This window comes from Phocaeicola sp. ICN-14070, from assembly GCF_037892625.1.
Classification (GTDB): domain Bacteria; phylum Bacteroidota; class Bacteroidia; order Bacteroidales; family Bacteroidaceae; genus Phocaeicola; species Phocaeicola plebeius.
Genome location: NZ_JBBKBF010000005.1, coordinates 57,672 through 115,342, shown reverse-complemented (window position 1 = coordinate 115,342; position 57,671 = coordinate 57,672). Strand labels below are relative to the sequence as shown.

Genomic DNA, 57,671 nt, shown 5'->3' with positions numbered 1-57,671 from the left:
GTTTGAGTCCACCATACCGAATCAGGAATTGTTTCATAACCCGTTTCGGTTACAGCCATCACCTTTTTATGTGCTTTACTTACCTGCGACATAATAGTAAGTGCATTATCTAAACTCTTTACATAAGTATCTTTATCAAATTGATATGCATCTACTCCTATCAAGTCGATAATATCATCACCCGGATAACGCTCCAGATACTCCACAGAGTCCTTAGGCTCCGTGCCCGGAGAATACGCATACAGCAGCTGGGTAGCTCCCTTTTCCTGCATACGCTCGTACGTCATCCGCCAAAGTGCCTTATAATCTTCCGTAGAACAAAGATTTTGTCCCCACCAGAACCAGCTGCCCGTATGCTCATGCCACGGACGGAAAAGGACTGGTACCTTTACTCCTTCCGAAGTTTGTATTGAGTTCAGATAATCGGCCACTTTATCCAGCCAACCCATAAACCTGTCATGATTCACTCCTCCAGGCAGTATAGATTTCACAACCGTTGAATCACTCACATCCCATGAATCTTTTCCTGTTACCGGATTATCCACGTGCCAGCTGAAAGACGACATTCCTCCGCGTTCATATTGCGCCACAACTTCTTGCCGGATACGGTCTAGAGATACATTATCCAGGTTCTTATCCCCATAAATTTCAATACGTCCCAAATCAAAAGACATCATGGCTGGATAGTCACCACACACACTTTTCACATCGCTGCGCGCAGAATCGCCATCCCAACCAATGCCGTACACCGGATCATCGTGATGACCAAACATGAATTGTCTTTGCTGCGGTATAGCGTTCAATTTATCTAACATCGCCTGAGCTTCCGGACTATCAGTCTCAACAGTTGTTTTATTACCATTCGCACAAGCAACAGATAAACACATCGTTATTCCTAAAATTAGTTTTGAAGAATTTTTCATAAGAATCAGCTTTAAAATTACATAGCACAAAGGTAGGATTTCCGTTCCATCCTTTCTGATACAATTTTAGCAAAAGCAGATAGTAAAATATTTATCAACGAAATTGGAAAACTCTGCATGCAGAAAGTAATGTATTTCTCATACAGAGTTTTACCCATCATTACCTCATAATTTACTCACCGCTTCCTTCACCGCTTCACGATCCAATACATTCTCTGACTGGAATGCAGCTTCCCACCAAGCCTTATCGGCATGAGGTCTTGCTTCAGTTCCTTCACCCGCATTGCCATACCATGGCATAAACCACGACCATGCAGCTCCATTGTTCCACTGTGCTTCTATATTTCCAATAGGTGCATTTTTACTTGCATCATTAGAATCTGCATAATATCCGCACTCTGTCAAAGCAATCATCCGGTCACCATACAATGCTGTCAACGCCTTAAATTCTTCCGCACATTCTTCCGCGGTCTTTCCATACAAGTCACGACCGATAATATCCACATATTCGTCACCAGGATACCAGTTTGCATCATCCTTATTTTCAGAAGTCCATACCCAAATCAAATTGTCCAGACCTTGTTCTTTAAAATAGGTGAACATCATTTTCCAAAGCGCTTTAAAACTCTCCGCATCTTTTCCCCACCAGAAGAACTGACCGGCCGCTTCGTGTAACGGACGCCACAGCACAGGAACCTTCGCTTCCTTCAGTTTTTTCAACATGTTGGCAACTTTCTCCAAATCCGCTTTTACAATACTATTCTCCCATGTCCCTTCTTCTGTAGTTTTTTGAGCATTAAACACAGTTTCCGACAACGTAGCCGTATAATCATCAATATTACTATCTGTATTTTTAGGAACATTCCAATGCCACATGCAAGATACGATACCTCCTGCGTTTGCCCAATTTGTCACCGGAGAAATATCAGAATAGTCAATCCAGTTTTCTCCTGAATACCGAATATGCATATAATCAAACGTATTCAAAGCCGGGTAATGTCCTGTCCATGTATTGACTTGCTCAGCCTCATCCGTATTCCATGCTACATTCGCCATTATACCGGAAATTGTTTTCTTCCCATAGTTTTCTATCAGGAACTTATACAATTTTTCTGCTTCCGGTGATGTGGCCATAACTAAATTAGAATGTAAATCCAGCGTACTGAAATTCAAAGAAAATGCAGGAGCAGGCATTTGGTTAGGACCTGTCACCAGCCCTTCCGGAATAGTTATCGTATAGTCTGTAGCTCTTGAGGATGCACTCACTGTTAACGTCAATGTATCATTTTTACCATAGACAATCCCATTACGAATATGTCCGTCGTTGGTCACTGTGATTTGAGTCGTATCAGCTGTAGAAAAGAATACATTCTTATCATAAGCTATTTTCAATGTAAAATCGCCGGCTTTCACAGAAGCTCCATCTGCCAAAGAAGAATAAACCAGTACCGGAGCATCTACAGCTGGGACATCATGTTCCACCTCGGTGTTGCAGGCAATCAAAGCTACAGGAGCTGCCAGTAGACACATCCATTTCATTATATTTGTTTTCATACGCATATTCATTTAAAAATCTTTATTTTAAAGTTATTTTGGTCATTGTAAAGTTACAACCGGTCACTACTAAACCACTATTGTTATCCTTTGATAAGACCTCTAAATCTTCTGCCGTTAATGTCGCAGAAAAACTAGTAGAGCCTGCAGCTAAACCTGTAGCTGGAATTGTAGGCAATTCAGCCCAGCCAATGCCACATCCACCTAAGCGAATCTGCCAGTCGGTAACAGCAGTATCTAAAGTATAATAAACAGTTATAATTGTACCAGGCTGCACAGAACCCCAATCATAGCCATTCCATCCAAGATCCTGATTGCCGTTCCAATTTGTAATTGCAAACGAACCTTCCCAAATCACAGTCTCAGGACGTACTGCAGGTACAAACGAAATGATATATTCAATTGTCTTATCGCCAGAAGTCAATTCCAAAGAAGAGTTTGAGCCAGCAGTATTCGGTATCTGAATCATTAATTGATTTCCTGTAAGAATATACTGCACTGGAGTTCCATTAATGTTGACAGCAGTCAGTTTAGCCCCATTTGCAACCTCCACCGTCATAATTTCTCCAGCATGATATTCACCTTCCAACCCACTTATTACATAACAACCAGATGGTGCAGTAACAGTCAGATTCAGATCAGATACTTGTTCTCCATTAGACATCTTTAAAATAACATTGCCACTTTGAGCTAAAGCCGGTACAGATACAATCAGTTGATTAGAAGATTGCGAAATAATCTCTCCTTCCAAATTACCTGTAAACACCACGCCTGATACCAAATCCAGGTTATCTCCCGTAATTGTAGCTTGTTCACCAGCTTTCACTTCACCCACACACGATAAATTAGAAGGTTTTGCAGTCTCAATTGCTATGCTAACAGTCGCTCCACTTCCTATATTCAATGTTAAATTACCGCTGACAGTTCCTTCCGGAACCACAACTGTCATCTTTGTAGAAGTAGAAGAAGAAGGTATAGTTTCCTCTGTAACTCCCGGAAATAACACAGAGGTTATTAATTCCATATTTTTACCCGTCAGTTCCAGTAATTGTGCAGCACGAATACCATCAGCCGATGTAACGACTACGTTCTCTGGAACAGCTACCTTTATTTCAGCTACAGCAACTTCTACACCAGAAGCCGTAACAACAAACACAGTTCCATTGCTCACATCTTCAGGAAGCGTGAAAGTGACCGACTTATTTTCTTCTAAGTACACAAATGCAGCGGTTCCTCCATTAGGCATCCGTACCTCCTTCACTAAATCTAAATTCTCACCTGTCACCGTCACCTTATCTCCAGGTTTTTTCTCAGATAAATCAATCACTTCACTCACAGAGGGTATTACAACTTGCAATTCAAGTTCTGAATAGATCCAGTTAGGAAGCTCTGCTCCATCAGAAAGAATAATCTTTCCGCTTTGTGCTTCTGCAGGTACAAGCACCTGAATCTCATTCCGGGTATGCTTTAAGAATGCATTCTCCCCTTCCACACTCTCCTTTCCTGTCGTTTCATCGGACACAATCACATTGTCTGCAAAAATTACCTGATGTATCAAATTCAGATATTCACCTTTAATAGTCAGCACATCGCCTGGTCTTACACGCTCAGGAGAGAAACTTTCCATTGAAATAGGCTCAGAATAAGTCAATTGAGTTTTTGTAACGATATGTTCTCCATTACGAAATACCAGTGTTACATAACCCGGTTCAGCTGTTTGAGGAACAGTTACCCGAATTTCTTCCGAACTGACAACTTCTATATCTGTAATATCATCACATCCGGGAATTTGTACAGCTGTAACTTGATCCAGTCCACAACCTAAAAAACGAAGAATACCTCCACGTGCAACCGGACTCGGTCCAAATACATTCAAACTGATACCTCCTTTATACTGATTGGTATCCACATCGTTGGTATCACAAGCGGTGAATGTCAAGGAACTCAACAGAATGAAACAAAGCATCCACCATGCTGAAAACTTATATATTTTATTCATACGTCTACGTCTTTAAATATTATTCTACTGGAACAACCCGAATATTATCCATGCAAATAATTGGTTCACATTCTTTACCGTCAACTCCACCTCCACGCAGGAAAATGCTTAAACCAGCGAATCTGTCCTGAGTCAATTCTGTATCACTGACTAGTCCAGAAACTAATTTATTAAATTCCGACATTTTGAGTGTAACCGTAACCCATTGATTATTTGTATCGTATGAACCAGTTTCTTCCCAAGGAACCCAAACGCCACGAGAAGCCTTTCCTTCTTCATGACTTTCATCATCATTCCAGATGTAATCCTGTGTCTGGTTACTCATAGAAACTTCATCCAATGAAGTAAATCGAATTTGCATACCTTCAGCCATCCATGGATTAGAAGTCGGAATATATACTTCAAATTTCAATGCTAATTCCTCAATTTTATAATCTTCCAGCATTTCCTTAAACTGAGGTAAGTTATAAAGAGGTACACAACCTTCTGTCGCATTCGGATCGGGCCAATACATCATCAGATACTCTCCTGGAGTTTGCCATTGTCCACCAGAAAGGGTGGCAGGCCCCATCACCATATACTTTCCATCCACAGGAGGAACAGAAGCAAGAATCTGTCCTTTCTTTTCATTGTCGCCATTCCAGGAATTTCCTGCAGCCAAAGCACCTTCATATTTTCCATCCCAATCAAACAGAATATTACGTGTATCTTTGTACTGGAAAACTGATTGTCCGGTTCCGTAAATAGACTTCACACGAATATTTCCTTGTACCGCTCCCTCAGGTACTATAAATTTGACTGCCGTTTTCGTGATACTTGTAATCTGCTCTCCTTCCACAGTAATATCTCCAGGCATGGAAATAGTCAAAGGGACATTCGGATCATCTACAAAATAATCACCATACAATACGGCTTCACTTCCAGCTGAAGCATATTCACAACTCATAGAACTAACCACCGGAGCAGGAACCATCACATTAAAATCAAAATCTACTTTTACTCCAGACTTGGTAACCATATAGATTTTATTGGTCACTTCTTCCGGTATGTTCTTAGGAATGTCCACCAAAATAGTATGGTCTGTCATATAACTTGTATTCAAGGTAGCTTTCTGATCATTGAAATAAAGTTCATAGATACTACGCAAGTTATCTCCCACCAAACAAACCGTATTTCCCAGATAGGCTCCTACAAGTAATGAGTCTGCTTCTTCCGGCAATGGAGAGCGCACATATTTCAAAGTAGGAACTCCGTCTGCAATTTCATATTTATCCGGCTGATCTTCACAAGCAGTCATAAAGCAACCCATCATAGCCAATGCTGCCACAAAGAAGCAATTGATATATCTTGTTTTCATTTTATGTATCATTTAAAAGATTAATAACTATACTCCGTACGCACATCCACATGTACGGGATCTTCCATCAAATTAGGATTAAATACCACATCCTCTGAGGGGAACGGCAATGTAAAGCTTTCTTTTGTTACATTAGGCACCTTTGGATTATCAGTATAATGCTGATCTGAAGTAGCATTCCAAGTCGTCTGTCCGGATTCATAATAGGATTTATACAACGTATTCAAATTGTCGTATACATCACGTTTCTGATTTACAAGTTCATTAATCGCTCTTGATGAATCATAATAAGACAAACGTACAAAATCATACCAACGGTCTCCTTCACAAGCCAGTTCCAGACGACGTTCCTTCCAGACATCTTCCCAGGAAACAGAAGCTGGCAATTTGTATTCACTTACCGCACGATGACGTACTTGCCAGAATACATCTCTTGCCTTTTCACTCGTGGTTGAGCCCTGATTTCCAATTACTGCTTCTACATAAATCAGATATACATCGGCCAAACGCAGTAAATGGGTACTCAAACTACTGGACATACTTGCTGCTGATACACCCAGACCTTTCATGTGATCGTTTGCATTGCCATACAAATGCTTCACCTCATTGGCTCCTGTCGGACTTTGCAATTCCCCGGGACCACCTTTACCATAACCATCCTTATCGTAGATGAAGTTGATATAATCGAAGCCTCCCTTATCCTGCCAGAAATATTCATATTTATCGCCCGCCATCATCATGGTTGCTTTACGACGAGTATCAATAACCGATTTGTCGCGGTCCTTCGGATTCTGATCCGGAGTAACTCCAAAAGCCAGCTGTAAGTCAATGGAAGGACCATTATAACCACCCCAGTTATCTCCAAATTCATCAAATCCCACCATGGCCAAGTCCGACTGTAATGTATTCTGCGCCGTGTACTGACCGCTTGCCGCATCCCAACGCCAGCCAATCAGACTTTCTTCACAGTTATTATTCTGCAAACGGAATATATCTGCATAGTTTTCCATCAGTTTGCGACCTGAATTATCAATCACATCTTCTGCCAATTCCTTAGCTTTATTCAAAGCCGCCTCATCACGCATACCATTTTGACCTACGCCTGACTTTGTCAAATAAACCTTTGCCAGCAATCCTTCAGCTCCATAATAATCTATACGTCCGGCATCACCTTTCATGACATTTCCATCCTCATCTTTAAACAATTCCATTGCTTTCTCCAATGTCATGACAATATATTCATAGACATCAGCCAGCATGACCTTCTTTTTGTCATTATAAGTTCCATCTGCCAGTTCTTTGGAATTATCGTGTACAATAGGTACAGCCCCGAAAGTACGTGCCAGATAGAAATAAGCCATAGCTTTCCAAGACAAACACTCAGCCATACACTGTCTTCTGACATTCTCAGAACAGTTAGCAGTTTGCAGAGTCTTGTACACCGTATTACAATAGGCTATAACAGACCACAAGGAATAAGACATATTAACCAAATCCTGATCCGTTCCATTCACTGTGAAATCCAGATAAGGACTTTTCCCCCAATAATAATTACCAGACATCACTTCACCCACTTTAAAGAAACCACGCTGGAAATCATACCATGGAGAGTTATACAAGAAATTGACTCCCTGCACACACTGGGTATCATTCTGGTAAAAATTAGATTGATTATAATTGTCTTCAGTCGGTCGATCCAAAAAATCATCACAAGAAGTTGCTCCCATACCAAAGACCGCAGCCAAAGCCACATATTTAATATTCTTGATTTTCATATACAGTCAAATTTAACAGGTTAAAAAGAAACATTCAGTCCGAATGAATATACAGTAGGCGACGGATAACGTCCGTAATCCAATCCGTACACATTAGTGCTTTGCGTACTGGCTCCGATTTCAGGATCGTAACCATCATATCCTGTAATTGTCAATAAGTTCTGAATATTCGCATAAAGTCGTAAGTTATTAATACCAAACTTCTTGATTAATTTACTTGGGAAAGTATAACCCAGTGTAATATTCTTCAAACGGATGTAAGAACCATCTTCCACATAACGGTCGCTAATACGGTCATTGTCGTTCGGGTCCTGAATAGAAGCACGAGGAATAACAGCTTCCGGATTAGAGACACGCACATTAGTCACATCATCATACCAATACTGGCCGGCAAGATAAACTTTATCCGGATCAATCGGTTCCAGTCTGGCACGACCCGTTACCGAGTTCAACTGATTTTCCCATGCAGAATTCATGTGAGTAAGCTGCATACCCAAATAATTCATTACCTTATTTCCATAAGAACCATTAATAAATATCGACAGGTCGAAATCCTTGTAACGGAATGTATTGGTCCATCCAAAAGTAAATTTCGGCATCGGAGAACCCAAGTTCGTCTTATCATATTCATTAATTACTCCATCAGGTTTTCCATCCGGACCACTAATATCCTTATATTTGATGTCACCCACCCAAACTGTATTCTTTCGGTTAAACACTCCGTTTGACGGATACTGCTCTGGTTTCGGAGATTTCTGCAGGTCTTCATAATCCTGATAAACGCCATCACATACATAACCATAGAAATTATACAATGACTCTCCTACATTGGACACACTAACTACGTCATTCCATTGTCCATAGCCAACAATTTGTGCATTGGCCGTTCCACTCAATGCCTTTAATTTATTCTTATTGAATGAAATCTGGAAATCAGAATCCCACTGAAACTTTCCAATTAACGGATGCGTGTTGAGTGAAATTTCCACACCGGCATTCTCAATACTACCATAGTTACCATAAGGAGGATCCAAACGGCTGCTGGTATTCCCCTGAGTTCCCATATAAGAAGGTAACTGCAAAGCCATCAACATGTCATTTGAAACCTTTTTATACCAGTCTACAAGCAAATTAATACGGTCCTGAATGAATCCCAAATCCAGTCCTACATTCCACTGTGCCTGAGATTCCCACTTGATGCTGGTATTCGGAATATTTTTCGGACGATATCCCGTTCCGAGACTTGAACTCATTTTCACGATAGAAGTTCCCCACAAATATCCTCCAATATTTGCATTACCGGTCTGTCCCCAGCCTAAACGTAATTTACCATTACTAATTACACCAGACAAAGGCTTAAAGAATTCTTCATTTGAAAAACGCCACGAACCAGCAAGTGCATGGAAGCCTGCCCAACGGTTATCCGGGCCAAAGTTTGAAGAGCCATCGTAACGGTAAGTGTAAGTTCCGTAATAACGGTTATCGTAATTATAAGTCAGACGAGTGAAGAACGATGCCATGGCTGAACTGCCAAACCCAGAGCCAATTACCGGAGTAGCGGTACCTAAAGCCGGATTATGCACAGCATCAGAAGGCAAACTGGTATTGGTTACGCTGATATTATCATAATTAGACGCCCAACATTCCTGTCCCAGCATGGCCGTAAAATTATGCTTGTCTATCATACCGCTATACGTAACATAATTCTTGAGTTGCCAGAATGTACTGCTGTTCTTCTGAATACTACTATAGTTACTGTCGCGCTTCCAACTACCAAAGTCCACCATAGGTTTATAACGTTCACCTCTCGAAGCGCTAATATCATAGCCCAGTTCCGCATGCCACACCAGATTCTTTATTGGGGTAACCTCAAAGAAGATGTTACCTGTCAACTTCTGGCGGTTCAGCAGTACCTGGTCCATCATAGCCATTGCAATCGGGTTCGGATTCGTGTAACCTTCACGCACAATGGTCGCATAATTCCCGTCAATATCATAAATAGGAATATCAGGGACAGTTTTCAATGAATAATTAATAATACCCTGTTCACCATCTGCCAGTTTCAAATCTTCGTCCGTAGATGAATAAGTAGCACTCAATCCCAGTTTCAACCAGCTTTTTAACTGAGAGTCCAGATTGACACGGAAAGAATAACGATTAAAGTTGGATCCGATTAACGTACCATCCTGATCCATATAAGAAGCGGAAACATAATATTTAATTTTTTCCGTACCTCCTTCAGCAGAAACCTGATGCTGGTGTTGCAATGCAGTCTGGAAAACCGCATCCTGCCAGTTCGTTCCTTTACCCAAGATGGAAGGATCGGCATAATACCCGTTCACATCCAATTCGCCCACTTGCACAAATTCATTGTAATAATTAGCAAACTCACGCAAGTTCATCATATCCAGCCGTTTGGTCTGTCTCTGTACAGCCAGCATGCCATCATACGTAAATTTAGCCTCACCAGCCTTACCTCGTTTAGTCGTAATCAATATCACTCCATTTGCTCCTTGCGCTCCATAAATCGCGGTTGCCGAAGCATCCTTCAAAATTTCCATTGAGACAATATCGGCAGGGTTAATGGTAGAAAGCGGAGAAATGGTAGATACAGAACCATTACCTAAAGCATCTCCCAGACCAAAATCAGCCCCTGAGGCGCCTCTTCCTTGTACAATTACTCCGTCAATCACATATAGAGGTTCCGCATTGGAATTAATGGTAGCTTGTCCACGCACACGGATAGAAGACGAAGAACCCGGAGCTCCTGAAGTACTTACGGCAGAAACACCCGCTGCACGTCCCTGTAAAGACTGGTCCAGGTTGGTAATTACAGAACCTTTTATCGCATCTTCCCCCACTGATACAGAAGCACCAGACAAGTCACTTTTCTTCATGGTTCCATAACCCACTACCACCACTTCATCCAAAGTCTCGGAATCTTCTTTCAATACAATATGTAAAGATGTCTGGTTTGTGACCTTTATGGTTTGTGTTACATAACCTATATAAGAAATCTCCAGTGTAGCTCCAGAAGAAACATTTAACACAAAATTACCATCAATATCCGTAATTACCCCATTAGTTGTTCCTTTTTCCAGAACATTCGCTCCAATCACAGTTTCACCGGCAGCATCAACTACTTTTCCTTTAATCTGCCTTTTCGCTTGCTGCAACACTTCCGATGCATGAAGTTCAGAAGCCTGCACCTGATACACATTTCCCATAGAAACCATGGCAAATGCACCAGCAACCAGCGCACATCTTTTTACATTTTTATTCATAGTGTATCACTTGTATGATTAATAATTCTTCATCAATAGATATATGCGAAAAGCCAACAAACGGAATCCTCTCTACATAATATCAGATTAAAAGTCGCTTTATATTACAAATTTCTTACAATCACAAAGGTAGAAACAATCACATTGTAATAATGATACAATTTTATCTATCACTTGTATAAACAAATCACCGACTGTTCCTTCTCTCCTTCTACCCTGCACAATCATCAACCGGATTCTGTCCCTTCATGAAATGTGTGTATTCAACTTCTATTATATCATTCTTCATTTGCTTACATGCAAACAAAATATTCACACAACTCCGAGGCAATAGAAAAGAAATTCGTTTCTGCATACTTATTAGATTTATTTCAACGCTGCAAAATTAGCCGATAAGCACTGATAAAAATGATATAATTTTATCATATACTGATTGAGTTTCATTTATTCCCCATCTAAACAGAAAAATGGCCCTCTTTTCTCAATACCTGATAAAAAGAGGGCCTTCCTTAATTCTATATTATACCATTAAATAATAGTACGTTTCTTTCTGTAATTATCTCTAAACTCTTTTGGAGAACATCCTTTCTTCTTTTTAAATATGCGATTGAAATTAGATAAATTATTAAAGCCACACTCATAACAGATTTCAGCTACTGCCATCGTTGAATCAACAAGCAAACGCGTGGCATAGCCCAACCGCAAATCAATAATGTAATCTGACAAATTCTTACCTGTACGCAACTTAAAGAAACGACTGAAAGATACTTCGGTCATACCTACCATATCAGCCAGCTGCTTCAGCTTTATTTCCTCTTGATAATGCTTTCCTATATAGTCTTGTACTCTTTGTACACGCCTACTGTCTGAATGCACCTCTATTTTGGCAAACGAAGAACTTGAAAGAGTACGCGCCTGGTCAGTAAACAAAGAAAGTTCATAAAGCAAGGTCAGGAAATGTACCACGGCATAAAACCCTTTCATCTCGGGAAGCTTGTCAATCAATGAGTATACTTTCATCATGGCATCCATGGGAAAACAAAGCCCATACTGTGCTTTATCCAGCATTTTACGAATCATATCAAACTGATTTGTTTCCACCAGTCCGTTCATAAAAGAAGGAACAAACTGAATAGTTATTTCCCGGATATTTTCTGAGGTACACGTATTTTGTTCCCACACATGTTCCAAATCAGGACTCGTAATTAATACCAAATCATAATCACCTATCACTTCAGCCGAATCCCCGACTACACGACGCACTCCAGGTGCATGCTCCACAAAGTTCAGTTCAAACTCACGGTGACAATGCATAGGATATGTAAACTCTTTCTTATGCCGATCGGCAATGTAAAAGCAATCTTTATCTGAAAGAGGAGTTATTTCTCGTATAAAATTCTCATTCAACAACTTTTCCATAGCAGTACGTTTAAAAAGGAACAAAATAAGGCCATAATTAAAAGTTATTATTCTCAGAAAAAGCGTCTCATTCTCTATTTTTCTGTTTTCCACAAAAATAAGATAAAAACATATTAGTTTTATCACAAAACAACACCTATTTTTGCAGACAAATAAATAATTAAACAAAATCTATTATCAAAACTGAAAAGCATGAGTGCAAAAAGCAAACTTTATCTTTTAGCAGGCCTTTCTTTCTTGGCCGGAAATGCAATGGCACAGCACATCTGTATTTCTACCCCTAACACATCGCTCGTACTGAATGCGCCCAATGGAGGTGAGCTAAAGTATCTTTACTATGGAAGCAAACTGAGTGAAACAGACTTGCAACACATCAATGAAGCATCTAATTGTAACCATACGGCTTACCCCGTATATGGAATGAATTGTCCGGGAGAAGCTGCTCTTTCTGTAAAACACGCCGACGGCAACATGTCTACACAAATGGAGGTGGTAAGTGTCAGCACTAATCAGGAGAAGCAGTCTACATTAACGACTGTCCACCTGAAAGACAAAGTATATCCGTTCTATGTCGACGTGCACTACAAAGCATATCAGGATGTAGACATGATAGAAACTTGGACGGAGATAAGCCACACAGAAAAGAAACCGGTATATCTGAGCCAGTTCTCTTCTGCCTACTTACCCATTCGCAGAGGAAATGTATGGCTTTCACACCTGTCTGGTTCATGGGCAAACGAAGGACAACTGACACAAGAACCGCTACAGCCGGGAATGACCGTAATTAAAAATAAAGATGGGGTACGCAATTCACATACCTCACATGCAGAAGTGATGTTCTCACTCGATGGAAAACCACAGGAAAATACAGGAAGAGTCATTGGAGCCGCCCTTTGCTACACAGGCAACTACAAACTGAAAATTGATACTGACGACAGCGATTATCATCAGTTCTATGCCGGCATCAACGAAGAAAACTCTTCATACATGCTTTCTAAAAAAGAAGTATTCCGCACGCCTGCCGTAGCCCTGACTTACAGCGACGAAGGGCTGAGCGGTGCAAGCCGTAATTTCCACAAATGGGGACGGACTTACAAACTGGCCCATGGCAATGTAGTTCGTGATATTTTATTGAACAGCTGGGAAGGTGTGTATTTCAACATTAACCAGAAAGGAATGGACCAGATGATGAGCGACATTGCTTCAATGGGAGGCGAGCTTTTCGTGATGGACGACGGATGGTTTGGAGACAAATATCCACGTAAGAACGACAGCTCCTCACTGGGTGATTGGGTAACAGACAAAAACAAGCTTCCGGAAGGTATTGAAGGATTGATAAGAGATGCAAAGAAACATGGCATCAAGTTTGGTATCTGGATAGAGCCGGAAATGGCAAACACAATCAGCGAATTGTATGAAAAACATCCTGAATGGATACTGAAAGCTCCTCAGCGTGATCCGGTTCTTGGACGTGGAGGTACTCAGGTAGTACTCGACTTGGCGAATCCGGAGGTACAGGATTTTGTTTTCAAGGTTGTTGACGACTTGATGACACAGTACCCCGACATCGCTTACATTAAATGGGATGCCAACATGGCCATTATGAATCACGGCTCCAACTACCTGACAGCTGATAAACAAAGCCACATGTACATAGAATATCACAAAGGCTTTGAGAATGTATGCCAGCGTATCCGTGCCAAATATCCGGACTTAGTGATTCAGGCTTGTGCCAGTGGAGGCGGTCGTGCCAACTATGGCTATCTTCCTTACTTTGATGAGTTTTGGGTAAGCGACAACACGGATGCACTGCAACGCATCTACATGCAATGGGGAACATCTTACTTCTTCCCTGCCATTGCCATGGCTTCGCACATCAGTGCGGCTCCCAACCACCAGACTTTCCGCACCGTTCCACTTAAATACCGCATCGATGTAGCTATGAGTGGACGATTAGGAATGGAAATCCAGCCTAAAAACATGACCGATGAAGAAAAAGAACTGTGCCGCAAAGCAATAGCCGATTACAAGAAAATCCGTCCGGTAGTTCAGTTAGGAGATATTTATCGCCTTATTTCTCCATACGACCATCTGGGAGTAGCCTCCTTAATGTATACCAGTCCGGAAAAAGACAAGGCTGTATTCTACTGGTGGAAAACAGAACATTTTGTCAATCAGCACTTACCGCGTGTAACAATGGCCGGACTTCATCCCGACAAGACTTACCGTATCACAGAGTTGAACCGGATTGACAATCAGCCGTTGCCCTTTGAAGGGAAAGTCTACAGTGGAGCATTCCTGATGGAAAACGGCCTGGAAATTCCTTATACTCATCAGGTAGACTATCATAAATTAAATGATTATGCCAGCCGAGTATTGTATCTGGAAGAAGTAAAATAAATTTCACCATACATACACACAATAATAGCCGGACTTGCCACCCACATGGCAAGCCCGGCTTTATTATATGAGAAGAATCTGCTTATTCCCAATTATCCGTACGGAACGGATACAAGGGCAATTCACGCAAGTTGGCCACATTACCCGGCTGAAAGTCACGGAAGCAATAGCGTACGGCAACAGGCTGTGCAACCTTGTCGCAAGTCACCTTTATCTGCAAATTATTGTACACTTCAGCTTTTGCCTTTCCCCACAGACAAGCCTCAGTCTGCTGTTGCAATACCATATTGTCACTCACAATGTCGGGCAATGTAATCTTGCCCCATGCTCCAGCCTGCACCATCAGCAGACAGGCACTCACAATTCATTTTTTCATCTTACTCTATTTTTTAAGTCGCCATTTCTACAAAAATGATATGAGGAAGAGTGTTCTCAAAACAGAAAGTTAAAATTGCACGTTTCTCATAATATCATATTCTTTTTCACAAAGATAGTACATCTATCTTCATTACAATTAATACTTTTTTATCCAAGTTTTTCCAAATCATCCTCCAAACCTCAGTACTTTCTTGAAAGTACTCCAGTACTTCCATAGTAGTACTTCAGTACTTCCCCGTCAGTACTGGAGTACTGGCAAGGAAGTACTGGCAACGATAAAGGGACTGTAAATCAGAACCTTCTTTTTATAGCAACAAAACTTATCAATTTCTGTAAATTGAATACCAAAATAAATTCCATTATATAGCCCAACTCTCATTTTAAATTATAACTTTGCGAATAAAGAACTCAAACTTGAAAGATATGAAAGTAGCAATCATCGGAGCCGGAAACATGGGAGGTGCCATTGCCCGTGGACTGGCCAACGGACATTATATTCAGGCACAAGAAATTTCGGTATCCAACCCCAGTGCCGGCAAGCTGAACGCACTGAAAGCGGAATTTCCTGCCATTCACGTAACGCATTCCAATAAAGAAGCGGCAGAAGATGCGGACATTATCATTATTGCCGTCAAGCCGTGGAAAGTGGAAGAAGTGCTGAAGCCGCTGAGATTAAGAGGACCACAGATTCTGGTATCGGTGGCAGCAGGACTGACTTTTGAAGACCTGGCACATTTTGTAGACCCGGAAATGCCGATGTTCCGCGTCATTCCTAATACGGCCATTTCAGAAGGAGCCAGCATGACACTGATTGCTGCACGCAATGCTTCGGAAGAACAAATTACTTCCCTCACTACGCTCTTTAACGAGATGGGACGTTCCATGCTGATTGAGGAGAAACAATTCGCAGCTGCCACCTCACTGACTTCCTGTGGTATTGCCTACGTACTGAAATACGTACAAGCTGCCATGCAGGCAGGAGTAGAACTGGGTATCAAGCCACACGATGCACAGACCATGCTGGCACAAACCCTGGAAGGGGCAGCCAAGCTTTTGCTGAACAACGAAAATGCGCATCCGGCCACAGAAATCGAGAAAGTGACTACTCCGGGAGGAATTACCATCAAGGGTATCAACTCGCTGGAGCACGACGGATTTACCTCGGCCGTTATTCACGCCATCAAGGCCAGCTTATAAAAACATCATACGGGGAGCTTCGTGCTCCCTTTTTCATTACAAAACCTGAACCGACATGAAAAACAACATTCTTATCACTATGGGAATCCCTACTTCACAAAACCTTTTTTCGCCCATTTCAGGCTGTTCCACCGTTTCACAAAGATAAAGGCACGGATGTTCTCGTCGAGCAGGAAGGCACACCACATACCGACCAGTCCCCAACCCAGATGAATACCGAACAGATAGCTGAGTCCGACAGAGACCGTCCACTGCACAATCAAGCCGACATAGAACGGGAAATTCACATCACCAGCCGAACGGAGGGCATTCGTGGCATAGATATTTACAGCACGCCCTATCTCTACGATGACATCGACAATGAGAATGGTCACTCCCAACCGGATAATATTCTCGTTGTCCGTCAGCATACTGAAGATTGTATGACCGAATATGGCCCAGATGCACGAAAGTCCCAGCGAAACTAAAATGGACAAACGCATGACGTACTTTCCCAACAGGTAGGCCGCACGTATTCGCTTCTGCCCCACCAGATGGCCGATACTGATGGCTCCTCCTTGTGCCATGGCGATGGCAAAAAGATAGACAAACATGGTGGTATTCACCGTATAGGTTCGTGTGGCCAGCGAATCATTTCCTAAGATATTGATTAAATAGGTGATGACCACCTGCGAAAAACTGTACGACATATTCTCTCCGGCAGAAGGAACTCCTACCTTCAACAGGTTTTTCAGTTCTATCCAAGGGAAAGGACGGAAAAGAGCCATCGGGAAAGACGGGATGTGTTTTCTGAAGAGAATGACAAACAAGACAATCATGCTCACCCCACGGGCTATAGAGGTAGATATGGCTGCTCCTTCTGCTCCCATGGCAGGCAGGCCGAACTTTCCGAAAATCAGGGAATAGTTTCCGATAATGTTCATCACGTTGACCAGCACCGTAACCAGCATGGGATAAATGGCTTTGTTGGCACTACGCAAGGACGCGGAAATAGTCAGCGAAATAGCCTGGAAGAAAGCAAACGCACCTACAATCTCCATGTATCCGATACCATATTTCAGCAGTTCCGGACGGAGTCCCATCCATCCCAATAATGTAGTTGCTCCATAGTGCAGAATGGCACTGACCACCAGTCCTACGACCAGGTTCAGCAACAAAGACACACCGACCACCTGCACCATCTTGTTCCTCATTCCTGCTCCCAAGTACTGCGAACACAGCACAGAAGTTCCGATATTGATTACCTCGAAAATAAGGAAAGCAAACATCACAATCTGGTTCACCACCCCTACTGCCGCCACACTTTCATCGGAATACTGACTCAGCATAACGGTGTCGACAGCACCTAACATCATAATCAATAAGGTCTCGATAAAGATAGGAATCACGAGCTTCGTCAAGCCTTTCCGGATACTTGTTTGTTGAATTGCCTGTTCCACGTACTAACTCTCTAAAAAACGTGACAAAATTACAACATTTAGCCCGTAGAGTGTCTTGACCTATATCAATTTAAAGGTGTAAATCCTACAATGTACTATTTTCCCCCTTTTCTTTACTATTTTCCCCCTCTGAATCCTAATAAAATATGATTTTTGCAATACCTAAAAACAATTATTATGAAAACCAAGCAATTTCTACTGATCGTATTAGCATGTCTTTGCATTCCTTTTGCACAATTATGGAGTAATCCTGTAAACGGACTCTTGGAAAGAATTGATCCGGGAGCTTCCAAGAAATTCATCATACAAGTAAAAAAAGGGCAATCCGATTTTTTTGAACTCGACCAGAAAGGTGACAAAGTAGTCATTCGGGGAAACAACTACGTAAACATCACTACCGGCTTGAACTGGTATCTGAAATATTACGCAGGCATTCATCTCTCATGGAACGGCATGACTGCCAAGTTGCCGGAAAGCTTGCCGAAAGTTTCTACTCCGGTACGCAAGGAAACCAACCTCTCCTTACGCTACGATTTCAACTATTGTACTTATTCCTATACCATGGCTTTCTGGGACTGGAAACGCTGGGAAAAGGAAATCGACTGGATGGCACTACACGGAATCAACCTGCCACTGGCAGTAGTAGGTCAGGAATGCGTATGGAAAAACATGCTCGAAAAATTAGGTTATACGAAAGAAGAAATCAATAAATTCATTGCAGGACCTGCTTTCTTGGCATGGTGGGCCATGAACAACCTGGAAGGATGGGGCGGCCCCAATCCAGACAGCTGGTACACACAGCAGGAAGCACTTCAGAAGAAGATTCTGAAACGTATGCGCGAATATGGCATCGAACCGGTATTCCCGGGCTATTCCGGTATGGTACCTCACGATGCCAATAAAAAATTGGGACTGAACGTAACCGAACCCGCATTGTGGAACGGATTTACCCGTCCGGCTTTCCTGCTTCCTACCGACTCACGCTTCAACGAAATTGCTTCTTTATATTATAAGGAACTGGAAAAACTGTTCGGCAAAGCCAACTATTACTCTATGGACCCGTTCCACGAACTTGAAGATGCGGGAAGTGTAGATTTTGATGCAGCCGGAAAGGCTGTACTTAAAGCAATGAAAGATGTCAATCCGAAGGCTACATGGGTGATTCAGGGATGGACGGAAAACCCGCGTCCGGAGATGATAAAGAACCTGAACAACGGGGATATCCTGATTCTGGACCTGTTCAGCGAATGCCGCCCGATGTGGGGTATTCCTTCTATCTGGAAACGTGAAAAGGGTTATGAGCAGCACGACTGGCTGTTCTGTATGATAGAAAACTTCGGAGGCAACGTGGGTCTGCACGGACGTATGGACCAGTTGCTGAACAATTTCTACCTTACCAAGAACAATCCATTAGCCGCCCATCTGAAAGGTATCGGCCTGACCATGGAAGGTAGCGAAAACAATCCGGTGATGTTCGAACTGATGTGCGAACTTCCCTGGCGTCCGGAAAAATTCACCAAGGAAGAATGGTTAAAAGACTACCTCTTCGCACGCTACGGTGTACGGGATGAAAAAATTACACAGGCATGGAGCATTCTTGCCGACGGCATCTACAACTGCCCGTTTGGCAATAACCAGCAAGGCCCTCACGAATCCATTTTCTGCGGCCGTCCTGGACTGAATAACTTCCAGGCATCCAGCTGGTCTAAAATGCAAAACTATTATGACCCGACCAGCACGGAAGCGGCAGCCCGCCTGATGCTGGAAGTAGCCGACAAATACAAAGGCAACAACAATTTTGAATACGATCTGGTAGACATCGTCCGTCAGTCACTCTCTGACAGAGGACGCATCGTCTACAACCAGACCATTGCCGACTTCAAGAGTTTCGACAAAAAAAGCTTTGCTGCTCATTCACAAGAGTTCTTGAACATCTTGTTGGCACAAGACCGTCTGTTAGGCACCAGAAGTGAATTCCGCGTAGGACGCTGGATTGAACAGGCCCGCAATCTCGGAACTACTCCGGAGGAAAAAGATTTGTACGAATGGAATGCCCGCGTACAGATTACCACATGGGGAAACCGCGTATGTGCCAACGACGGAGGTCTTCGCGACTATGCCCATAAAGAATGGAACGGGCTTCTGAAAGATTTCTATTACAAACGCTGGGCAGCTTACTGGCAGACCCTTCAGGATGTGCTCGATGGTAAACCAATGGTTGAACTAGACTACTATGCCATGGAAGAACCTTGGACACTTGCGCATAATCCGTACGCATCGCAACCGGAAGGTGACTGTGTCAGCGTAGCAAAAGAAGTATTTAATAAAGTGTTTCCCAATAAATAACAAGAATAACCATTAATCAGAAAGCACCATGAAACGATTGTTGTCATTAGACATCTTACGCGGCATCACGGTATGCGGCATGATTCTGGTAAATAATGCCGGAGGTCCCGTTTCGTACGCACCGTTGCGTCATTCTGTATGGAACGGACTCACTCCGTGCGACCTGGTTTTCCCGTTCTTTCTGTTTATGGTCGGTATTTCCACCTACATTTCTCTTCGGAAATTTAATTTCGAGCCTACCTCTGAAGTTATCAGAAAGATTGTTCGACGTACATTCCTCATCATCCTGATTGGATTAGCAATTGACTGGTTTGGATATGCTTGTAACGGAAATTTCTTCCCCATAGACACACTACGCATCCCTGGTGTATTGCAACGAATTGGCCTATGCTACGGCATCGTATCGCTTATGGTCATTTATATCAATCATAAGTATCTCCCATGGATTTGCGGTGGATTACTACTTGCCTATTCCATCTTACTTCTGACAGGAAACGGCTATGCCTGTGATGACACCAATCTGCTTGCGGTCATTGACAGAAACGTATTTGGAGAAGCCCATCTTTACAAAAAGAGTCCGATTGACCCAGAAGGCCTTGCCTGCACATTATCTGCCGTAGCCCACACGCTCATCGGATTTATGTGTGGCAGACTGTTGCTGGAAAAGATATCTGTAAGCAAACGGATTGTCAAGCTCATTACAGCAGCTGTAATTATGCTGGTCATCGGCTATGTACTTTCCATTTGGATGCCGATTAACAAACGGGTATGGTCTACCACCTTCGTTTTAGTCACATGTGGCTGGGGTTCTCTGCTATTGGCATTGCTTATGTATGTAATAGACGTAAAGAACATCAATAAAGGATGGACCTTCTTCCTGGTTTTCGGGATGAACCCTTTGTTCCTTTACGTACTGAGTGAAGTGGTAGCCATCATCTTCTCTCAATGGGAAATAAAAGATGCCATTTATCATGCCATTACTATGATTATTTCTGATGAATATTTGGCGTCTCTTGTCTACTCGCTATTATTCTGTTCAGTTATAGGACTGACCGGATACATCTTCCATCGTAAAAGAATTTATATCAAGATCTGATAAAAACTAACCTTTAAAAAATCTAAGTTTATGTGTAAAGTACAATTGAAAAATGCAAGACTAAGGCCATTCGCTTTGTTTATGGCTCTTTTTCTGATGAATGTCTCATGGGCATTTGCGCAGCTCACTGTTACAGGAAATGCGCAAAGTACATCTGGTGAACCACTGATTGGTGTAAACGTGGTTGAAAAAGGTACTACTAATGGAACTGTGACCGATTTGGACGGTAACTATACTCTCCGAGTAGCAAAGGGTAAGACACTTGTATTTTCCTACATCGGTTTCTTATCGCAAGAAGTTGTAGTAAACGGTGCAAAAGTCAATGTAACCCTGAAAGAAGATACAGAAACATTAGACGAAGTAGTTGTTATCGGTTATGGTAGCATGGCTCGTAAAGACGTTACCAGTTCTATTACTACTGTAAAAGCAGACCAGTTAAATGTTGGTGTATTCTCTGATGCAGCCAGCATGCTGCAGGGTAAAGTGGCTGGATTGACTATCACTACCACCGGTGACCCGAACGGTTCTCCGAGCATCACATTGCGTGGTTCTTCATCTTTACGTACTGGTCAGGCCATGCAGCCTTATTATGTAATCGATGGTATTCCGGGTGTAGACATCTCTATAGTGGCTCCTGACGACATCGAAAGTATCGATGTACTCCGCGATGCTACTGCAACTGCCATCTATGGTTCAAAAGCAGCCAACGGTGTAATCATCATCAATACCAAGAAAGGTAAACATGGAGCAGAACGTACCAATGTAAGCTATAGTGGTTACGTAGCCTTCGATAATATTCTCAACACCCTGGATATGGCAAGCGCAGATGATTTGCGTGCTTATGCAGAAGCTACAGGAGCAACTTTGGCTAATGATATGGGTGCAAACACCAACTGGCAAGACGAAGTGCTTCGCACAGCTATCAGCACCAATCATAACCTCTCAATCAATGGTGGTGCCGGTAAAACTACTTACATGGCCAGCATCAACTATCAAGACCGTGAAGGTGTGATTACAGGCTCTAGCATGGACAGATTAAATGTCCGTTCTTTAGTAACAACAAAAGTACTGAAAGATCGTTTGGAACTTTCTGCTGGTGTAAATGCCAAATATGGTAAAGCAATCGGTGTGCCAATGAACAACGAAGGTGCCTCTGTATTGGATGCAATGAATTACTTCTCACCGATGCTCCCGGTAAGAAACGAAGATGGTTCATGGACAACAGGTTCTGGTTCAAAAAATTACAACCCATTGTCTCTGATTTATGAAAATACATCCGAAACAATGTACAAGAATACACAGTTGCTGGGCAAAGCAAGTTTGGAAATCATCGAAGGATTGAAATGGAATGTAAACTACTCATTCACCAACAACCAAAGCACCTACAGTGCTTATGACAGCCACAATACCCAGCTGGAAGGTATCAGTGCATACAATGGACGTGCTACTCGTAACACATACTTCGGACACGAACATATCTTTGAGACCTTTGGTAACTATGATACCACTATCAATGACATTCACAAACTGTCAGTAATGGCCGGTTATTCCTGGGAAGAAAAGATGTCGAACGATGGATTCGGACTGACTGTACACGATTTCTATGATGACGTATTAAAATGGAACCAGCTGACATACGCCAGCACCATCGACGGTATACCGGCAGTACAAAGCGGAACCAAAGAAACTATCCGTAACATTTCATTCTATGGTCGTGCCAGCTATTCTTTCAATAGCAAATACATGATTCAGGCTACAGTTCGTCGAGATGGTTCTTCTGTATTTGGCAAAAATAATCAATGGGGTACTTTCCCTTCTGTCAGTGTAGCATGGAACATCACTGAAGAAAACTTTATGAAAAATCAGAACTTGTTCGACAACTTGAAATTCCGTTTAGGTTATGGTGTCAGTGGTAATGCTTTAGGTTTTGGAGCTTACACAGCTATCGCTACTTACGGAGCATCCGGCTTCTTTAATTACAACGGAAAACAATGGCGTACACTGGCAGCGACTAAAAATGCAAACCCTGATTTGAAATGGGAAACTACAGGTATGTTTAACGTAGGACTTGACTACGGACTTCTTAATGGACGTCTTAGCGGTACAATCGAATTCTACAATAAAAAGACTAAAGATTTGATCTGGAACTATCCGGTTTCTACAAACCTTTACCCATTTGGTGACATTGCAGCCAACGTAGGTGAAATTACCAATCAAGGTATCGAAATATCTATCAACGCTGTTCCTGTTCAAACTAAGAACTTCACATGGAATACAACTGTGACTCTTTCACACAACAAAAATACCGTAAACAGACTGTCTAACGATAAATTTGAAGTAGGTGTATTTACACAAGGTGACCCGATGGTAGCAGGTGTTTCATCAGAAGGTTACACACAACGTATCATTGAAGGTGAACCTCTCGGAACATTCTTTACTTACGAATTTGCAGGTTTTAATGACGCAGGCAAGGCTACTTACTACGTAAGAGATGAAAATACTGGTGAACGTACAGGTGAGACTACAGAACAGCCAGGCTACAAAGACCGTACTATTACTGGATGTGCACAGCCGAAACTGAACTTCGGATGGAACAACACATTCAACTACAAAAACTGGAATGCAACTGTATTCTTTACCGGAGTTTTCGGAAACGATATTTACAACGGTACACGTGCCAACTACATGAGCCCTGAAATGCTGGCCGGTGGTAAGAATGTACTGAAAGAGTTCCTTGACAATCCGACTACCTCAGCAAGTCTTCCGTCAGACCGTTTCATTGAGAATGGTTCTTACCTCCGCTTGAGCACTCTTTCTTTGGGTTATACATTTAAGAATTTCAACGGATGGTTACAAAATCTGCAACTGTATGTAACTTGCAACAATCTGTTCACAATCACTGGTTACAAAGGACTTGACCCAGAAGTAAACATGGGTGGTATTGATCCAGGTATCGACTACCGCTGGAGCGTTTATCCACACACTCGCACTACAATGGTGGGTGTAAAGATTAATTTCTAATTTATTAATATAGAAAACAGAATTATGAAAGCAAATATAAAATATTTATTCTCCATTTGTGCAGCCGCTCTAATTTCCGGTTGTACAGATTTGGATGTAAAGGTTGAATCTCAATATACCGAATACCCAACAGACAATGAAATTGCTGTAGAGGCTAAAATGGCCGACGTATATTTCCAGATGCGCGACTGTTTCGGCCGCCGCTACATGGAAGCAATGTCTTTGTCAAGTGATGAATACACAGCCGTATCATATGGTGGTGGATGGTATGACAGTGGTGCGTATGCACACCCTAGCCTTCATGATTTTACAGCAGAAGATGCCACAATCGACTGGATGGGTACTCTCACTGGCGGCTGTACAAAAGCTAATATCATCATCCGAGATTTAGGAGGTGATGAAGCTGGTGAAATCATAGCTCCTGCTCGTGCCATGCGTGCGTTCTTTCATTTTATTATGATGGACTGCTGGGGAGATGCTCCAATTCTTGACCATCTGCCTAGCGATGGCGAATTGATTGACCGTTCACCACGTGCTGATGTCGCTAAATTCATCGAAAAAGAATTGTTGGAAATCATTCCACAACTCACCGATGAAGTAAGCGCCAATACTTATGGGAAACCGACTAAATGGATGGCAGAAGCCTTATTGGTTAAATTGTATATCAATTGGGCTGTCTATACAGCAGCTTCTGTAGACAAGTATGATGCAGCGACAGCTACTAATGAAAAACTTAACGATTGTATCAAATATTGTGACGACATCATTACCAATGGTGGATTCAGCCTTGGTTCCATGTCTTACCAAAAGAAGTTTGGTCCGGACAACGGTTCTCACGTAGAAGACTTTATCTATGCAATGCCATACGATACTTACACTGCTACTGGTATGCAGCATGGACGTGCACGTACTTGGAAAAAGGCCGGAAATGTAGAACTCAGTTACTATGGTATGAAACTGAGTAGTTCTGCGGGTGGTTATATCACTATGACTCCGGAGTTTGCAGAACTGTTTGAAGATGCAAGCAAAGCAGGCGACCGAATAAAAAGTATCCTTAGAGGCCCTGTGTATGTGTACAATCCAGAAACTTATGAGCCAACAACAGAACCAGCACTAGATCCTAACGGAAATCAAATTGTACTTACCAAAAGTATTACACTGGACACTCCTAATGACGTTCAGTTAGGAGTAGGTGATGACATCGAAGGATATAACCAAGGATACCGTTCTGTGAAATTCTTCGTCATCGATGACGATTTCAAAAACAGCAGAAACCAGTCAAATGACTATCCTATTTTCCGCTATGCAGACATTTTGCTGACTAAGGCAGAAGCGTTGTTACGTGGTGGAGTATCTACTGAAAGACCTCAAGACACACCTGTAAGTTTGTTCAACGAAATCCGCAGATATGTACATGCAGAAGAAGTAACAAGTGTCAATCTTGACGAATTGTATGATGAACGAGGACGTGAGTTCTTTGATGAAAACTGGCGTAGAAATGATATGATTCGTTTCGGTCATTTCGAAGATGAATTCTTCCCTCATTATCATGACTTCAAGACAGCAAATTTCGACAAAACACGTCGTATCTTCCCATTGCATAGAGATATGCTGAATACCAACCCGAACTGGGAACAAAATCCGGGATATCCTGAATATCATAACTAATTTTTCTACATAACAAATATTGGTGAGAGAAATTCTCTCACCAATATTTATAAACTCACAAGTCAAATACAAACAATCATCTTAAACCCGTAATATAAAAATTGCATTTTCTTACTTTTACAAATAAAAGAATTGCAACCACGTAGTTTTAAGATTCATGAAAACATTTCTTCCGACATTATTCAAATCTCTGATTTATGGAGCAATTACTCCATTAGCTATATCATGTACTAACGGTCAAACAACCGAAAGCTCTTTGTCGTACATTGACACAAGAGTTGGCACAGCTGCCAGTATCACTCATACAGCCGGCATGTTTGGCAAACACACAGAGGAATACGGCCAGACACTACCAGCCGTACTGGAGCCCAATGGAATGAACTTCTGGACACCACAAACTCAAGACACCGAACAAAAATGTATTGCCCCTTACTACTACCGTGACTCCTTGTTCCAAGGTTTTCGTAATTCACATTGGATTGTAGGAGGATGTACTCAAGATTATGGTTCCATGACATTAATGCCATTATTCGAATCATTACGTTGTACACCCGAAAAAAGAGGTACACGGTTTTCGCATAATCAGGAAATCGCTACCCCTTCCTATTATTCCGTTTCACTGCCTGACGAACATCTTCAAGCCGAAATGACAGGCTGCTCACGGTCGGCAATTTTCCGCTTTACCTACCAAAAGGAAGGAAAAGCTTACCTCGTTGTAAATCCTAACAGCGATGAAGGAGAAGGATATATTGAAATTGATACCCTTCAAAAACGTATCTACGGATACAATCCTGTACACCGCATTTATCAAGGATGGGGAGAACCTGCCGGATACAGCGGCCATTTTATCATAGACTATCAAAAGGAGTTATGTGACTTCGGTACCTTCCGAGAAGATAGTATATTCCCTCGGCAGACTCAAATTAGAAATGAAAAAAATATCGGTATCTATATATGCTTTCAAGTAGAAAGTAATGAACAAATATTAATTAAAGCAGCTTCTTCATTTACCGATAGAAAAGGAGCTGAAAAAAATCTGCAAAAAGAAATCGCTCACTGGGATTTCGACCGTACACACCAAAGACTAACAGATATCTGGGAAAAACATCTGGCAGCTATCCAGGTGGAAAGTCCGGACAAAGAAGCAAAGCAGAAATTCTATGGTGCTTTTTATCGTGCATCTTTCTTACCGCATGCTTTTAATGACGTAGACGGACGGTATCCAGCTTTTGCTCAGAAGGATTCCATTCTTCAATTGGCACATGATGAAGTATATTATGAGGATTTCAGTATGTGGGATACCTACAGAGCATTACATCCGCTCATCAACTTGCTGTATCCCACAAAAGCAGGCCATATGATGCAGTCACTCGTCCACAAGTTCGAACAAGGAGGCTGGCTTCCCATCTTCCCCTGCTGGAACAGTTATACGGCAGCCATGATTGGAGATCACTGTATAGCTGCCATTGGTGATGCATGCATAAAAGACATCCGTAACTTTGACATAGAGAAAGCTTACAAAGCTATGCGAAAAAATGCATTTGAATCGCCTGCTGACGATAAAGATTATAAAAACGGAATGGGACGACGTGCCTTGCAGTCATATCTGAAATACGGCTATATTCCATTAGAAGACAGTGTTCCCGATGCCTTCCATACCAAAGAACAGGTATCACGGACATTGGAGTATGCCTATGATGACTTTGTACTCTCTCAAGTAGCTAAACTACTCCAGAAAGAAGAAGATTACAACGTATTGTCTGCACGTGCCCAGAATTACCGCAATGTAATTGATCCACGAACCGGATACGCACAGGGAAGACATGCCGACGGTACATTCTTGAAAGATCAGAACGCATTCCAGTTTACCAAGTTCATCACAGAAGGCGCTCCTTGCCATTACACATGGTATGTGCCCCATGACCCATACGGGCTTATGGAATGTATGGGAGGAAAAGAAAAATTTGCTATGAAGCTGGACTCTATGTTCAGTGAGCACAGATACTGGCATGGAAATGAACCTTGCCATCAGGTAGCATTCATGTTCAACTATACAGGAGAACCTTGGAAAACACAACAAGCCGTACGTCATATCATGGAAACTGAATACCTGAATGCTCCTGGTGGTCTATCAGGTAATGACGATGCAGGACAGATGTCTGCCTGGTATATCTTTGCCTCATTAGGTTTTTATCCTGTATGTCCCGGCTCTCCCTATTACATACTAGCTAGTCCCTCTTTTCCCAAAGCTGTCATACACTTGGAGAACGGACAGACTTTTACCCTCAAGGCAGAGAATGCGTCCAAGGACAACATCTATATTCAGAGTGTGACACTGAACGGAAAACCATACTCTAAAAATTACATTTCCCACAAGGACATTGTACATGGAGGAGAAATGATATTCAAGATGGATGACACCCCCAACAGAGATTGGGGTAATTCTCCAACTGATTGTCCTCCTTTCTTAGTGAAAATACCATAATAAACACATAAACCCCATTCAAATATGAAAACAAAAAACATTCTTCTTGCACTACTTAGCATCTTCTTCCTCGGAGCATGCCACTCGCAGCAAACGGGAATTTATAACATCATGGACTACGGTGCCACGGGAGATGGAAAAACCGACGACGCCCTAGCTATACAAAAGGCTATCAACGCCTGTTCCGAAGCGGGTGGAGGTACAGTAATCGTACCATCCGGACGCACTTTTTTATGTGGTCCTTTCAAGCTGGCATCGCATATCGAATTGCATTTGGCCCCCAACTCACGCCTACTGGCTAATCCAGATGAAAGTATTTACACAGAAAGCGCTTTCGGAGCCAACCGTGGAGAGGGTATGATGTGGATTAGCGGAAAAGACCTGAAAAATGTATCCATAACCGGTACCGGAACACTCGATGGTAACGGAGTGGCTTTCATGGGAAAGGAGCTGGAAGATTCTTACGAACTGAAACCCGTAACCGATTTTGATCCGCGTCCCCACCTGCTGACTTTAACCAACGTGCAGAAGCTGGTAATTCGTGATATCAGCGTACGTAACAGCGCTTACTGGAGTGTACACCTGATAGGTTGCCGTAACGCAATGATTGATGGTATCACTATCCTCAATGACCTGAAAATCCGAAACGGCGACGGTATTGATATTGACCATTCCAAAGACGTGCGTATCTCCAACTGTTTCATTGAATCAGGAGATGACTGCATCTGTCTGAAGAACCGACGTGAATTCGAACAGTATGGAAGCTGTGAAGATGTAGTAGTAACCAACTGTACTATGACCTCCCGCTCATGCGCCGTAAAAATCGGTTCGGAAAACATGGATAAAATCAATAACGTGTTATTCACTAACTGCATTATCAAGGATAGTAACCGAGGTATTGGAATCCAGAACCGAGATGAAGGTACAGTTACCAACGTCATATTCTCAAATATGATTGTAGACTGCCGCTTCTTTTCTGACGTATGGTGGGGAAAAGCAGAGCCGATTTACGTAACTTCTTATCCACGTGCTGTAGGTAATCATAAAGATGCCGGATGGCGTTTTCCAAAAGGAGCTGTGAAAGGTGCCTGTGGAGAAGTAAGCCGCATCTACTTCCAGAACATCAAATGTACAAGTGAAAACGGCATCTTCGTAGGAGGAGACACCATTGACAAAGTGAACCGGATTTACTTTGACCAGGTAGAAGTTAACCTTCACAAACGTACCACATTTGAGGGAGGAATATACGATAAACGCCCATGCGATGGAGAAGGCTTCCTGAAAGGAAAGACTTACGGATTCTTCTTCCACACAGCTTCTGATATTCAAATGGAAAGATGTACAGTCAACTGGGGAGACACTCGCCCAGATTATGCTGCAGAAAATATACATCTAGAAAATACAGCGGGAATTATACAAAAATAATCCATAGTGCTCATAAAAACGCCGTTGTGAAACGGTACATTTCTAAATTTCTTTTTTTAGCCGGAACAAACCTTATGTTCCGGCTTTTTCTTTAAGCATGACTGAACGAACTTGGCAAACATCCAAAACGTTGTTTAAAACATTTCGTAAAATATTTGGGGTCATTAAAACCAACTGCATAAGCCACTTCCGATACATTGGCATCCCCCTTTCCCTGTTCCAACAGCTGACGTCCCATATCCAGCCTAAAATTCTTCATAAACTGGCCGATAGGCATTCCCGCCAGACTTTGCATTTTCTGATTAACTAGCGTTTTACTATATCCCATGTCGCGCACAAATGCATCCAGTCCATATTCAGCCTCAGCGTAATGTAGCTTCATCAATTCCATAGCCCTGTCCATAAATATCTTATCTCTGGATTCCTCTATCAGTCCCAATTCACTTATATCCGACAAAACCGCAGGTTGAGAAAGCCTTTCCTGATATCCTCTACGCAAAGTCAAGATATTCCGAATACGATACTTAAATATATCTGCATCAAACGGTTTACACAGATACTCATCTACCCCTATTGAATAACATTTTTTCTCATTTTCTTCCGAATGTACAGCTGTAAGAATCAGGAAAGGAATGTGGCTAGTGGCCAGATTTTCTTTCACTCTTTTCGAAAGTTCCAGCCCGTCCATCTCCGGCATAAGCAAATCACTGACTATTAAATCCACTTGATGCTTTTCAATTATTTTCATAGCCTCCACTCCATTTTCAGCTTCCAACAGTTTATATTCATTTTTCAACAACGAGCGAATATAACGACGCATATCATGGTTATCGTCAACCACCAGCAGCGTAGCCTTCTGTAAAGAATTATCCTCTGTCACGACAGAATTATCTTCCTCTGACATTCCATTTACAGCCGAAAGTTCTTCTGTCGGCATCTCTTTCATCGGCAACAGGACACGGAAGGAAGTACCTCCTGCTCGGTTATTCTTGGCCGAAATCACACCTCCATGAAGAGCTACAATCCGTTTACACACATTCAGTCCGATACCTGTTCCTGTTTGTCCAAATACCGGATAAGTTACTTTATTTTGTGCCTGGAAGAAACTGTCAAATATCTGTGGAAGGTCTTTTTCCGGTATTCCACACCCAGTATCCGATACCGAAAGATAAAGCTGCACCTTTCCCTTATTATCTACCAAACGAGCTGCATAAAGCCTGATATGTCCTCCATCGGGAGTAAATTTCACAGCGTTAGCCAGCAAGTTTGTCAATACGCGATGAAGATACGTCGGGTCTGCATTTACAGAAAGCCCTTTGAGATGATAACAAGCTTGCAATGTAATATGCCGACGTTTTACAAAAGAAATAAAAGGCAGAAGCAAGTCGTCTATCATGGAAATAAGATCAAACGGACGAATATTCAATTTTACTTTTTCAGTATCAAGTTTCCGGAAATCCATCAATTCGTTCACTAATGAAAGTAAATCCTGTACATTACGTTCCGCTATATGCAACTGTTCTTTTACCTCTTTATCAGAAGTCAATGCCAAAGCCTGCTGGATAGGCCCATGAATCAAAGTAACAGGCGTACGAAATTCATGAGTAAGATGTGTAAAGAAACGGATCTTTTCTTCTGCCATATCTTCCACATGATGAGCCATTACCTCCAAGCTATGATTCTGTACTTCCAACTCATGCGTACGCTGAGCTACTAACTGCTCCAGCAACACCTGCCGATGTCTCAACCGTCTCACCTTATAACGATAAAAAAGGATGGAAAGACAAACCACCGACATCAGAAGAAGCAATAAGAACCACCAGGACTTATAAAAATACGGACGAACCTGAATGTCCAGCTGTAAAATTCGCTCTGACCATTTACCCTCTCCATCCATACTCTGTATTTCAAGTTTATAGGCTCCCGAAGCTAAAGAGGGGAAAGTAATTACTGGATTCTCAGACAACAGTTCTGTCCATTTTTCTGCTTCTTCTGACTTATAACGAATTCGCACGGAACTTCCATAGCCATAACCTTGCGATGTCAAAGCAAGTTCCAGTTGATCACCTTCTTCTAAACCAGACAAACTTTTTTTCTCCGCATACATCCAGCTTCCCTCATTAATCCGAACAGATGAAACCTTAACTCCATGTGAACCCATCAATCCGGCAGGCTTTCGAAGTTGAACCTGATACAAGCCATGGTCTTTCCCACAATATAAGCGGTTATATTGTTGAGAAAAATAAAGTGCATTCGCATCGTACCCCTTATCCAGAAGTCCATCCGACTTTCCATAAGCTATAAAAGTATCACTATTGACCAGCAAGCGCGATAAACCGTTTTCCGTAGCAATCCAGATATTACCCAGTTCATCTTCAGTTACTCCGTACACCGTTTTTTCATCAAACCCTTCTGCTGGTCCATAGTGCTTAAACTGAAAGCGGTTCATGTCATCAGCAATCACACGATAAAGTCCCGTACCTTTTCCTCCCAACCAGATAACACCCCTACTGTCCTGAAACACGGAGTTAATCCGCTCTACCTGAGTAGACTTTTTATCATCCAGCTTATAACGCAAATAAACATAATTCAAATGCCTACGCGAACGAGCAAAAGAAAACAAATCAATAATAAACAATCCCTCAGAAGTACCAAACCACAAACGATTCTTTCGGTCCACACATAACGAGCCGACCGACTCAAACTCATTTACATCCACATCCAGATTAATCCGAGAAAAACGTTCCTGAGATTTATCGTAAAAAATCAGACCATGTGTGGCGCCAAACCAGATTCCTTTATTTACAGGATCTTCTACCGCACTCATAATAAAATCATCCTCCAGCCCTGGTACTTCCCCATTGGAATGCTGTCGAAATACAGGCTGCGATTTATTCAAATCTAATTCACTAATTCCAGCTCCCCAGGTATATGCCCACAAATGATTATCACTATCTATCAATATTCCGTTTACATTATTAGAAATAATAGAAGTAGAGCTATTGGGGGTAAAAGCATAATGCTGCACAGATTCTGTTTGGGGATTCATCCGATAAAGTCCTCCCTCAATTGTACCAATCCACAAATTCCCCTTTTTATCTTCTGTCACGGCACTGATTTGCGGTGTGCGGCCCGATGACAGTTTCCAGGGAATATCTCCTAACCTGGATACCTCTAATCTACGTGACAGATACAACAAATTTACTCCTCCATCCTGCGTACCGGCCCAAATGTCTTGCCCGTCAGTAAACAAACAGACTATAATATTGGAATTCAATCCCCGCTCCTCGGAATCTTCCACACGACGGATAAAAGAAAAAGTATCAGATTCACGGTCGTATACATTCAGTCCATTGAAAGTGGAGACCACCAGACTGCCATCTGAAGTAAGCTTCATATCCGTGATATAAGCCTGACTGAGCATTCCCTCCCGGTGGGAAGAGTAACGGTAACGCTTCACCGTTTTCGTTTGCCGGTAATAACGAAAAAGTCCACGGTTACTGCCTATCCACAGGAAATCACCATCAGCTTGCAGGCAAGAGATACGCCAGTCATCACTAAAAGGTACAATGGACTCCGAAAGCTGCTGTTTACGCAACTTGTCACCTTCCTTCACAATCCGATAAATGCAGTTACCTACTCCGGCACAAACTCCTCCTTCTATTTCAGCAATGGCCGATACACTTTCATCGGCTTCAGCTTGCATCCGATAACAGTCCGTCACTACTCCAGAGCGATCTAGTTCCAGACACCACAACATCTTGTCGGTTACCACCCATATACTTCCATCAGTAGTCTGTATCACCGAACGGACGAACGAATTAAACAAAGTTGACAATTCCGATGTTGCCCCTAAATCGGCCGCGGGAACAGAAAGACCTGTCCGCAAGTCAATCAGGTCGAGTCCGGCTTCCGAACCGACCCAAAGCCTCTTCTGACGATCCTCACATAAGGTATATACATAATTACCTTTCAAGCGGTAAAGAGGTTCCTTCACTCCATAACTCAGGAAACGATAGCCGTCGTAACGCGCCAGCCCGTCCTGAGTGGCCACCCAGATATATCCGAATGAATCTTTCATTACGGCAGTCACCGAATTATTAGGCAATCCGGCTTCCTCTGTTATATGACAGAAATTATAATTTGAAAAGAAATGTTTCTTCGCCTCCAAACGTAGCGTATTCCCCCAAAATAAAATAATACATAAAGTCAACAAAAGTAGTCTCATAGCATATTTATGTTACAATTGTATCGGCTCATTTATACAATGCCTGCGTTCTCTCCGGATATACCAGGTAACGCAGACCCATCCTAAAGCCACCACAAAGACTCCTACCAGTGCCGGATAGCGATAACCTAATCCTGCATCAATCGGAAGTCCTCCGGCATATGCTCCTACCGCATTTCCCAAATTGAAAGCAATCTGCACACAAGCCGCTCCCATCATTTCGCTTCTTCTGGAGTTCTGCAGCAACAACAATTGCTGAGGAGGAGACACCGCAAACAAGGCTGCCGCACAAATAAACATCAGCAATACGGAAAGCCAAGGTACTCCTGCAAACAGAAACGTGCCCAGCAAAGCTAGCATCATAAATACCTGCGTAAACTGAATCACCGGTGCCAGTCCGTACAAATCGCCACATCGTCCTCCTACCAGGTTACCGATAGTCATCCCCAATCCGGCCAGCATCATAATCCATGTCAGACTTTCCGGTTGGAAACCCGCTTCATGCAGCATCTGCGGAGTGACGTAGCTGAACCAGCAAAATACTCCCCCGTTGCCAAACATCGTGGTCAGGATAATCAGCCACGGAGCTAACTTGCGCAAAAAGCGGAACTGTCCTTTCCAGCCCACATCCGGCAAGGCGGGTAAAACAGGTATCCATTTCCAGACGAGGAAGAATACCAGCATTCCCCAGCATCCATTGAACAGGAAGGGGAACCGCCAGGAGAACAGATTGCTCAACAATGTACCCAAGGGCACTCCAAACAAATTGGCAATGGTCATACCGGCAATCATCAGGGCTACAGCTTGCGAGGTTTTCCCTTTATCGGCCACCCTCTCGGCTACAATAGAACCGACTCCGAAAAATGCTCCGTGAGGCAGTCCCGACACAAACCGCATAAGCAGCAATGTCCAATATTCCGGAGCAAGCGCCGCACACAAATTACCAATCACATAAATGGCAGCAAGTCCTAACAATATCTGTTTCAACGGACGCGTACGAGCCACAAACACCGTCAAGGGTGCTCCCACACAAACTCCTATGGCATACGCCGAAATAAAATGTCCGGCTTCCGGTATGCTGATACTCAAATCACGAGCCACATTGGGCAGTATTCCCATCATCACAAACTCAGCAATACCTAACCCGAGTGTACCGGAGGCAAGTGCCAGTAAACTTTTTTTCATGCAAACAATCTTTTTTACCTGTTACCTATCTTCTACGGTACAAAATTACATCAAAAAGTGTACATTATACACATGTTTGAAATTCTTTTTAAAAAGATGGCCGGAACCTCCGAAGTTCTCCCCGCAAACGTAAGGCCTGCCCTGCCGTCATGCTGTCAAGCAGTTCCCAAAAACGAGGGCCATGGTTCATTTCACGTGTGTGAGCCAGCTCATGCAAAATAACATAATCAATCAGGTGAGAGGGAACTAACATCAGGTAACAGGACAAACTGATGGTTTTAGCTGAAGTACAACTTCCCCATCGTGAACGGGCAGCGGTAATCCGTACTTTTCGGTAAGTCAACCCGAAGCGTTCTGCCCACACACTCAGCAAGGGTGGCAGAAACTCAGCCGCCACTTTTTTCATGGCACGCAAAATAGCCCCACGCACCAGTTTCTGAACCGCTTCATCCGAAAAGTCGGTATGTTCCGGACAGAACACGGTCACCTCACCCGAAGGCATCTGCCGCACCGTGAAACATTTCAGGTGACTGGAAGACAATGACAAACGAAAACAGTCGGCCTCAATCCGAAAACTGAAATCGATTGGCCGTACCGCCACCTGCCGAAAGCGTTCCCGTAAATCGGCACGAAACTGCTCCAGGGTAGAAAGCACTTTGTCCGTCTTGCTGTAAGGCGGCACCGTGAGATACAGGCCGTCGGGCTTGACACGCATCGTAATGTTTCTTGCTCCCCGGCGTGTGGCAATCACAATACGGTGGAAATCTTTATCTTCTATAATTCGTTTAGTTGACATAACGGGACAAAGATAACAAATAAATTATCAATTAAATAGGATTAATGAAGCAATAAAAGTCGTAACTTTGCACCCCGAAAAAAGAATACATCGAAAATTATTTATCAATATGGAATTACCTAAAGACCCGATGATGCTTTTCAGCTTCATCAACATGAAGTTAAGAGACTATTATCCTTCGCTCGATGCCCTTTGTGCAGACATGAACGTGAGCAAGGAAGATATTCTGAACCGTTTGAAAGAAGCAGGATTTGAATATAACCCTTCTCAGAACAAATTCTGGTAAGAACTCAAAAAAAGGCTGCCTTCCGAAAGGAAAGCAGCCTTCATTCATTTTATTCAGGTGTAATAAGTATCAAGCGCAATTAGCACTGAGCCAACTTGTTGTCAGAACCCAATACGTTGATGATTTTGTGCTTGTAAAGTTTTTCCATGTTGTCACGAGCCGGACCCAGGTATTTACGCGGGTCGAATTCAGCCGGTTTTTCAGCGAACACCTTACGGATGGCAGCTGTCATGGCCAGACGAGAGTCTGAGTCGATGTTAATCTTGCAAACTGCAGACTTGGCAGCCTTGCGCAACTGGTCTTCAGGAATACCGATAGCAGCTTCCAGCTTGCCACCGAACTTGTTGATAGTATCCACTTCTTCCTGAGGAACTGAAGAAGAACCGTGAAGAACGATAGGGAATCCCGGCAGTTTTTCCATTACAGCATCCAGTACGGCAAATTCCAATGGAGGAGGAACCAGACGGCCTGTAGCCGGATCAACGTGGCACTGTTCGGGTTTGAACTTGTAAGCACCGTGAGAAGTACCGATTGAGATAGCCAGTGAATCACAGCCTGTACGGGTAGCGAAGTCGATTACTTCTTCAGGGTTAGTATAAGTGTGGTGTTCTGCAGAAACTTCATCTTCTACACCAGCCAATACACCCAATTCACCTTCTACAGTTACATCGAACTGATGAGCGTAGTCAACTACTTTCTTAGTCAAAGCTACGTTTTCTTCGTATGGCAAGTGAGAACCGTCGATCATTACTGAAGAGAATCCCATGTCGATGCAAGATTTGCACAATTCGAATGAATCTCCGTGGTCAAGGTGAAGCACGATTTCAGGATGTGCGCAACCCAATTCTTTTGCATATTCTACAGCACCTTCTGCCATGTAACGCAACAAAGTCTGGTTAGCATAGTTACGAGCACCTTTAGATACCTGCAAGATAACCGGAGATTTTGTTTCTACAGCAGCCTTCACGATGGCCTGCAACTGTTCCATATTGTTGAAGTTGAAAGCAGGGATAGCATATCCACCTTTGATTGCTCTGGCAAACATATCTCTTGTGTTCACCAAGCCTAACTCTTTGTAATTAACCATTTTTGTAAGTTTTATAATTGTTAGTAATTAATTCCATCTGCAAAAGTAACAATATAAAAAGAATTAGCAATATACTAAATCGGAGATTTTCTGTCTTTTCTTGAGGCAAATCAATTTTAAGCGGAATATTTACCATAACATGCGGTAAGGATGCAAAGTAGATGTGACAAAAACTGATTTACCTATTTATATAAAAGCCTTTGAGTGACAGAATATTTTTTTCGGGTATTTCTTTTTAGTTTCAAAGAAATAGCGTATCTTTGCAACCCGAAATAGACCATTACACACTTTACCAGTGTTACCACATATTTATTTGTCAATAATAACAATAAAAAGTATATACTAAAATGAAAAAAGGCATTCATCCTGAAAACTACCGTCCGGTAGTATTTAAAGACATGTCAAACGGCGACATGTTCCTGTCTCGTTCAACTTGTGCTACTAAAGACACAATTGAATTCGAAGGAGAAACTTATCCGTTGGTTAAGCTGGAAATCTCTAGCTCATCTCACCCGTTCTACACTGGTAAGTCTAAGCTGGTGGATACTGCAGGACGTGTGGACAAGTTCATGAGCCGTTATGCAAACCACAAGAAAAAATAATTGATTATTTTTCTGGAAAGAATAAAAAGAAGCCTTTTCATCGCGATGATGGAAAGGCTTTTTTTATGTGGTTTCGGAAGAATTTAAAAGCTCTTTTGTATCCCGCTCAAAACGCCAAAGAGTTTAAAACAAAACGCCTTTACGTTTTAATGCAAACGCCCTTGCGTTTCATTTCAAATGCACTTGCGTTTGAGATAAAACGCAAAGGCGTTTTCTGTTTGTATTTTTCACCTCACTTTTCATGCCTTAGTTTTGCCCGTACGGATATTTCTTGATAACTTGCGACTGATTTTCTTTATTAACACATAGACTATGAAAAGTAACTTTAAAAGGAAGTGGAAAGGCATTGTTGTCACAACTTGTATTCTTTCCTTACCTGTTTCTTATCTTCCGGCACAAGAAAATTTAGTGCTGCACTACAATCGTCCTGCTGAATTTTTTGAAGAAGCACTCGTCATCGGAAACGGTACGATGGGAGCTATTCTTTACGGAGGAACCGACAAGGACGTACTCTCTCTGAACGACATTACCCTATGGACCGGAGAACCCGACCGGAAAGTCACAACTCCCGATGCCTACAAGGCTATTCCGGAAATCCGTGCCTTGCTCGACAAGGAAGACTACCGCGGAGCCGACCGCGCCCAGCGGAAAGTACAGGGACACTACAGCGAAAATTATCAGCCGCTAGGCCAACTTTCCATTACTTATTCTGCCGAACCGGCAAAAGTAAGCCACTATCAACGGACACTAGACATCAGCCGGGCCATGGCACGAACCGCTTACCAGAGAAACGGCAAAGGCTTTGCCTGCGATTATTTTGCGTCAGCCCCCGACTCGGTGATTGTACTGCGCCTGCAGACGGAAAGCGCACAAGGGCTGCAAGCCACTCTTTCATTCAACTCGCTCCTGCCTCATGCCACTACGGCCAACGGCAATGAGATTTCAGCCGAAGGATATGCTGCCTATCACTCCTATCCCGTATATTTTGACGGAGTAAACAACAAGCATTTGTATGATCCGGAGCGGGGAACGCATTTCCGTACACTGATTCGGGTCATAGCTCCTCAAAGTGAGGTCAAAAGCTTTCCATCGGGTGAATTGAAGGTGAAGGGTGGAAACGAAGCCTTGATTCTGATAGCCAACGTCACCAGCTTCAACGGCTTCGACAAAGACCCCATGAAAGAGGGACGTGACTACCGGAACCTGGTGGCACGGCGCATAGAACGGGCAGCAAAGAAAACGTTTGAGGAATTAGAAAATGCACACGTGACAGACTACAAGTCTTTCTTCGACCGCGTGGGACTTTGCCTAGGTAAGACAGACCAGGCCATTGCAGCCCTGCCTACCGACGAACAGCTATTGCAATATACAGACAAGTCACAAAGGAATCCGGAACTGGAAGCATTGTATTTTCAATATGGCCGCTACCTGCTCATTTCCAGTTCACGTACACCGGGAGTACCCGCCAACCTGCAAGGTCTGTGGAACGAACGCCTGCTCCCGCCCTGGAGCTGCAACTATACCAGCAACATCAACCTGGAGGAGAACTACTGGGCAGCTGAAACGGCCAATCTGAGTGAAATGCACCGCCCACTGATGGACTTCATCGCCAACCTGCAACACACGGGAGAAGAGAGTGCCAAGGCTTATTACGGCGTACAGAAAGGATGGTGTCTGGGACAGAATACGGACATCTGGGCCATGACCTGTCCGGTAGGATTGAACGTGGGTGACCCGTCGTGGGCATGCTGGACCATGGGAGGCGCCTGGCTGTCTACTCATATCTGGGAACGCTACACCTTCACGCAGGACAAGGAATTTCTACAGCAATATTATCCGGTATTGAAAGGTGCAGCCGAATTCTGCCTGAACTGGCTGATAGAAAAAGACGGCAAGCTGATTACTTCACCGGGTACATCGCCCGAAAACAAGTTCCTGACTCCCGACGGCTACGCAGGAGCTACTTCCTACGGCTGTACTTCCGACCTGGCTATGACACGTGAATGCCTGATAGATGCGGCCAAGGCTGCCGAAGCATTAGGTACAGACAAAACCTTCCGGAAGCAGATAGAGAAGACGCTTCCCCGCCTGCTGCCTTACCAGGTTGGCAAGAAAGGTAACCTACAGGAATGGTTCCACGACTGGGAAGACCAGGAACCGCAACACCGTCATCAGTCGCATCTGTTCGGTTTGTATCCGGGACATCATCTGTCTGTAAAAGAAACTCCGGAACTGGCAAAGGCCTGTGCCCGTACGCTGGAAATCAAAGGCGACAATACTACGGGCTGGAGCACCGGCTGGCGTGTCAACCTTTATGCACGCCTGCAAGACAGCAAAAATGCGTACCACATTTACCGTCGCCTGCTGCGTTATGTCAGTCCGGACGGATACAAAGGAAAGGATGCACGACGCGGAGGAGGTACCTACCCCAACCTGCTCGATGCACACTCGCCTTTCCAGATTGACGGTAACTTTGGCGGTTGCGCCGGCGTCATTGAAATGCTGATGCAATCTTCCGAAAACAGTATCACCCTGCTTCCGGCTCTTCCGGAGGAATGGAAGGACGGCAGTGTGAAAGGTATCTGTGCCCGTGGAGGCTTCATCGTCGATATGGAATGGAAAGACAGCAAGGTCACATCCTTATACATTCAGTCACGCAAAGGAGGAAAAACAAAAGTCTGCTTCAACGGAAAATCCAAGAATATCGCCCTCAAGGCAGGCAAAGGAATCAAGTTACTGTAAGCCAGCATCACAAAAAAAAGAAAGCCGCACCGGAATCATCCAGTACGGCTTTCTTTTTTATCTGAAATTCAGTGTCTGTCAGCATTAAGCTTTTACACGACCTACGTAAGAACCGTCGCGAGTATCTACTTCGATAGTTTCATCCTGGTTAATGAACAACGGAACACGTACAGTAGCTCCAGTTTCTACAGTAGCAGGCTTAGTAGCGTTAGTAGCAGTATCACCTTTCAGACCCGGTTCAGTGTAAGTAACCTTCAGCTGAACTTTTACCGGCAATTCTGCGAACAGGATAGTTTCAGTAGAAGCATCAGAAACAACTTCTACAATCATTTCTTCTTTCAGGAAGTCTACACCTTCAATCAGTTCATGAGCGATAGGCACCTGTTCGAAAGTTTCCTGATTCATGAAAATATAATCATCACCTTCTTTGTACAAGAACTGATAAGGACGACGTTCTACACGTACATCTTCCAGTTTTTCACCGATGTTGAAACGACGTTCCAATACATATCCGTCTACCACATCTTTCAGTTTTGTACGCATGAAAGTGTTTCCTTTACCCGGTTTTACATGCAGGAAGTCAATGCAGAAATACAATTTGCCATCCATACGGATAGCGGTTCCGATTTTAATGTCTTGAGCATTAATCATAACTTAAATCCTTTATTATTATGTAATAGTTTGATTTATTCTCTGAATACGGTTGCAAAATTAATCTAAATCGCGAAAAAACGCAAAAAGATTTGTCTAAAAATGATTTAGCACTTTGATTATTAAAAAAAAGTCACTAATTTTGCAGCCCGAACGCATGGAATAATAACATAAAATAGTATATACGAAAATGAAAAGAACATTCCAACCCTCTAACAGAAAGAGAAGAAACAAACACGGTTTCCGTGAAAGAATGGCTACCGCAAACGGTCGCCGAGTATTGGCAGCACGTCGCGCTAAAGGCCGCAAAAAATTAACTGTATCTGACGAATACAACGGAGTAAAAGCATAATAAACTCTGTTTTGACAGAAAGCCGCAAAGTAATTCCTCTTATTTACTTTGCGGCTTTTTATTTTGTCCAAGACTGCACCGCCTGTGTTCTCCCTATCTGAAACACAATCGCTTTAACATGGTGCATAAAAAACCGGAGTCCATTATCTTCCGATAACGAGCCCCGGCTCTATATTCTAAATCACTGTGGATTCTTATTTAATCAGGTCGCGACCTGTCATTTCAGACGGCTGCGCCATGCCTAAAATGTGCAGGATAGAAGGAGCCACATCAGCCAATACACCATTTTCTACTTTGGCATCTTTGTTTTCAGTTACGTATACAAACGGAACCGGATTCAAAGAGTGAGCTGTGTTCGGTGTACCGTCTTCATTCAATGCATGATCTGCATTTCCATGGTCAGCAATGATGATGACTTCATAACCGTTAGCCTTAGCAGCTTCTACTGTATCTTTCACACAGTTGTCGATAGCTACTACAGCCTTTTCAATTGCTTCATAGATACCTGTATGACCTACCATGTCACCGTTTGCATAGTTCACTACGATAAAGTCATATTTCTGTGTACCGATAGCTTCTACCAGTTTATCTTTTACTTCGTATGCGCTCATTTCCGGCTTCAAGTCGTAAGTAGCAACCTTCGGTGAAGGAACCAGGATACGGTCTTCGTTGTCATACGGAGTTTCACGTCCACCGTTGAAGAAGAAGGTTACATGGGCATATTTTTCAGTTTCTGCAATGTGAAGCTGAGTCTTGCCATTACTTGCAAGGTATTCGCCCAATGTGTTCTGTACGTTTTCCTTGTCGAACAAGATATGTACGCCTTTGAATGAAGCATCATACGGAGTCATACAGTAGTACTGCAATCCCGGGATGGTCTTCATGCCTTCTTCCGGCATATCCTGCTGAGTCAATACGATAGTCAATTCTTTTGCACGGTCGTTACGGTAGTTGAAGAAGATAACTACATCCCCTTCCTTGATAGTACCGTCGAAGTTTGCATTGGAAATCGGTTTGATGAATTCGTCTGTTACACCTTCATCGTATGATTCCTGCATAGCCTGTACCATGTCGGTAGCCTTCTTACCTGTACCGTTTACCAGCAAATCGTATGCTTCTTTCACACGTGCCCAACGTTTGTCACGGTCCATTGCATAGAAACGTCCAACGATAGAAGCAATCTTTCCGGCTGATTTTTCGCAATGAGCAGTCAGCTGTTCAATGAATCCCTTACCGCTCTTTGGGTCTGTATCACGACCGTCCATGAAGCAGTGGATGAAAGTATTTTCCAGTCCGTATTCCTTTGCAATGTCACACAATTTGAACAAGTGCTCCAAAGAAGAGTGTACACCACCATTAGAAGTCAATCCCATGAAGTGGATGTTTTTTCCATGTTCTTTTGCGTATGAGAAAGCAGCTACTACTTCCTTGTTCTGCATAATGCTGTTGTCGGCACATGCACGGTTAATCTTCACCAAATCCTGATATACGATACGGCCTGCACCGATATTCAAGTGACCTACTTCTGAGTTACCCATCTGACCGTCAGGCAAACCTACATTTTCACCACTGGCCTGAAGCTGTGAATGAGGATAGTTAGCCAACAGACTGTCCCAGTAAGGCGTCGGAGTATTGAAGATTACATCATCTTTTTGACGGTCGCCACAACCCCAACCGTCCAGAATCATTAAAAGCGCTTTCTTTGCCATAATCTATTTTGTTTAAAAGTTAGAATTCCATTCTATGTTTTCCGACAGCAAAAATACAAAATAATCCTGCTTGGAAGATTACTTTTCCTGATAATAATCAATAAAAAACGGCTACTTGAACCAAGTAACCGTAAAACAAATCGGACGTACCAAATGGCACGCCCGAAAGAATATTGCATCCTAATAATTATTCAGCACGCAAAGTGAAACGTTTGAAGTCTGCAACAGCCAGTTCCGGATCAGCAGCTTTCAATACATCAGCTACAGTCTTCTTCGGATCCATGATGCTTTCCTGTTTCAGCAAGCAAACTTCTTTCAAGAATTTACCCAGACGGCCTTTTGCGATATTTTCAATCATAGCCTCAGGCAAGTTAGTAGCTTTTTCTGCAGCTACTTTTTCCTTGATTTCTTTAGCTTTAGCTACATCTTCTGCAGTAATCCATCCCTTGGCCATGTTGCTTTCCATGTGCTCTTCGCTATCTACGTGAGAAGGATTGATACCAGCTTTCTTCAAAGCAGCTTCAACAGCTTTCTGTACCTGTTCAGCCTTAGTCTTTTCAATAGCTACATTGATTTCTTCCTGTTTTACAGATTCAGAAACACCAGCTTCATCAATTGCAATCGGGTTCATGGCAGCAATCTGCATACAGATTTCATGAGCTACCTGAGCATCGCATTCTTTGTTGAATGCAACGATTGTACAAAGCTGATTCTTATTCATGTGGTTGTAAACAGCAGTGCAAGCACCTGATACGAAATTGAAACCATCCAATTCAGTCTTTTCACCAGTGATACCACTACGTTCTACAATTGCATCAGCAATAGTACCGTTACCCATAGGCAAAGCCTTGATTTCATCCAAAGTCTGACACTTGTTAGCGATAGCAGCATCCAGAATAGCCTGAGTCAATGCTACGAAATCTGCATTCTTTGCAACGAAGTCAGTTTCACACTTCAAAGCAATCATTGCAGCGTAGTCACCAGTTGATTTTGCCAACACGCAACCTTCTGAAGTTTCACGGTCAGAACGTTTTGCAGCTACAGCCTGTCCTTTTTTACGGATAATTTCCATTGCCTTGTCGAAATCGCCTTCTGATTCTGCCAAAGCGTTCTTACAGTCCATCATACCAGCTCCAGTCATTTTACGAAGCTTGGTGATATCAGCCATACTTACAGCCATAATAATATCTTTTATTTTGAGTTAGTAATGTTCTTAAAAACAAAATTGAGAATTGAGAATTGAGAATTGAGAATACAGTTTTCCCAATTTTCAATTTTCAATTCTCAACTTACTTTATTGATTAAGCTTCTTCTTCATCCTTGCTCATGAATGCAGCAGCCTTAGATGCGTTGATTGCATCTTCTTCAGCTTTATCCATGCGAGCTTTGGTAGCTTTTTTCTTAGCAGCTTTCGGTGCATTTTCACCAGCAGCTTCCATATCTACCTTTTCTGCTTTTCTTTCTTCCAAGCCTTCTGCCATTGCAGCGCAGCAAGCATCCAAGATAACTTCTACTGATTTAGTAGCGTCATCGTTTGCCGGAATTACGAAATCGATGTTTGAAGGATCTGAGTTAGTATCTACGATAGCAAATACAGGAATACCCAGACGGTTAGCTTCACGAACTGCGATGTTTTCTTTCAATACGTCTACTACGAACAATGCAGACGGCAGACGAGTCAAATCAGCGATAGAACCCAAGTTCTTTTCCAACTTAGCACGCTGACGAGAAATCTGAAGAACTTCTCTCTTTGACAGGTTTGAGTAAGTACCATCGTTAGTCAGTTTGTCGATAGTAGTCATTTTCTTCACAGCCTTACGGATTGTCGGGAAGTTAGTCAACATACCACCCGGCCAACGTTCGATTACGTACGGCATATTTACAGAAGCAGCTTTCTCAGCTACAACTTGTTTAGCTTGTTTCTTAGTAGCAACGAACAGGATTTTCTTTCCTGATTTTGCGATTTGTTTCAAAGCTTCAGCAGCTTCTTCAACTTTAGCAACAGTTTTGTTCAAATCGATGATATGAATACCGTTGCGTTCCATGAAAATATAAGGAGCCATTGCAGGGTTCCACTTTCTTTTAAGGTGTCCGAAGTGGCAACCAGCCTCCAATAATGTATCAAAATTTACTCTTGACATTGTTTTTAATTTTAATCGTTTACTTTCTTTTTTGTTTATTGAACCAACTGTCCGGTAGTCTTTCCGACAAGAACTTGCAGGAAGAATCCTGACAGTTTAGATACTAAACGCTTCTTTAGGTGACGAGGTATCAGTTGACGAGGCAACAAGGACAGACCCACCGAGTGAACCACCTTGCCAACTTGTCCCTTATCCAACTTGTCCCCTCGTTAACGTTTACTGAACTGGAATCTACGACGTGCTTTTGGACGTCCCGGTTTCTTACGTTCAACAGAACGAGAATCGCGAGTCATGAAACCTTCAGAACGAAGAGCCTTCTTATCTTCCGGATTGATTTTAACCAGTGCACGAGCGATAGCCAAACGCAAAGCCTGAGACTGACCAGTGAAACCACCACCGCACAAGTTAACTTTGATATCATATTTTTCAGCCACTTCCAATTTGTTCAACGGCTGTTTAACTACATACTGCAGAATAGTTGATGGAAAGTACTGTGCAAGGTCTCTCTTGTTAATAGTAATCTTTCCTGTACCTTCGCTAACGAAAACGCGAGCTACTGCGCTTTTACGTCTGCCTAATGCATTTACTACTTCCATTCTTTATTATTTAAGTGTATTAATATCAATTACTTTCGGAGTCTGAGCTTCGTGTTTGTGTTCACTTCCTTCGTAAACATACAAGTTGCCCAGCAACTTAGCTCCCAGACGATTCTTAGGAAGCATACCTTTTACTACTTTTTTCATCAATTTTTCAGCGCCATTCGGTTTTGCCAACAGACGAGCCGGAGTAATTTCACGCTGACCACCAGGATAACCGGTATAGCTCAGGTAAACCTTATCGGTCATTTTCTTACCTGTAAATTTCACTTTGTCTGCATTGATGATAATAACGTTATCACCGCAGTCTACGTGAGGGGTGAAGTTAGGTTTGTACTTACCTCTCAACAACTTTGCAACTTTTGCACCGAAACGGCCTACAACCTGATCGGTAGCATCCACAACAACCCATTCTTTAGTTGCTGTTTCCTTGTTTGCAGAAATGGTCTTGTAACTTAAAGTATCCACTCTTAAATCTTTTTAAAATGTTAACTACTAAAAAACAAATTCCTACAACCTTACCCTTCCCGGACAAAGAAGAATAAAGCACTCAGAATTAAAAATTTATCACTAGTTGATAATAATCGGCTTGCAAAGGTACGGCTTTTCTTTTAACCGACAAAGATTTTAAGTTTTTTTTTCGCGGGATAACCAGTTGATTATGAATCGTACCTAAATGATATAAAACCAGAAAAGACCGTTGCAACCCCATGTTGCAACGGCCCTATTTATTTATCATCCAATTTTTATCAGCGCAATTCATCACCCGGATAAACAGGTGCCATTTCGACTTTCTTCCAAATTTCATGACACCAGGAATCTATCTTGTTCCCATTAGCATCATTATCCAAGAAATACTTCACATACATCAATGTACCATTTTCCTTTAGTTCAAAATGCATTGCATTTTTCTTTCCATTCAACTGTGGAAGATGCACGTTTTTCTCTACACACTCCGTATAAAGTCCTTCACTGTTTATTTCATAAGTTCCATATCCCAAAATAACGGCTCCTGTCTGCATCATCAACAAATTGGTAAAACGTCCGTCATCAGAAAGAATCTTCAGAGAATTACTTGTCTTAAGCTCACCCGGTATATCCGGAGAATTAGAACGATAGAAACACATCTGCCAAACTCCATGTAAATTAATAGGAGTTTTTTCCTGCACATCCTGGGCCATCGAATTGCCGACAGCTAAAAGCATCAGAAACGCTACCAGAAAGAAATAACGTATTTTCATAACTATAAGTATTAGAATTACCTATCAGGTTATCACAAAATTATAAAATATTTTGACAATCACGCATTTTATGCACGTTTTTCTATCGTAAAAACATAAAAAAAGTCATTCCAAATGGAATGACTTTTTCTTTTATAGATAAATAGAATCTTCTCTTAGAATTCTGCGTTACGCGGTGTACGCGGGAACGGTATCACATCACGGATATTTGCCATACCTGTTACAAACAGCAGCAGACGTTCAAATCCTAACCCGAAGCCAGAATGCGGACATGAGCCGTACTTACGAGTATCCAGATACCACCACATATCCTTCATCGGGATATTCAGTTCCTGAATACGAGTCAGCAGTTTGTCATAATCTGCTTCACGCTCTGAACCTCCGATAATTTCGCCAATCTTCGGGAACAGCACATCCATAGCACGTACAGTTTTGCCATCTTCGTTCTGCTTCATATAGAACGCCTTTATTTCTTTCGGATAATCGGTCAAGATAACCGGACGTTTGAAGTGCTCTTCCACCAGGAAGCGTTCGTGTTCTGAAGCCAAATCCACGCCCCAGTAAACCGGGAATTCAAACTTATGTCCATTAGCTACTGCTTCTTCCAGAATCTTGATACCTTCTGTATAAGGCAGACGTACAAAAGATTCCTTCAATACACCCTGCAAACGTTCAATCAAGCCTTTATCGAACATGTCGTTCAAGAACTTCACATCGTCATAACAGTTGTCCAATGCCCACTGTACACAGTATTTGATGAATTCTTCCGCCAAATCCATGTTGTCATTGATGTCATTGAAAGCAACTTCCGGCTCAATCATCCAGAACTCAGCCAAATGACGCGGTGTATTTGAATTTTCCGCACGGAATGTTGGTCCAAATGTATAAATTGCTCCCAAAGCAGTAGCGGCCAATTCGCCTTCCAACTGTCCGGAAACTGTCAGACTTGCCTGCTTTCCGAAGAAGTCATTATCATAAATAATAGAACCGTTTTCATCTTTCTTCAAATCATAGAGGTTCATGGTAGTAACCTGGAACATCTGTCCAGCTCCTTCACAGTCTGATGCTGTAATCAGAGGAGTGTGGAAATAGAAGAAACCTCTTTCATGGAAGAACTTATGAATCGCAATAGCCATGTTATGACGGATACGGAACACTGCACCAAATGTATTCGTACGAGGACGCAGGTGAGCAATCTCACGCAAGAATTCCATTGAATGTCCTTTTTTCTGCAATGGATAAGTATTGTCACAAGTACCCAATACTTCAATCTCACGTGCCTGAACTTCTGCTGCCTGTCCGGAACCTACCGACTTTACCAGTTCTCCATTCACGCTCAGACATGCACCCGTTGTAATCAACTTCAGTAAATCCTCATCAAAGTTAGCCAAGTCGACTACAATCTGCACATTATTTATAGTAGAACCATCATTCAATGCAATAAAGTTTACCTGTTTGCTACCACGGCGAGTACGCACCCAACCTTTCACATTGACCATCGCGCCAAAATCTTCACGCTTCAGCAGGTCAACAATTTTTGTTCTACGAATTGTTTCCATTTTGATTCTATGTTTTATCAATTAATCTAAAAACACAAGGATGCTCCGTTTCCGTGTATCCCTGTGTTCTGCTATATTTATCATTATTCAAAAGATCCCATACGAAGCATGGCTACTTCCTGTTCTGTGAGGTAACGCCAGTCACCGCGACGCAATCCCTTCTTAGTCAATCCCGCAAAGTACACACGGTCCAGCTTAATCACACGATAGCCCAGCGATTCGAAAATACGACGTACGATACGGTTCTTTCCAGAGTGGATTTCAATACCCACCTGTGATTTATCTGTATCCGACGCATAGCTGATAGCATCAGCACGGATTTCACCATCATCCAGTGTAATACCCTGTACAATCTGATCCAAGTCTGCCTTTGTCACATTCTTGTCGCAGTATACATGATAAATTTTCTTCTTCAAGAACTTAGGATGAGTCAGTTTCGATGCCAGGTCACCGTCATTTGTCAACAGCAGTACACCTGTGGTATTACGGTCCAGACGCCCTACCGGATAGATACGCTCCTTGCAAGCACCTTTCACGAAATCCATCACCGTCTTACGTTCCTGCGGGTCATCCGAAGTCGTTACGCAATCTTTCGGTTTATTAAGCAGTACATAGACCTTACGCTCAATATTTACCGGCTGATCGTGGAACTTCACTTCATCCGAACGCTTCACCTTCGTACCCAGTTCCGTTACGATTTCACCATTTACAGATACAACTCCTGCAGTGATAAACTCATCCGCTTCACGACGAGAGCAGATACCTGCATTCGCAAGGAACTTGTTCAAACGAATCGGTTCATCCGGATCAGTCAGCAGTTCTTTGTACTCGATCTGCTTCTTCATGCTATATTTTGCATTCGGGTTGTAGTCGGCAGTACGCGGACGGTAACCTCCCTGTGGACGACCATATCCGCCCTGCTGTCCGCCATTGTTATTAAAACGAGGACGATACGGGCGCTGTTCTCCACCCTGTTGTGCATTGTTAAAGCGCGGACGATATGAACGCTGTTCTCCTCCTTCCTGGTTGTTGTTGAAACGAGGAGTGTACGCACGCTGCGGACGTCCACCATTATTGTTGTTAAAACGAGGATTGTAAGAAGAGCGCTGTTCTCCTCCTTCATTATTGTAGGAACGGTTTCCGTATGAACGCTGCGGGCGATTACCATAACCACCTCTCTGCGGACGATCCTCTCCATTATTAAAGCGAGGATTATAAGAAGAACGATAACCTTCTCCCCCTTCTCTATTGTTGTTATACGGACGGCGACCGTAGCTGTTGCTTTTCTCGCCTCTACCATATTTGTTATATCCTTCTCTGTTGTAAGACTTGTAACCATCGCGGCCAGACTGGCTGTTTTCGCCATCTTGTCTGAATTCTTTTTCTGCCATAATTTTTTTGTTTAATGCTAATATTAATACTCAACACCCTCTCGGGCGATATTTATTTTTTAAAGTTAGACTCCAGTATAGTTGTGCGGAGTAATCGCACGCAGTTCCTTTTTAATATCCTCGCTGACGTTCAGTGTTTCAATAAAATCTTTGATAGAAGCTTCTGTAATAGCCTGGTTCGTACGGGTCAGCGCTTTCAACGCTTCATACGGATGCGGATAAGCTTCACGGCGCAAAATCGTCTGAATAGCTTCAGCCACTACACTCCAGCAATTATCGAGATCTTCATAGATTTTATGTTCATTCAACAGCAATTTTCCAAGACCTTTCAGTGAGCTCTGGATGGCAATCACCGTATGTCCAAAAGGAACACCGATATTACGCAACACTGTAGAGTCCGTCAAGTCACGCTGCAAACGAGAGACCGGCAGCTTGGAAGAAAGATGTTCCAATATTGCATTGGCCATTCCCAAGTTACCTTCTGCATTTTCAAAGTCAATCGGGTTCACCTTATGCGGCATGGCACTTGAGCCGACCTCACCAGCTTTGATTTTCTGCTTGAAATACTCCATGGAAATATACTGCCAGAAGTCACGGTTCATGTCAATCATGATGGTATTGATACGCTTCATTGCATCGAAGATGGCACCCAGTCCGTCGTAATTTGAAATCTGTGTAGTGTATTCTTCACGTTCCAGACCTAATTTTTCTGCAACAAACTTATTACCGAAAACCTTCCAGTCAAAATCCGGATAAGCCACGTGATGTGCATTGTAATTTCCGGTTGCTCCACCAAATTTCGCAGTCAGCGGACAAGCCTTCAATACAGCCAGCTGACGGTTCAGACGATAAGCGAAAACCATGATTTCCTTGCCCAGACGAGTAGGAGAAGCAGGCTGCCCGTGAGTCTTTGCCAGCATCGGAATATTTTTCCATTCTTCTGCGTAGGCAGTCAACTGATCAATCAGTTTCTGGATCTGCGGATAATAGACTTCTTCCAACGCATCCTTGATAGACAAAGGAACTGAAGTGTTATTGATATCCTGTGAAGTCAGTCCGAAGTGAATGAATTCTTTATAAGGTTCCAATCCACCCAGTTTATCAAACTGTTCCTTAATGAAATACTCAACAGCTTTCACATCGTGATTTGTCACGCTTTCTATCTCCTTGATACGTGCAGCGTCTCCCTCAGAGAAATTACGGTAAATATCACGAAGAGACTCAAAGCGAGTCGCATCAAATGATGCCAACTGCGGCAAAGGCAATTCACATAAAGTGATGAAATATTCAATTTCCACCCGCACACGATACTTCATGAGCGCATATTCTGAAAAATAAGCAGCCAAAGTTCCTGCTTTGCTTCTGTAGCGACCGTCAATCGGTGATACAGCCGTGAGTAAATCAAGTTCCATCATTATCGTAAAGTTTTTTGGTATCTAAATTCTAAAGTTTCATTTGAATTCGCGAAATTAATGCTTTTTCCTGAGTTATCAGGACATAGTCCTTAAACTTTAGTATTTATTTTATAATTAGGTTATTCACTCAGCAATTTTACAGCATCAACATACTGTGCGATACCCACAGCCACGCTCTTTGCTGCTTTCATAGCCATCACTACCGTTTGCGGACGATGCACCACATCACCTCCGGCAAACACTCCTTTACGGCTTGTCATACCGAAAGGGCGTTCTTTCACCAATACATACCCGTTATCATCGGTTTCTATACCTTCCGTAGTCGACACAATCCGACTAGCCGGGCGTGAACCCACAGCCAGGCAAATGCGATCGAAAGCATACTCCTTGACTCCCTCTGGTGTATTGGCACGTAGTCCGACAACCTTCCCGTCTTCATCTCCAAGGAATTCAGTCGTGGAAGTCTGCCATAAAAATTTCACACCTTCCTGCAAGGCAGCCTGGTATTCTGCCTGTATAGCGGGCATATCGGCTTCCGTACGTCGATACACAATGGTCACACTGGCCGCTCCCATACGTACGGCCGTACGGGCCGCATCCATGGCCACGTTTCCGCATCCCATCACTGCCACGTGCTCTCCTTCGATAACCGGCACCTTATCACGGCCGACTGTGCCTTCATTATAGATATTGGCCATGTGCAACAGGTAAGTCGCCTGAATCACTCCACGCAATCCGGCCCCCGGAATATCCAATGATTTAGGCAGAGCCGTACCTGAACCAATAAAAATAGCATCGTATCCCTGCGCAAAAATATCATCAATGTTCAGCTGCTTTCCTACCACACAGTTCAACAGAAAAGTCACCCCCAGTGCTTCAATCTTCTCAATTTCCTGACGAACCACCTGTTTGGGAAGACGATATTCCGGAATTCCGTACATCAACACCCCACCGGGTTCTGCCTGACTCTCAAAAATTGTCACGTTAAAACCCTGACGAGCCAAGTCTCCGGCTACGGTCAGTCCGGCAGGCCCCGAACCAATCACGGCAACCTTTCCCCGTGTTTTCTGAGGAAGTTTCTCACGAATCAACTTCATTTCCGTATCAAAATCGGCTACGAAACGCTCCAGCTTACCAATTTCAATCCCCTTCCCTTTCGGATACAATACGCAATGCCCCTGACACTGCTTTTCATGGGGACAGACACGGGCACAAATAGCCGGCAGGTTACTTTTCTCGTTAATGATTGCCATGGCATTTCCCATATTGCCTTTTGACAGTTCATGAATGAACTCCGGGATATGATTTTCTATCGGGCACCCCTTCTTACAGGAAGGATTCTTACAATTCAAGCAACGTTTTGCTTCAGCTATGGCCTCCTGTAGCGTATAGCTCTCGTTTATTTCTCTAAATACAGCTTTTGGCTTATTCATTTTATCAAATTTGTCACATGCAAGTATTCCCTGCATACCTGTTTCATATTGGGCGGCAAAGTTCGTAAAAAAATGCCATAAAGAAAGCAGAATGAGTTTATTTTTATTTCTACAGACAAAAAATATCCCATAGACTTACCGCCCATGGGATATTTCCATCTTCAATACCTTAAGTTCTATACGAATTGAAAATCAATACGTAAAGTCAGAGTTCTTTACATATACTTTGTAATCCTTTATCAAACCTGGTGCGCCGGCTTCTGCACGAGGCAACATCCGGAAACCGGTCACATTATATTCCTTACCTAAATCTATAACAATCTGATGAGGATAAGCGGTATTGTCTACCGTCTGCCAGAAAGTGCTTTCCTGCAAGTCGAAGACTTTATCTGCCGTGCGGTTTCCACTACGTGTTTCTTCACTATCGGCATACACAATCTTCCAGTTCTCACGAGAAACAGGCTTTCCGTTATTATCCAGTACATCCAACTCTGCAATGGCTGCGATATTGTTTCCTTCATAGTTGGAAATACCTTCCAGACAGAAATAGCGTCCTGCTACAGGCTGTGCAAAACGTACTTCCTGCCAGCCGTTTCCAGCTTTGAATGTACCTGCATTTACCACTTTTTCAGCTTTCAGGTTCAAGTTCTGTCCGTCTTTACGATGAGTTTCCGGTGCTTTTTCACGCAGCATATCCAAAATCGGTTTTTCTACGCCAGCCACTTTTGCTTCAGCCGGTCCCTTCAGGTCGAGCACAATAATTTCATTCTCTCCTTCTTTCAACCAGCAACCCGGCATATACAAAGTTTGCTGCGGACCGATTTCCCAGAAACGTCCCATGGCATGTCCATTCACCCAAACCATACCTTTTCCCCAAGTCTGCATATCCAGGAAAGTATCACCTGTCTTATCCAAACGGAAGGTAGCTTTATAATATGCAGGTCCGTCAACCGGCTTGCCTGCCTGGTAATTTTTCTGGCTGACAAATTCATAGAACGGAGGCAAGTTGTATACTTCCCAACCTTTCAGTTCCTTCACCTGTTCACCGCTTACCACTTCCACTTTGTTCGTAATACCTTTCCGGTCATGAATTGATTTGTCAAAGTTCACACGTCCCATGGCTTCTACCAGAATATCCAGGCGTGTACCTTTTTTCAAAGTTTCTTTCAGCGGCAAAGTGAATTCACCACGACGACGGTCCAAGCGGCCCAACAATTTTCCATCAGCAAATACCTGTGCCCAGTCGTGTACTTCATCAATATGCAAAATACCTTTTACATCTTCTTTCAATGTCGTACGATACAAAATACTTCCCCAACCCTGATCAAACTGTTCCATAGGCTTAATATCTTCCGACTGTTTAGCCTGAGGCAGATTATCGAACAAGGGTGCGACTTCCCATTCTGTAATGGCCGGTACGGAAATCACCGGATACTGAGCAGGAGGTTCCGGCAAAGTTTCTCCTTCCGGAAGATACTGTTTCAGCAAGTCACGCAACTGGAAATATTTCGGAGTAGTCCATCCTGCTTCACTGATAGGTGCATCATAATCGTATGAGCTGCACATAGCCGAGTAAGCCGGATTGTTGGCACCACCCCACCAGCCAAAGGTAGTTCCTCCGTGTGTCATATAAAGACTGAAAGAAATATTACGATCCAACATATCTTTAATACCGCTCACCATTGTAGCCGCATCACGAGTCTCGTGTTTCCGGCCCCAGTGATCGAACCAGCCGCTCCAGAATTCACTACACATCATCGGAGTTTCCGGACGCAGTGATTTCAGTTTCTTGAACTGCTCGTCAATATTAGCTCCCGTACCAAAGTTTACGGTCCACAGCAAATCATCCAGTGCGTTATTGGTGAAGTTAGAACTCCAGTCGCACTGGAACAAAGGCACATCTGTAAAGCCAGCTTTTTTCACCAAATCACGGATGGCCGATACATACGGCTTGTCTATTCCATACGAGCCATATTCGTTCTCTACCTGCACCATAATGATATTTCCACCACGAGAAATCTGCAAGTCTGCCAACTGCTTGCCTACTTCATTCATGAAAATACCAACACGTTCCATATAATAAGGATCCAGCGTACGTAACTGTACATCTTCTTTCTTCAGTAACCACCAGGGCAATCCACCCATTTCCCATTCTGCACATACATACGGACCCGGACGTACAATGACATACATTCCATGCTTCTGAGCCAAACGGCAGAACTTGGCAATATCTTTATTGCCGGAAAAATCAAACTTACCTGGCTGCTGTTCGTGCAAGTTCCAGAACACATACAGACAAAGGGTATTCATACCCAAAGCCTTACAAGAAAGAATACGCTGTTCCCAGTAAGGTTCCGGGATACGCGGATAATGTACCTCCGCAGCTTTCACTACAAAAGGCTTTCCATTTAACAGGAACGTATTTTTTCCTACTTCAAACGTTCCACTGGCCTGCGAGCTTTGACATGAGCTGATAAAAGCCGCCATCAAAAGACAAGCCACCCCTAATGACAATTTTCTCAATAATTTATTCATGGTATTCATTTTTCACTTTTACAAAAATAGGGACTTGCTACCAAACCGTAGAAATAGAAATCAATCAATTATCAGTCAAAAATCATTCAAAGACACACCTACTTCTTTGTTCCAGCTACCTTTACACGAATTACATTCAAAGAATAAGCCGGCATTTCATATTGGGACAACTCAGCCATGGTTATCTCTTTTTTCACTGGTCGTGCATTTTTGTCGGTAGGTTTCCCACTCAACACCTGCAAAACCACCTTGCCATTCTCTACAGGTGTCAGACCTTCCACCTTAGCCTTTACCGGAACCGGCAACAGATTTACCAGCTTTACAATCCAATCTCCCGTCTTACTGTCACGTACGACTGAAGTACCTATTCGTTTCTGTACATCCTGACGAGGATTATCGATTTTCCGGTCGGCAGGCAAATAAGAATCTCCGGAATTCTGACCATAAAGCAACTGAGTATAATATCCCACAGTGGGTTTCACCTCACGGTTATTGAAATAAATCAAATCAGGGTTCCACTGAGTATGTCCTTCCTTTGCCAACAAAGGAGCATAAGAGGTCATTGACACGATGTCACCATTACGTTCTACCGAAGTCAGATACAAGGCCTCAGCTAAAGCCGTTTCAATGTTATTGGGACGTCCCGGCAAATGTGCGGCATACTCTCCCAAATATACTTTAGGTTTGGTACGGTCATAACGGTCGTAATAATCCTGGTTATTTATAAACCAGCCTGGAGTATTATAATAATGCTCGTCCACCATCGGCACATTCAGGCGCGTAGCAAACTTCCATCCAGCCTCATAATCCGTACCTTCATAGAAAGGACCCACCGTACCAATCACCGTAATTTCCGGATACTTTTCTTTTACTGCCTTGAAAATCATTTCAAAACGTTCTTCAAAAACAGGTGTAATCAAATCTTCGTTTCCAATACCGACGTATTTCAAATTGAAAGGTTCCGGATGGCCCGCTTCCGCACGCATCTTCGCCCATTTACTCTTCTTCGGATCACCATTGGCATATTCTATCAAGTCCAGAATATCCTGTACATACGCTCCCATCTCTTCCATGGGAATACCTCCCTGCTGTCCGCCGCTCAAAGGTTTTCCCGGGATGCAAGCCGAATTCTGACATGGAACTCCTGCCGCCAGTACCGGCAGAGGTTCTGCTCCTATATCTTCACAAAACTGGAAATATTCAAAGTATCCCAAGCCTAATGTCTGATGATAGCCCCACAAGTTCCCCATCGGTTTACGGGCTTCCAACGGACCTACTGAGTTTTTCCAGCGATAAATATTATCTATTCCGTTTCCATGTGCTACACAACCGCCCGGGAAACGCACAAAACGTGGATATAAATCGGCCAAAGTCTGTGCCAGATCGGCTCTCAGTCCGTTTTTACGGCCCTTGAAAGTCTTTTGAGGGAACAATGAAACCATATCCAGATGCAATTCTCCAGTCACTTCCGGTTCCACTGAAAGCGCAGCCGCATCCACATCGGCCTGAGCCGTCAGTACAGCCGACTGCTTTTTCCATTTTCCGGCTGCTACTCGTACAGAAGATTTCGCCACTTCCTTTCCCTCATTATCCAGCAAGCGTACGATAACTTTACCCCCTTTACTTCCTTCAGGCATACGAGAGAAAACAGAGAAATCATACTTTTCTCCTTTCTTCAACATAATTCCATCAAAACCTGGATTACGGAGAGCCATTCCCGGCTTAGCCTGCAATACGACATAATGCGGATTATTCTCATGCAAAGGATTTTCGGTTGACACCTTCACGGCTGCCGACTGTCCGTTCTCCCATACACTCCAAGCATAGCCACTGTCAAATCCCTGACTCGCATTATCCTTTGGAGAATACTCAAAATCGCGGTTCTGTACCAGTTCCGCATAAAGTCCGCCATCAGCTCCGTAATTAATATCTTCAAAGAAAATTCCAATCAGTTTA

The 57,671-nt window shown here is 42.9% G+C and carries 38 protein-coding genes and 1 pseudogene (2 of these 39 cut by a window edge); 12 read left to right on the top strand and 27 right to left on the bottom strand.

All coding sequences use genetic code 11. From position 1 onward, the window contains the following. The 7 genes from WKT20_RS02895 to WKT20_RS02865 all read right to left on the bottom strand — a co-directional run. Positions 1–923, bottom strand: partial view of a glycoside hydrolase family 26 protein gene (locus tag WKT20_RS02895; RefSeq protein ID WP_445323256.1) — the 5' portion only. It extends 178 nt beyond the left edge of the window; only the first 923 of its 1,101 coding nucleotides appear in the window; its start codon is at positions 921–923; its stop codon lies off the left edge, out of view. Between the two features lie 165 nt (positions 924–1,088). Continuing rightward, positions 1,089–2,477 (bottom strand): glycosyl hydrolase, encoded by a 1,389-nt coding sequence (locus tag WKT20_RS02890; protein ID WP_340416800.1) that lies wholly within the window; start codon positions 2,475–2,477, stop codon positions 1,089–1,091. 22 nt (positions 2,478–2,499) lie between these two features. After that, positions 2,500–4,476 (bottom strand): IPT/TIG domain-containing protein, encoded by a 1,977-nt coding sequence (locus WKT20_RS02885; RefSeq protein WP_340416799.1) that lies wholly within the window; start codon positions 4,474–4,476, stop codon positions 2,500–2,502. A gap of 19 nt (positions 4,477–4,495) precedes the next feature. Further along, positions 4,496–5,833: a glycan-binding surface protein gene (locus tag WKT20_RS02880; protein ID WP_340416798.1), complete on the bottom strand. Its 1,338-nt coding sequence runs from the start codon at positions 5,831–5,833 to the stop codon at positions 4,496–4,498. A gap of 20 nt (positions 5,834–5,853) precedes the next feature. After that, a complete protein-coding gene (locus WKT20_RS02875; protein ID WP_007564361.1) occupies positions 5,854–7,608 on the bottom strand; it encodes a RagB/SusD family nutrient uptake outer membrane protein in 1,755 nt (584 codons plus the stop codon). Between the two features lie 20 nt (positions 7,609–7,628). Then, on the bottom strand, positions 7,629–10,892 hold the full coding sequence (locus tag WKT20_RS02870) for a SusC/RagA family TonB-linked outer membrane protein (RefSeq protein ID WP_340416797.1): 3,264 nt from the start codon (positions 10,890–10,892) through the stop codon (positions 7,629–7,631). A 528-nt stretch (positions 10,893–11,420) separates the two neighbouring features. Next, complete coding sequence (locus tag WKT20_RS02865; protein ID WP_118494150.1) at positions 11,421–12,311, bottom strand: AraC family transcriptional regulator; 891 nt, start codon at positions 12,309–12,311, stop codon at positions 11,421–11,423. Positions 12,312–12,503: 192 nt separating this feature from the next. Here WKT20_RS02865 and WKT20_RS02860 point away from each other — a divergent pair, with 192 nt between their 5' ends. Next, positions 12,504–14,711, top strand: coding sequence for an alpha-galactosidase (locus tag WKT20_RS02860; RefSeq protein ID WP_340416796.1), 2,208 nt, complete (start codon positions 12,504–12,506; stop codon positions 14,709–14,711). Between the two features lie 82 nt (positions 14,712–14,793). Here WKT20_RS02860 and WKT20_RS18290 read toward each other — a convergent pair. Next, positions 14,794–14,952: pseudogene (locus tag WKT20_RS18290) on the bottom strand (sialate O-acetylesterase); the annotation flags it as partial. Positions 14,953–15,503: 551 nt separating this feature from the next. Here WKT20_RS18290 and proC point away from each other — a divergent pair. After that, positions 15,504–16,286 (top strand): pyrroline-5-carboxylate reductase, encoded by a 783-nt coding sequence (gene proC / locus WKT20_RS02850; RefSeq protein WP_340416795.1) that lies wholly within the window; start codon positions 15,504–15,506, stop codon positions 16,284–16,286. Between the two features lie 89 nt (positions 16,287–16,375). Here proC and WKT20_RS02845 read toward each other — a convergent pair whose 3' ends face one another. Beyond that, positions 16,376–17,725 (bottom strand): MATE family efflux transporter, encoded by a 1,350-nt coding sequence (locus tag WKT20_RS02845; protein WP_117702647.1) that lies wholly within the window; start codon positions 17,723–17,725, stop codon positions 16,376–16,378. A gap of 177 nt (positions 17,726–17,902) precedes the next feature. Here WKT20_RS02845 and WKT20_RS02840 point away from each other — a divergent pair, with 177 nt between their 5' ends. The 6 genes from WKT20_RS02840 (at position 17,903) to WKT20_RS02815 (ending at position 29,766) form a co-directional block, all read left to right on the top strand. Continuing rightward, complete coding sequence (locus tag WKT20_RS02840; RefSeq protein WP_340416794.1) at positions 17,903–20,071, top strand: alpha-N-acetylglucosaminidase; 2,169 nt, start codon at positions 17,903–17,905, stop codon at positions 20,069–20,071. A gap of 28 nt (positions 20,072–20,099) precedes the next feature. After that, positions 20,100–21,167, top strand: coding sequence for an acyltransferase family protein (locus WKT20_RS02835; protein ID WP_118441347.1), 1,068 nt, complete (start codon positions 20,100–20,102; stop codon positions 21,165–21,167). Between the two features lie 30 nt (positions 21,168–21,197). Continuing rightward, positions 21,198–24,188, top strand: a complete 2,991-nt coding sequence (locus WKT20_RS02830) for a SusC/RagA family TonB-linked outer membrane protein (RefSeq protein ID WP_117702650.1) — start codon at positions 21,198–21,200, stop codon at positions 24,186–24,188. A 24-nt stretch (positions 24,189–24,212) separates the two neighbouring features. Continuing rightward, positions 24,213–25,856, top strand: a complete 1,644-nt coding sequence (locus WKT20_RS02825) for a RagB/SusD family nutrient uptake outer membrane protein (RefSeq protein WP_117702651.1) — start codon at positions 24,213–24,215, stop codon at positions 25,854–25,856. Between the two features lie 157 nt (positions 25,857–26,013). After that, complete coding sequence (locus tag WKT20_RS02820; RefSeq protein WP_117702744.1) at positions 26,014–28,341, top strand: GH92 family glycosyl hydrolase; 2,328 nt, start codon at positions 26,014–26,016, stop codon at positions 28,339–28,341. 24 nt (positions 28,342–28,365) lie between these two features. Continuing rightward, positions 28,366–29,766, top strand: a complete 1,401-nt coding sequence (locus WKT20_RS02815) for a glycoside hydrolase family 28 protein (RefSeq protein ID WP_007564332.1) — start codon at positions 28,366–28,368, stop codon at positions 29,764–29,766. 91 nt (positions 29,767–29,857) lie between these two features. Here WKT20_RS02815 and WKT20_RS02810 read toward each other — a convergent pair whose 3' ends face one another. The 3 genes from WKT20_RS02810 to WKT20_RS02800 all read right to left on the bottom strand — a co-directional run bounded on the left by WKT20_RS02810 (position 29,858) and on the right by WKT20_RS02800 (position 35,975). Further along, positions 29,858–33,994 (bottom strand): hybrid sensor histidine kinase/response regulator transcription factor, encoded by a 4,137-nt coding sequence (locus tag WKT20_RS02810; protein ID WP_340416793.1) that lies wholly within the window; start codon positions 33,992–33,994, stop codon positions 29,858–29,860. 12 nt (positions 33,995–34,006) lie between these two features. Next, complete coding sequence (gene araJ, locus WKT20_RS02805; protein ID WP_340416792.1) at positions 34,007–35,179, bottom strand: MFS transporter AraJ; 1,173 nt, start codon at positions 35,177–35,179, stop codon at positions 34,007–34,009. A gap of 88 nt (positions 35,180–35,267) precedes the next feature. Beyond that, on the bottom strand, positions 35,268–35,975 hold the full coding sequence (locus WKT20_RS02800) for a M48 family metallopeptidase (RefSeq protein WP_117673635.1): 708 nt from the start codon (positions 35,973–35,975) through the stop codon (positions 35,268–35,270). Between the two features lie 109 nt (positions 35,976–36,084). Here WKT20_RS02800 and WKT20_RS02795 point away from each other — a divergent pair, with 109 nt between their 5' ends. Beyond that, complete coding sequence (locus tag WKT20_RS02795; protein ID WP_007564324.1) at positions 36,085–36,261, top strand: DUF4250 domain-containing protein; 177 nt, start codon at positions 36,085–36,087, stop codon at positions 36,259–36,261. A 79-nt stretch (positions 36,262–36,340) separates the two neighbouring features. Here WKT20_RS02795 and WKT20_RS02790 read toward each other — a convergent pair whose 3' ends face one another. Further along, complete coding sequence (locus tag WKT20_RS02790; protein WP_117673634.1) at positions 36,341–37,348, bottom strand: class II fructose-bisphosphate aldolase; 1,008 nt, start codon at positions 37,346–37,348, stop codon at positions 36,341–36,343. 347 nt (positions 37,349–37,695) lie between these two features. Here WKT20_RS02790 and WKT20_RS02785 point away from each other — a divergent pair, with 347 nt between their 5' ends. After that, positions 37,696–37,950, top strand: a complete 255-nt coding sequence (locus tag WKT20_RS02785) for a type B 50S ribosomal protein L31 (RefSeq protein WP_007564320.1) — start codon at positions 37,696–37,698, stop codon at positions 37,948–37,950. A 312-nt stretch (positions 37,951–38,262) separates the two neighbouring features. Continuing rightward, positions 38,263–40,692, top strand: a complete 2,430-nt coding sequence (locus WKT20_RS02780; RefSeq protein WP_340416791.1) for a glycosyl hydrolase family 95 catalytic domain-containing protein — start codon at positions 38,263–38,265, stop codon at positions 40,690–40,692. Between the two features lie 84 nt (positions 40,693–40,776). Here the strand turns inward: WKT20_RS02780 and efp are convergent, their stop codons facing one another. After that, positions 40,777–41,343, bottom strand: coding sequence for an elongation factor P (gene efp, locus WKT20_RS02775; RefSeq protein ID WP_117702751.1), 567 nt, complete (start codon positions 41,341–41,343; stop codon positions 40,777–40,779). A gap of 190 nt (positions 41,344–41,533) precedes the next feature. Here efp and rpmH point away from each other — a divergent pair, with 190 nt between their 5' ends. Further along, entirely contained in the window at positions 41,534–41,695 is a 162-nt protein-coding gene (gene rpmH / locus WKT20_RS02770; RefSeq protein ID WP_007564314.1) for a 50S ribosomal protein L34, read from the top strand. 194 nt (positions 41,696–41,889) lie between these two features. Here the strand turns inward: rpmH and gpmI are convergent, their stop codons facing one another. The 13 genes from gpmI to WKT20_RS02705 all read right to left on the bottom strand — a co-directional run. Further along, positions 41,890–43,404, bottom strand: coding sequence for a 2,3-bisphosphoglycerate-independent phosphoglycerate mutase (gene gpmI, locus WKT20_RS02765; protein ID WP_007564312.1), 1,515 nt, complete (start codon positions 43,402–43,404; stop codon positions 41,890–41,892). 187 nt (positions 43,405–43,591) lie between these two features. After that, positions 43,592–44,584 (bottom strand): translation elongation factor Ts, encoded by a 993-nt coding sequence (tsf, locus tag WKT20_RS02760; RefSeq protein ID WP_340416790.1) that lies wholly within the window; start codon positions 44,582–44,584, stop codon positions 43,592–43,594. A 121-nt stretch (positions 44,585–44,705) separates the two neighbouring features. Continuing rightward, complete coding sequence (gene rpsB, locus WKT20_RS02755) at positions 44,706–45,545, bottom strand: 30S ribosomal protein S2 (RefSeq protein WP_117702753.1); 840 nt, start codon at positions 45,543–45,545, stop codon at positions 44,706–44,708. A gap of 35 nt (positions 45,546–45,580) precedes the next feature. Then, positions 45,581–45,742, bottom strand: a complete 162-nt coding sequence (locus WKT20_RS02750; RefSeq protein WP_181976358.1) for a hypothetical protein — start codon at positions 45,740–45,742, stop codon at positions 45,581–45,583. Between the two features lie 12 nt (positions 45,743–45,754). After that, a complete protein-coding gene (gene rpsI, locus WKT20_RS02745; RefSeq protein ID WP_007564303.1) occupies positions 45,755–46,141 on the bottom strand; it encodes a 30S ribosomal protein S9 in 387 nt (128 codons plus the stop codon). Between the two features lie 6 nt (positions 46,142–46,147). After that, on the bottom strand, positions 46,148–46,609 hold the full coding sequence (rplM, locus tag WKT20_RS02740) for a 50S ribosomal protein L13 (protein ID WP_117702754.1): 462 nt from the start codon (positions 46,607–46,609) through the stop codon (positions 46,148–46,150). Positions 46,610–46,890: 281 nt separating this feature from the next. After that, on the bottom strand, positions 46,891–47,382 hold the full coding sequence (locus WKT20_RS02735; RefSeq protein WP_007564297.1) for a DUF4488 domain-containing protein: 492 nt from the start codon (positions 47,380–47,382) through the stop codon (positions 46,891–46,893). Between the two features lie 155 nt (positions 47,383–47,537). After that, positions 47,538–48,941 (bottom strand): asparagine--tRNA ligase, encoded by a 1,404-nt coding sequence (asnS, locus tag WKT20_RS02730; RefSeq protein WP_117702755.1) that lies wholly within the window; start codon positions 48,939–48,941, stop codon positions 47,538–47,540. 83 nt (positions 48,942–49,024) lie between these two features. After that, positions 49,025–50,332 carry a pseudouridine synthase gene (locus tag WKT20_RS02725; protein ID WP_117702756.1) on the bottom strand — a complete coding sequence of 436 codons (1,308 nt, stop codon included), beginning with the start codon at positions 50,330–50,332 and terminating at the stop codon, positions 49,025–49,027. A gap of 65 nt (positions 50,333–50,397) precedes the next feature. Further along, a complete protein-coding gene (purB, locus tag WKT20_RS02720; RefSeq protein WP_340416805.1) occupies positions 50,398–51,744 on the bottom strand; it encodes an adenylosuccinate lyase in 1,347 nt (448 codons plus the stop codon). Positions 51,745–51,866: 122 nt separating this feature from the next. Then, the gene (locus WKT20_RS02715; protein ID WP_340416789.1) at positions 51,867–53,180 is read right to left on the bottom strand and encodes an NAD(P)-dependent oxidoreductase; all 1,314 of its coding nucleotides are present in this window, start codon (positions 53,178–53,180) and stop codon (positions 51,867–51,869) included. A gap of 192 nt (positions 53,181–53,372) precedes the next feature. Further along, complete coding sequence (locus WKT20_RS02710) at positions 53,373–55,667, bottom strand: beta-galactosidase (RefSeq protein WP_223804965.1); 2,295 nt, start codon at positions 55,665–55,667, stop codon at positions 53,373–53,375. Positions 55,668–55,813: 146 nt separating this feature from the next. Continuing rightward, positions 55,814–57,671, bottom strand: the 3' portion of a protein-coding gene (locus WKT20_RS02705) for an alpha-L-arabinofuranosidase C-terminal domain-containing protein (RefSeq protein ID WP_340416788.1). The gene runs 653 nt beyond the window's last position; 1,858 of the gene's 2,511 nt are visible here — the last part of the coding sequence; its start codon lies off the right edge, out of view; its stop codon occupies positions 55,814–55,816.

Bases quoted from the DNA above. Each gene is read 5' to 3' on its own strand.
- gpmI (WP_007564312.1), bottom strand. From the start codon at position 43,404: ATGGCAAAGAAAGCGCTTTTAATGATTCTGGACGGTTGGGGTTGTGGC.
- WKT20_RS02710 (WP_223804965.1), bottom strand. From the start codon at position 55,667: ATGGCGGCTTTTATCAGCTCATGTCAAAGCTCGCAGGCCAGTGGAACG.
- WKT20_RS02840 (WP_340416794.1), top strand. From the start codon at position 17,903: ATGAAAACCAAGCAATTTCTACTGATCGTATTAGCATGTCTTTGCATT.
- WKT20_RS02885 (WP_340416799.1), bottom strand. From the start codon at position 4,476: ATGAATAAAATATATAAGTTTTCAGCATGGTGGATGCTTTGTTTCATT.
- WKT20_RS02795 (WP_007564324.1), top strand. From the start codon at position 36,085: ATGGAATTACCTAAAGACCCGATGATGCTTTTCAGCTTCATCAACATG.
- WKT20_RS02835 (WP_118441347.1), top strand. From the start codon at position 20,100: ATGAAACGATTGTTGTCATTAGACATCTTACGCGGCATCACGGTATGC.
- efp (WP_117702751.1), bottom strand. From the start codon at position 41,343: ATGATTAATGCTCAAGACATTAAAATCGGAACCGCTATCCGTATGGAT.
- purB (WP_340416805.1), bottom strand. From the start codon at position 51,744: ATGGAACTTGATTTACTCACGGCTGTATCACCGATTGACGGTCGCTAC.
- WKT20_RS02735 (WP_007564297.1), bottom strand. From the start codon at position 47,382: ATGAAAATACGTTATTTCTTTCTGGTAGCGTTTCTGATGCTTTTAGCT.
- WKT20_RS02865 (WP_118494150.1), bottom strand. From the start codon at position 12,311: ATGGAAAAGTTGTTGAATGAGAATTTTATACGAGAAATAACTCCTCTT.
- WKT20_RS02785 (WP_007564320.1), top strand. From the start codon at position 37,696: ATGAAAAAAGGCATTCATCCTGAAAACTACCGTCCGGTAGTATTTAAA.
- WKT20_RS02715 (WP_340416789.1), bottom strand. From the start codon at position 53,180: ATGAATAAGCCAAAAGCTGTATTTAGAGAAATAAACGAGAGCTATACG.
- WKT20_RS02780 (WP_340416791.1), top strand. From the start codon at position 38,263: ATGAAAAGTAACTTTAAAAGGAAGTGGAAAGGCATTGTTGTCACAACT.
- tsf (WP_340416790.1), bottom strand. From the start codon at position 44,584: ATGGCTGTAAGTATGGCTGATATCACCAAGCTTCGTAAAATGACTGGA.
- WKT20_RS02880 (WP_340416798.1), bottom strand. From the start codon at position 5,833: ATGAAAACAAGATATATCAATTGCTTCTTTGTGGCAGCATTGGCTATG.
- WKT20_RS02860 (WP_340416796.1), top strand. From the start codon at position 12,504: ATGAGTGCAAAAAGCAAACTTTATCTTTTAGCAGGCCTTTCTTTCTTG.
- WKT20_RS02815 (WP_007564332.1), top strand. From the start codon at position 28,366: ATGAAAACAAAAAACATTCTTCTTGCACTACTTAGCATCTTCTTCCTC.
- WKT20_RS02890 (WP_340416800.1), bottom strand. From the start codon at position 2,477: ATGAAAACAAATATAATGAAATGGATGTGTCTACTGGCAGCTCCTGTA.
- rpmH (WP_007564314.1), top strand. From the start codon at position 41,534: ATGAAAAGAACATTCCAACCCTCTAACAGAAAGAGAAGAAACAAACAC.
- rpsI (WP_007564303.1), bottom strand. From the start codon at position 46,141: ATGGAAGTAGTAAATGCATTAGGCAGACGTAAAAGCGCAGTAGCTCGC.
- WKT20_RS02820 (WP_117702744.1), top strand. From the start codon at position 26,014: ATGAAAACATTTCTTCCGACATTATTCAAATCTCTGATTTATGGAGCA.
- WKT20_RS02830 (WP_117702650.1), top strand. From the start codon at position 21,198: ATGTGTAAAGTACAATTGAAAAATGCAAGACTAAGGCCATTCGCTTTG.
- araJ (WP_340416792.1), bottom strand. From the start codon at position 35,179: ATGAAAAAAAGTTTACTGGCACTTGCCTCCGGTACACTCGGGTTAGGT.
- WKT20_RS02875 (WP_007564361.1), bottom strand. From the start codon at position 7,608: ATGAAAATCAAGAATATTAAATATGTGGCTTTGGCTGCGGTCTTTGGT.
- WKT20_RS02725 (WP_117702756.1), bottom strand. From the start codon at position 50,332: ATGGCAGAAAAAGAATTCAGACAAGATGGCGAAAACAGCCAGTCTGGC.
- WKT20_RS02800 (WP_117673635.1), bottom strand. From the start codon at position 35,975: ATGTCAACTAAACGAATTATAGAAGATAAAGATTTCCACCGTATTGTG.
- WKT20_RS02870 (WP_340416797.1), bottom strand. From the start codon at position 10,892: ATGAATAAAAATGTAAAAAGATGTGCGCTGGTTGCTGGTGCATTTGCC.
- WKT20_RS02825 (WP_117702651.1), top strand. From the start codon at position 24,213: ATGAAAGCAAATATAAAATATTTATTCTCCATTTGTGCAGCCGCTCTA.
- WKT20_RS02810 (WP_340416793.1), bottom strand. From the start codon at position 33,994: ATGAGACTACTTTTGTTGACTTTATGTATTATTTTATTTTGGGGGAAT.
- asnS (WP_117702755.1), bottom strand. From the start codon at position 48,941: ATGGAAACAATTCGTAGAACAAAAATTGTTGACCTGCTGAAGCGTGAA.
- WKT20_RS02790 (WP_117673634.1), bottom strand. From the start codon at position 37,348: ATGGTTAATTACAAAGAGTTAGGCTTGGTGAACACAAGAGATATGTTT.
- rpsB (WP_117702753.1), bottom strand. From the start codon at position 45,545: ATGTCAAGAGTAAATTTTGATACATTATTGGAGGCTGGTTGCCACTTC.